Annotated in this window: 48 protein-coding genes and 3 pseudogenes (2 of these 51 running past the window's edge); 27 read left to right on the forward strand and 24 right to left on the reverse strand. The window is 65.4% G+C overall.

Going from position 1 to position 56,898, the window contains the following annotated elements; all coding sequences use genetic code 11:
• Nucleotides 1-1,012: the 3' portion of an MFS family transporter gene (locus tag CHB88_RS07005; protein WP_089398602.1), read on the forward strand. It extends 314 nt beyond the left edge of the window; the window shows 1,012 of its 1,326 coding nt (coding positions 315-1,326); the start codon falls outside the window, past its left edge; it ends in the stop codon at nt 1,010-1,012.
• Nucleotides 1,013-1,037: 25 nt separating this feature from the next.
• Here CHB88_RS07005 and CHB88_RS07010 read toward each other — a convergent pair whose 3' ends face one another.
• Nucleotides 1,038-1,853, reverse strand: coding sequence for a cysteine hydrolase family protein (locus tag CHB88_RS07010; RefSeq protein WP_089398603.1), 816 nt, complete (start codon nt 1,851-1,853; stop codon nt 1,038-1,040).
• Nucleotides 1,854-2,047: 194 nt separating this feature from the next.
• Here CHB88_RS07010 and CHB88_RS07015 point away from each other — a divergent pair, with 194 nt between their 5' ends.
• Entirely contained in the window at nt 2,048-3,292 is a 1,245-nt protein-coding gene (locus CHB88_RS07015) for a benzoate/H(+) symporter BenE family transporter (RefSeq protein ID WP_089398843.1), read from the forward strand.
• 198 nt (nt 3,293-3,490) lie between these two features.
• Here the strand turns inward: CHB88_RS07015 and CHB88_RS07020 are convergent, their stop codons facing one another.
• Nucleotides 3,491-4,564, reverse strand: a complete 1,074-nt coding sequence (locus tag CHB88_RS07020) for a maleylacetate reductase (protein ID WP_089398604.1) — start codon at nt 4,562-4,564, stop codon at nt 3,491-3,493.
• Nucleotides 4,561-5,439, reverse strand: coding sequence for an intradiol ring-cleavage dioxygenase (locus CHB88_RS07025; RefSeq protein WP_089398605.1), 879 nt, complete (start codon nt 5,437-5,439; stop codon nt 4,561-4,563). The genes CHB88_RS07020 and CHB88_RS07025 overlap by 4 nt, the downstream gene beginning before the upstream one ends.
• Before the next feature lie 176 nt (nt 5,440-5,615).
• Here CHB88_RS07025 and CHB88_RS07030 point away from each other — a divergent pair, with 176 nt between their 5' ends.
• Nucleotides 5,616-5,873: a helix-turn-helix domain-containing protein gene (locus tag CHB88_RS07030; protein WP_089398606.1), complete on the forward strand. Its 258-nt coding sequence runs from the start codon at nt 5,616-5,618 to the stop codon at nt 5,871-5,873.
• Here the strand turns inward: CHB88_RS07030 and CHB88_RS07035 are convergent.
• Together CHB88_RS07035 and CHB88_RS07040 are read right to left on the reverse strand one after the other, a co-directional pair.
• A complete protein-coding gene (locus tag CHB88_RS07035) occupies nt 5,870-7,216 on the reverse strand; it encodes an OmpP1/FadL family transporter (RefSeq protein ID WP_089398607.1) in 1,347 nt (448 codons plus the stop codon). The two genes, CHB88_RS07030 and CHB88_RS07035, sit on opposite strands and share 4 nt — an antisense overlap.
• Before the next feature lie 340 nt (nt 7,217-7,556).
• Nucleotides 7,557-8,510, reverse strand: coding sequence for an aldo/keto reductase (locus CHB88_RS07040; RefSeq protein WP_089398608.1), 954 nt, complete (start codon nt 8,508-8,510; stop codon nt 7,557-7,559).
• A 247-nt stretch (nt 8,511-8,757) separates the two neighbouring features.
• Between CHB88_RS07040 and CHB88_RS07045 the strand changes: the two genes are divergently transcribed.
• Genes CHB88_RS07045 through CHB88_RS07055 form a run of 3 tightly spaced genes read left to right on the forward strand, consistent with a single transcriptional unit; the run spans nt 8,758 to nt 14,592 of the window.
• Nucleotides 8,758-11,922 (forward strand): efflux RND transporter permease subunit, encoded by a 3,165-nt coding sequence (locus tag CHB88_RS07045; protein ID WP_089398609.1) that lies wholly within the window; start codon nt 8,758-8,760, stop codon nt 11,920-11,922.
• Between the two features lie 19 nt (nt 11,923-11,941).
• Nucleotides 11,942-13,171 carry an efflux RND transporter periplasmic adaptor subunit gene (locus CHB88_RS07050; RefSeq protein ID WP_089398610.1) on the forward strand — a complete coding sequence of 410 codons (1,230 nt, stop codon included), beginning with the start codon at nt 11,942-11,944 and terminating at the stop codon, nt 13,169-13,171.
• Complete coding sequence (locus CHB88_RS07055; RefSeq protein ID WP_089398844.1) at nt 13,171-14,592, forward strand: efflux transporter outer membrane subunit; 1,422 nt, start codon at nt 13,171-13,173, stop codon at nt 14,590-14,592. Before CHB88_RS07050 ends, CHB88_RS07055 begins: the two co-directional genes overlap by 1 nt.
• Before the next feature lie 17 nt (nt 14,593-14,609).
• On the opposite strand, the gene CHB88_RS07060 is transcribed toward CHB88_RS07055, so the two are convergent.
• Complete coding sequence (locus CHB88_RS07060) at nt 14,610-15,062, reverse strand: cupin domain-containing protein (RefSeq protein WP_089398611.1); 453 nt, start codon at nt 15,060-15,062, stop codon at nt 14,610-14,612.
• 558 nt (nt 15,063-15,620) lie between these two features.
• On the opposite strand from CHB88_RS07060, the gene CHB88_RS07065 reads away from it, so the two are divergent.
• Nucleotides 15,621-16,208 carry a hypothetical protein gene (locus CHB88_RS07065; protein ID WP_089398845.1) on the forward strand — a complete coding sequence of 196 codons (588 nt, stop codon included), beginning with the start codon at nt 15,621-15,623 and terminating at the stop codon, nt 16,206-16,208.
• A gap of 55 nt (nt 16,209-16,263) precedes the next feature.
• Here the strand turns inward: CHB88_RS07065 and CHB88_RS07070 are convergent, their stop codons facing one another.
• Both CHB88_RS07070 and CHB88_RS07075 read right to left on the reverse strand, forming a co-directional pair.
• A complete protein-coding gene (locus CHB88_RS07070; RefSeq protein WP_089398612.1) occupies nt 16,264-19,155 on the reverse strand; it encodes a molybdopterin oxidoreductase family protein in 2,892 nt (963 codons plus the stop codon).
• Between the two features lie 151 nt (nt 19,156-19,306).
• The gene (locus CHB88_RS07075; protein WP_089398613.1) at nt 19,307-19,789 is read right to left on the reverse strand and encodes a hypothetical protein; all 483 of its coding nucleotides are present in this window, start codon (nt 19,787-19,789) and stop codon (nt 19,307-19,309) included.
• A gap of 340 nt (nt 19,790-20,129) precedes the next feature.
• On the opposite strand from CHB88_RS07075, the gene CHB88_RS07080 reads away from it, so the two are divergent.
• The 4 genes and pseudogenes from CHB88_RS07080 (at nt 20,130) to CHB88_RS07090 (ending at nt 23,232) form a co-directional block, all read left to right on the forward strand.
• A complete protein-coding gene (locus CHB88_RS07080; RefSeq protein ID WP_245844799.1) occupies nt 20,130-20,411 on the forward strand; it encodes a hypothetical protein in 282 nt (93 codons plus the stop codon).
• Nucleotides 20,412-20,624: 213 nt separating this feature from the next.
• Complete coding sequence (locus CHB88_RS25545) at nt 20,625-20,825, forward strand: hypothetical protein (protein ID WP_245844841.1); 201 nt, start codon at nt 20,625-20,627, stop codon at nt 20,823-20,825.
• Nucleotides 20,753-21,007: pseudogene (locus CHB88_RS07085) on the forward strand (AI-2E family transporter); the annotation flags it as partial. The gene CHB88_RS25545 and the pseudogene CHB88_RS07085, both read left to right, overlap by 73 nt.
• A gap of 335 nt (nt 21,008-21,342) precedes the next feature.
• Nucleotides 21,343-23,232 carry a right-handed parallel beta-helix repeat-containing protein gene (locus CHB88_RS07090; protein ID WP_089398615.1) on the forward strand — a complete coding sequence of 630 codons (1,890 nt, stop codon included), beginning with the start codon at nt 21,343-21,345 and terminating at the stop codon, nt 23,230-23,232.
• Nucleotides 23,233-23,285: 53 nt separating this feature from the next.
• Here CHB88_RS07090 and CHB88_RS07095 read toward each other — a convergent pair whose 3' ends face one another.
• The 6 genes from CHB88_RS07095 to CHB88_RS07120 form a co-directional block, all read right to left on the reverse strand.
• Nucleotides 23,286-23,828: a VOC family protein gene (locus CHB88_RS07095; protein ID WP_089398616.1), complete on the reverse strand. Its 543-nt coding sequence runs from the start codon at nt 23,826-23,828 to the stop codon at nt 23,286-23,288.
• 59 nt (nt 23,829-23,887) lie between these two features.
• Nucleotides 23,888-24,928, reverse strand: coding sequence for a CDP-6-deoxy-delta-3,4-glucoseen reductase (locus tag CHB88_RS07100; protein WP_089398617.1), 1,041 nt, complete (start codon nt 24,926-24,928; stop codon nt 23,888-23,890).
• Between the two features lie 63 nt (nt 24,929-24,991).
• Entirely contained in the window at nt 24,992-26,050 is a 1,059-nt protein-coding gene (locus CHB88_RS07105) for an ABC transporter substrate-binding protein (protein ID WP_245844800.1), read from the reverse strand.
• A 9-nt stretch (nt 26,051-26,059) separates the two neighbouring features.
• The gene (locus tag CHB88_RS07110; protein ID WP_089398618.1) at nt 26,060-27,226 is read right to left on the reverse strand and encodes an ABC transporter substrate-binding protein; all 1,167 of its coding nucleotides are present in this window, start codon (nt 27,224-27,226) and stop codon (nt 26,060-26,062) included.
• Between the two features lie 49 nt (nt 27,227-27,275).
• Entirely contained in the window at nt 27,276-28,229 is a 954-nt protein-coding gene (locus tag CHB88_RS07115; protein WP_089398619.1) for a fumarylacetoacetate hydrolase family protein, read from the reverse strand.
• The gene (locus CHB88_RS07120) at nt 28,226-28,471 is read right to left on the reverse strand and encodes a hypothetical protein (protein WP_143131157.1); all 246 of its coding nucleotides are present in this window, start codon (nt 28,469-28,471) and stop codon (nt 28,226-28,228) included. Before CHB88_RS07120 ends, CHB88_RS07115 begins: the two co-directional genes overlap by 4 nt.
• Before the next feature lie 105 nt (nt 28,472-28,576).
• Between CHB88_RS07120 and CHB88_RS07125 the strand changes: the two genes are divergently transcribed.
• Nucleotides 28,577-29,497, forward strand: coding sequence for a LysR family transcriptional regulator (locus tag CHB88_RS07125; protein ID WP_089398621.1), 921 nt, complete (start codon nt 28,577-28,579; stop codon nt 29,495-29,497).
• Between the two features lie 230 nt (nt 29,498-29,727).
• Here the strand turns inward: CHB88_RS07125 and CHB88_RS07130 are convergent, their stop codons facing one another.
• Together CHB88_RS07130 and CHB88_RS07135 are read right to left on the reverse strand one after the other, a co-directional pair.
• Nucleotides 29,728-30,003, reverse strand: a complete 276-nt coding sequence (locus tag CHB88_RS07130; protein ID WP_089398622.1) for a hypothetical protein — start codon at nt 30,001-30,003, stop codon at nt 29,728-29,730.
• A gap of 144 nt (nt 30,004-30,147) precedes the next feature.
• Complete coding sequence (locus CHB88_RS07135) at nt 30,148-30,384, reverse strand: DUF4148 domain-containing protein (RefSeq protein WP_176442357.1); 237 nt, start codon at nt 30,382-30,384, stop codon at nt 30,148-30,150.
• Between the two features lie 98 nt (nt 30,385-30,482).
• Here CHB88_RS07135 and CHB88_RS07140 point away from each other — a divergent pair, with 98 nt between their 5' ends.
• The 6 genes and pseudogenes from CHB88_RS07140 to CHB88_RS07165 all read left to right on the forward strand — a co-directional run bounded on the left by CHB88_RS07140 (nt 30,483) and on the right by CHB88_RS07165 (nt 35,813).
• Nucleotides 30,483-30,737, forward strand: a complete 255-nt coding sequence (locus CHB88_RS07140; protein WP_089398624.1) for a LysR substrate-binding domain-containing protein — start codon at nt 30,483-30,485, stop codon at nt 30,735-30,737.
• A gap of 125 nt (nt 30,738-30,862) precedes the next feature.
• A complete protein-coding gene (locus CHB88_RS07145; RefSeq protein ID WP_089398625.1) occupies nt 30,863-32,179 on the forward strand; it encodes a Rieske 2Fe-2S domain-containing protein in 1,317 nt (438 codons plus the stop codon).
• 57 nt (nt 32,180-32,236) lie between these two features.
• Nucleotides 32,237-32,380, forward strand: a pseudogene (locus CHB88_RS25550) (ABC transporter substrate-binding protein); the annotation flags it as partial.
• A gap of 113 nt (nt 32,381-32,493) precedes the next feature.
• Nucleotides 32,494-33,468, forward strand: coding sequence for a PDR/VanB family oxidoreductase (locus tag CHB88_RS07155; RefSeq protein ID WP_089398627.1), 975 nt, complete (start codon nt 32,494-32,496; stop codon nt 33,466-33,468).
• The gene (locus CHB88_RS07160) at nt 33,465-34,679 is read left to right on the forward strand and encodes a Gfo/Idh/MocA family protein (RefSeq protein WP_089398628.1); all 1,215 of its coding nucleotides are present in this window, start codon (nt 33,465-33,467) and stop codon (nt 34,677-34,679) included. The genes CHB88_RS07155 and CHB88_RS07160 overlap by 4 nt, the downstream gene beginning before the upstream one ends.
• 114 nt (nt 34,680-34,793) lie before the next feature.
• Nucleotides 34,794-35,813: a Bug family tripartite tricarboxylate transporter substrate binding protein gene (locus CHB88_RS07165; RefSeq protein ID WP_245844801.1), complete on the forward strand. Its 1,020-nt coding sequence runs from the start codon at nt 34,794-34,796 to the stop codon at nt 35,811-35,813.
• A gap of 277 nt (nt 35,814-36,090) precedes the next feature.
• Here CHB88_RS07165 and CHB88_RS07170 read toward each other — a convergent pair whose 3' ends face one another.
• Complete coding sequence (locus CHB88_RS07170) at nt 36,091-36,639, reverse strand: MarR family winged helix-turn-helix transcriptional regulator (RefSeq protein WP_089398630.1); 549 nt, start codon at nt 36,637-36,639, stop codon at nt 36,091-36,093.
• Nucleotides 36,640-36,681: 42 nt separating this feature from the next.
• Nucleotides 36,682-36,768 (reverse strand): annotated as a pseudogene (locus CHB88_RS25555) (ABC transporter ATP-binding protein); the annotation flags it as partial.
• A 108-nt stretch (nt 36,769-36,876) separates the two neighbouring features.
• Here CHB88_RS25555 and CHB88_RS07175 point away from each other — a divergent pair.
• The 3 genes from CHB88_RS07175 (at nt 36,877) to CHB88_RS07185 (ending at nt 44,298) form a co-directional block, all read left to right on the forward strand.
• Nucleotides 36,877-39,108: a hybrid sensor histidine kinase/response regulator gene (locus CHB88_RS07175; protein WP_089398631.1), complete on the forward strand. Its 2,232-nt coding sequence runs from the start codon at nt 36,877-36,879 to the stop codon at nt 39,106-39,108.
• A gap of 202 nt (nt 39,109-39,310) precedes the next feature.
• A complete protein-coding gene (locus CHB88_RS07180) occupies nt 39,311-40,381 on the forward strand; it encodes an alpha/beta fold hydrolase (protein WP_217900136.1) in 1,071 nt (356 codons plus the stop codon).
• A gap of 347 nt (nt 40,382-40,728) precedes the next feature.
• The gene (locus CHB88_RS07185; protein WP_176442358.1) at nt 40,729-44,298 is read left to right on the forward strand and encodes a PAS domain S-box protein; all 3,570 of its coding nucleotides are present in this window, start codon (nt 40,729-40,731) and stop codon (nt 44,296-44,298) included.
• Between the two features lie 220 nt (nt 44,299-44,518).
• Here the strand turns inward: CHB88_RS07185 and CHB88_RS07190 are convergent, their stop codons facing one another.
• Complete coding sequence (locus CHB88_RS07190; RefSeq protein WP_143131158.1) at nt 44,519-45,010, reverse strand: hypothetical protein; 492 nt, start codon at nt 45,008-45,010, stop codon at nt 44,519-44,521.
• A gap of 151 nt (nt 45,011-45,161) precedes the next feature.
• Here CHB88_RS07190 and CHB88_RS07195 point away from each other — a divergent pair, with 151 nt between their 5' ends.
• The 3 genes from CHB88_RS07195 to CHB88_RS07200 all read left to right on the forward strand — a co-directional run bounded on the left by CHB88_RS07195 (nt 45,162) and on the right by CHB88_RS07200 (nt 47,304).
• On the forward strand, nt 45,162-45,455 hold the full coding sequence (locus tag CHB88_RS07195; protein WP_089398634.1) for an HU family DNA-binding protein: 294 nt from the start codon (nt 45,162-45,164) through the stop codon (nt 45,453-45,455).
• 215 nt (nt 45,456-45,670) lie between these two features.
• Nucleotides 45,671-45,892, forward strand: a complete 222-nt coding sequence (locus CHB88_RS24280) for a hypothetical protein (protein WP_143131159.1) — start codon at nt 45,671-45,673, stop codon at nt 45,890-45,892.
• A gap of 20 nt (nt 45,893-45,912) precedes the next feature.
• Complete coding sequence (locus CHB88_RS07200) at nt 45,913-47,304, forward strand: HD-GYP domain-containing protein (RefSeq protein ID WP_089398635.1); 1,392 nt, start codon at nt 45,913-45,915, stop codon at nt 47,302-47,304.
• Between the two features lie 248 nt (nt 47,305-47,552).
• Here the strand turns inward: CHB88_RS07200 and CHB88_RS07205 are convergent, their stop codons facing one another.
• Entirely contained in the window at nt 47,553-49,787 is a 2,235-nt protein-coding gene (locus CHB88_RS07205; RefSeq protein WP_089398636.1) for an NADP-dependent isocitrate dehydrogenase, read from the reverse strand.
• 503 nt (nt 49,788-50,290) lie between these two features.
• Here CHB88_RS07205 and CHB88_RS07210 point away from each other — a divergent pair.
• Complete coding sequence (locus CHB88_RS07210) at nt 50,291-50,689, forward strand: hypothetical protein (RefSeq protein WP_089398637.1); 399 nt, start codon at nt 50,291-50,293, stop codon at nt 50,687-50,689.
• Nucleotides 50,690-50,755: 66 nt separating this feature from the next.
• Here the strand turns inward: CHB88_RS07210 and CHB88_RS07215 are convergent, their stop codons facing one another.
• Entirely contained in the window at nt 50,756-51,208 is a 453-nt protein-coding gene (locus CHB88_RS07215) for a PAS domain S-box protein (RefSeq protein WP_176442359.1), read from the reverse strand.
• A 326-nt stretch (nt 51,209-51,534) separates the two neighbouring features.
• Between CHB88_RS07215 and CHB88_RS07220 the strand changes: the two genes are divergently transcribed.
• Nucleotides 51,535-52,887, forward strand: a complete 1,353-nt coding sequence (locus tag CHB88_RS07220) for an MFS transporter (protein ID WP_245844829.1) — start codon at nt 51,535-51,537, stop codon at nt 52,885-52,887.
• 138 nt (nt 52,888-53,025) lie between these two features.
• Nucleotides 53,026-53,424 carry a nuclear transport factor 2-like protein gene (locus CHB88_RS07225; protein WP_089398640.1) on the forward strand — a complete coding sequence of 133 codons (399 nt, stop codon included), beginning with the start codon at nt 53,026-53,028 and terminating at the stop codon, nt 53,422-53,424.
• A gap of 55 nt (nt 53,425-53,479) precedes the next feature.
• On the opposite strand, the gene CHB88_RS07230 is transcribed toward CHB88_RS07225, so the two are convergent.
• The 3 genes from CHB88_RS07230 to CHB88_RS07240 form a co-directional block, all read right to left on the reverse strand.
• The gene (locus tag CHB88_RS07230; RefSeq protein WP_089398641.1) at nt 53,480-53,710 is read right to left on the reverse strand and encodes a hypothetical protein; all 231 of its coding nucleotides are present in this window, start codon (nt 53,708-53,710) and stop codon (nt 53,480-53,482) included.
• Nucleotides 53,711-53,885: 175 nt separating this feature from the next.
• The gene (locus CHB88_RS07235; RefSeq protein WP_176442360.1) at nt 53,886-54,740 is read right to left on the reverse strand and encodes a CheR family methyltransferase; all 855 of its coding nucleotides are present in this window, start codon (nt 54,738-54,740) and stop codon (nt 53,886-53,888) included.
• Nucleotides 54,737-56,898, reverse strand: partial view of a HAMP domain-containing protein gene (locus CHB88_RS07240; RefSeq protein ID WP_089398643.1) — the final stretch only. The gene runs 4,141 nt beyond the window's last position; the window shows 2,162 of its 6,303 coding nt (coding positions 4,142-6,303); the start codon falls outside the window, past its right edge; it ends in the stop codon at nt 54,737-54,739. The genes CHB88_RS07235 and CHB88_RS07240 overlap by 4 nt, the downstream gene beginning before the upstream one ends.

A 56,898-nucleotide genomic window follows, 5' to 3' on the forward strand; every position in this document is an offset into this window, starting at 1 on the left:
GTTCATGATGTGCGGCGGCTCGCTCATGGTGGCTTGCCTGCCGACCTATGCATCCATTGGCGTGGCCGCGCCCGTCCTGCTGCTGGTGGCCAGGCTGCTGCAGGGCCTGTCGGTCGGCGGCGAATACGGCACCAGCGCCACCTACATGAGCGAGGTCAGCCTGCACGGACGGCGCGGCTTCTTCGCCTCCTTCCAGTACGTGACGCTGATCGGCGGACAACTGCTGGCGGTGCTGGTGCTGGTAGTGCTGCAGCAGTTGCTGACCGACGATCAGCTCAAGCAATGGGGCTGGCGCATTCCCTTCGCATTGGGCGCCCTGGCGGCGGTCGTGGCACTGTTCCTGCGCCGCTCGCTCAGCGAGACGTCGAGCGAGGCGACGCGCAGCCGCAAGGAGGCAGGCACGCTGCAGGGACTGCGCCAGCACAAGCGCGCCTTCCTCACGGTGGTCAGCTTCACCGCCGGCGGCTCCCTCATCTTCTATACCTTCACCACCTACATGCAGAAGTACCTGGTGAACACCGCCGGCATGGATGCCAAGACGGCCAGCTTCGTGATGACCTGCGCACTGTTCTTCTACATGGTGCTGCAGCCGGCATTCGGCGCCCTCTCGGACCGCATCGGCCGACGCACCTCCATGCTGTTCTTCGGCGTGCTCGGCACGATCTTCACCGTGCCGCTGCTCAGCGCCCTGAGCCATGTGTCCAGCCCCTATGCCGCCTTCGGACTGGTATTGGCGGCGCTGTGCATCGTCAGCTTCTATACCTCGATCAGCGGCTTGATCAAGGCGGAGATGTTCCCGCCGGAGGTGCGGGCGCTCGGCGTCGGATTTTCCTATGCGATCGGCAATGCGCTGTTCGGCGGCACCGCCGAGTATGTGGCGCTGTGGCTGAAGCAGGCCAACGTGGAAACCTATTTCTACTGGTATGTCACGGCCATGTGCGCGCTGGCGCTGATCGTGTGCTGGCGCATGCCGGACCCGAGCAAGAAAGGCTACCTGGTCAGGGAAAACTGATACACGGCACGCATCCGAGGAGGCGCTAGGAGAGCAGCGCCGCCGCTTCCGCTGCCGTGATGCGCGCCACGCCCTGGACGGCCACGCGATCGAAGAATGCCTTTTCAGCGGCTTCGAAGCCGGCGACCGGGCTCATGCAATCGCCGATGAGCGCGATCTTCGGCAGCTTTCCGGAGAAGGCAGGCGCAAAGCGCAGCAGCTGCTCGACGCTGGCCGCCACGCAGTGGCTCGATGCTTCGCCGGCAACGAGCAGCAGATCGGCGCCCGACAGCAGATCGGTTGCCAGCCTGCGGTTGAATTGGGTGTTCTCCTCGCTATCCACCGGCACTTCGGCCTCGAAGACGCCATAGTGCTCGGAGAGGGTGTATTCGCCCTTGAGGACCTTGCGCACCGGACGCTGATGCGCCAGCTCCCAGGCGGCCAGTTCGGCCGCCACCGATTCATGAATATTGTGGCCCCAGGTGCCGGTCACGCAATGCACCGGCCACACCATCAGGGTGTACTTGCCGCCGGCTTCCAGCTTGTCGAGCATGGCGACGACCTCCGTCCTGAGGCTTTCGTCGCGCGGCAGGAAGGCGCCGGCGCGCACGTCGGCCGCGGTGATCTGGGTGAAGGGTCCGACTTCGCCGCCCGCCGCCGTCTTCCAGAAGGTAGTGCGCTCCACCGCCACCGACGCATGCGAATCGAGCGTGACGGTAATGCTGCTCATTTTGTCGGCATGACTTGCGATGAACCGTGCCAGGCGCTTCATGTCGGCATCCGCCCCGGGAACGGGCAGCGCGGCGCCCGGCAGGTCGCAGAAGTCGTTTTGCGGATCGATGATGAGCAGCTTGGCGGTCATGCGGGGCCTTTCCGATTTTCAAGAGCGGTTCCAATGCCCGCCAGCTGCAGTGTAGAGAGGCGAGCCCCTGCTTGGCAACCCGGCCTCGGTTGAGCCAGGTCGACCGCGCCGGCCGCCGGCCATCCGCATTGGATCTTGATGCCATAATGGCAGGCAACCGCATCCCCGCTTCCGAATCCTTTCCCGGACCGATCATGGCCATTCCCCTCGAACGTCCCGCCACGCAGTCGCCGTTCCTGCGGCAGGTGCTTGCCGACTTCAGCCTGGCCTCCATCGCCAACGGCCTCATCGGCTTCATCTTCGCCGCCACCGGGCCGGTGGCGATCATCCTTTCCGTCGGCACGACCGGCGGCCTGAGCCGGGCGGAGCTCGCCTCCTGGGTGTTCGGCGTGTTCTTCATCAACGGCCTGATCACGCTGGCGATGAGCTGGCGCTACAAGACGCCGCTCGGCTTCGCCTGGACCATTCCCGGCACGGTGCTGGTCGGCCCGGCCTTGCAGCATCTCTCGTTCGCGCAGGTGATCGGCGCGTTCTATGCGACCGGCGCGCTCGTCTTCCTCCTCGGCGCCAGCGGATGGGTGAAGCGCGTCATGGCGTCGCTGCCGATGCCCATCGTCATGGGCATGGTGGCCGGCGTCTTTCTCCGCTTCGGGCTCGACCTGGTGCGCGCGCTGCACGACGACATCGCCATCGCCGGTACGATGGTGCTCGCCTTCCTCGTCCTATCGGCCAAGCCCGGATGGGGAAAGCGCCTGCCTCCGATCATCGGCGCCCTGATCATCGGCGCGCTCGCCATCGCGCTGCTCGGCCGCCTCGACGCCGGCGCGATCGGCAGCTTCGGCTTCGCCATGCCGCTCGTTCAGGCGCCGATGTGGTCGGCCGGCGCGCTGGTCGAACTGGTCATTCCCCTGGCCATCACCGTGCTGGTGGTCCAGAATGGCCAGGGCGTCGCCGTTCTCAGGAATGCAGGCCATGAGCCGCCGGTGAATGCCATCGCGGTGGCATGCGGGCTCGGCTCCCTGCTGGCTGCCGTGGTCGGCGCGGTCAGCACCTGCCTGACGGGCCCCACCAACGCGCTGATGACGTCGTCCGGCGAACGAAGCCGTCAGTACACCGCGGCATTCACCTACGGCACGCTGGCCCTGCTGTTCGGCCTGATGGCGCCGACCTTCACCGGCCTGATGCTCGCCGCGCCCAAGGCCTACATCATGGTGCTCGGCGGACTCGCCATGCTGCGTGTTCTCCAGGGCGCCTTCGTGGCGTCGTTCGGCGGCGGCAGATTCACGCTGGGTGCGCTGGTCAGCCTGCTGGTGACGGTGGCCGACCTCGGCCTCCTCAATATTGGCGCCGCCTTCTGGGGACTGGTCGCCGGGTTCGCGGTCTCGTGGCTGATGGAAAGGCAGGACTTCATCGCCCTGGAGCACGCCGGCGGCAAGTAAGGCGCGGCCGGGGAGGCGCGGCCAGGCTTCCGGCATCGATCGGGAAGCGCCGATGCGCTGGCCTCCGCTGAGCCGGCCAGCGCTCGCCGGCATCGGTGAAAGACGCCGACGAGACCATTTTCGATGCCAGCAGGTTCGCCGGGCGCCCGGCGCTGCCGCGTTCACCGCGCACGTTTCACATCACGATGTACCGCACCGTCAACGCGCCTGGCCCGAGGCCGGGCGGCGGCCATGATAGGCGTCGTCTAGCAGCGCGCGGATGGCGTCGCGCTGCAGCGGGCGCGGATTCGCATAGGCGTTCTGCAGCGCGATGTCGGCGCAGCGGTCGATCTCGCCTGCCGGCATGCCGATCTCCCGCAGCGACAGCGGCGCGCCGAGCCTGGCGGCGAGGTCGTACATGCCCCCGGCGGCATCGTCGGCGCCCAGCGCCTTGGCGATGCGGCGCATGGCTTCGGGCGCATCCGGCGCGTTGTAGGCCAGCGCATGCGGCAGCACCACCGTATGGGTTTCCGCATGCGGCAGGTTGTAGGTGCCGCCGAGCGTGTGGCACAGCTTGTGGTGCAGCGCCATGCCGACGTTGCCCAGTACCGCGCCGCACAGCCAGGCGCCGTACAGGCATTGGCCGCGGGCATCGATGTCATGCGGATTGGCCAGCACTTTCGGCAATCCTTGCGCCAGCGCGCGGATGCCTTCCTCCGCGAACAGGCTCATGATCGGATTGGCATCCTGCGCATACAAGCCTTCGGCCGCGTGGGCCATGGCATTGATGCCGCTGGTGACCGACAGCTGCGCCGGCAGTCCGACGGTCAGCTCGGGATCGTAGATGACGGTCCGCGGCAGCACGCGCGGGTCGCGCCCGGTCTTCTTCAGGCCGGCTTCGGTAATCCCGTAGATGGGCGTCATCTCGCTGCCGGCGTAGGTGGTGGGAATGGCGACGATGGGCAGCGACGATTCGAGCGCGATGGCCTTGCCCAGTCCGGTCGTGGAGCCGCCGCCGATGGCGATCGCACAGTCAGCCTGCGCCTGGCGGGCCGCCTCGCGGGCCTCGCGGGCGGTTTCGATCGGCACGTGCATCACCGCGCGGTCGAAGATGCCGGCGCAGCGGTCGCCGATCATCGCGGCGACCTGCTCCGCGCTCGCGCGCTGCTCCGGCGTCGACAGCACCAGGGCCCGGCGCGCGCCGATGAGGTCGATCTCCCGCTCCAGGTGGCGCAGGCTGCCGGCGCCGAAGACCACACGCGAGGCCGGACTGGTGTAAATGAACTCATTCATGCGGCTGCCCTCCCTTCGATCGGGTTCAGGACGAAGTCGTAATCCAGTGTGTAAAAAGGCGTGTCCACGCGGCTGCCGTCGGGAGCGATACCGGCGTCATGGCGCACCCAGTCGGCGATCAGCGTCGACCGCACGCCGAACACCGCATCCGAATCGAGGTACCGGTCGCCATTGCGAAAGACGTGGGTGATCAGCCGCTCGTATCCCTCGGCCTGGATCATGAAGTGCAGGTGGGCCGGACGCCACGGATGGCGGCCGAGCGCCTCCAGCATGCGGCCGACCGGGCCGTCGTGCGGGATCGGATAGGGATTGGCGACGATGGTGCGGAAATGGTAGCGGCCGTCGGCATCGCTGTGGAGGGTCGCCCGGGCGCGGTGTTCATCCTGTCCGGCGTACTGCACATCGTAGAAGCCGTCTTCGTCCGCTTGCCACACTTCCATGCGGGCATGCGGCACCGGCTTGCCATCGATGCCGCGCACCCTGCCGCTCACGAAACAGGGCTCGCCCTTGGCGCCGTTGGCGATGTCGTCGCCGAGCTGGTGCTCCGGCGAACCTTCGACGTGGAAGGGGCCGAACACCGTGGATTCGGTGCAGCCTTCCGGCTTGCTGTTGTTCTGCGCCGTCACCAGCATGGATAGTCCGAGCGTGTCCGACAGCAGGATGAACTCCTGCCGCTTGTCGCTGCACATGTGGCCGGTTTCCGTCAGAAACTGTATGCCCGCCGCCCACTCCGCCTCGGTCAGCTTCACTTCGCGCGCGAATGCGTGCAGGTGCTGGACCAGTCTGGTCATGACCTCGCGCAGGCGTTCGTTGGACATGCCCGCATGGCGCGCGAGCACGGCTTGGGTGATGGTGTCTTCGTTAAGGTTGCGCATATCGCCTTCGTCCGTTCATGATTTTGCTGAAAGCCCGCCTTCGGATTTCCTTCGGCAGACAGCCGGTTCCTGCTGCACGTCTTCCCCCGGGAGTACTATAAGTGAATAGATCTGGTCAGGGAACCTTACTAATGTAAAAGACTTTTCCGCGCGACGTGAAAGCGGGGTGCCGGAAATTGAACCGCTGGGAACAACTTGGACTGCTGGCGCTGATTGCCGAACAGGTTAGCCTTTCCAAGGCCGCCGAGGCGCTGGGCGTTTCCACCGCAGAGGCGAGCCGGGGGCTGAACGCGCTGGAAGAGCGGCTGCACGCCAGCTTGGTGGAACGCAATGCCAGGCGCCTGGCATTGACGGAATCCAGCATTTCAAGCAGAGGGACTTCGAGCGCAAATGGACGAGGCAGCTCGGGTCCTGAACGCTGCCCGATTCCCTAAAACGCATGGTTGTACTGCACGCTCAGGATGTTCACCGAACTGCTGTACTCGCCGGTCAGGCGCCCGCCGAGCGGCGGTTCCCGCTTGTCGATGGCGGCATCCTTGACGAACAGGTGCGCGTAGCCGACATCCCAGCTGGCGTTGGGCGACAGCCGGTACTGCACGCCGAAGGCCAGCCAGGTGCGGTCGTTGTCCGGAATGCGCGGCGTCCGGAATTCGGTGCGGACCGGCGACGGGTCCCAGGCCACGCCGCCGCGCAGTTTCCAGCGCTCGTTCAGCCGGTAATTCGCTGCCAGGCTGAGCCGCACGGTATTGCGCCATTCCTCGGCGGTCACGTTGTCCGGCGCGCCATTGTCGAAGCGGACGCGCAGCTCATTGAAGCGGCTCCAGTGGGTCCAGGTGGCGTCGGCCAGCAGCGTCCAGCGCGCATCAAGCTCGACCTGCCCGCTGACGCTGACCGATTCCGGCAGATCGATGCCGGCGCGGGCGCCGGTATTGGTGAACGAGGGCGATGCGGCGAGCGGCCCCGGCAATCCTGCCGGCTTGTCGAAGCGGGCATCGCCCGTCAGCGAATGGCTGATCTTGGAGCGGTAGGCGACGCCGACGCGGCTGCCGGCGGCGGGCGTGAACACGGCGCCCAGGTTGAAGCCGAAAGCCCAGTCCTTGCCCTTGACCGTGGCCAGGCCGTCGCTGGCTTGGGGCCGCAGTCCCGCGCCGGCGCAGGCGGCGGCGCCGGCCGTGGCCGCGCAGGCGGCGCCGAAGTCGATGGCCCGCGTCAGCTCCACATCGACATACTGCGCGCTCACGCCGGCGCCGAGCGCCAGCCGTTCATTCACTTGGTAAGAGACCACCGGGCTGATGTTGACCGTCATGAGGGAAGACTTCAGCGCCTGGTAACGGCCGACCCAGCCGCTCTCGTATTCGGTGGACAGGCCGAACGGCACCTGGAGACCGAGGCCGAGGCGCAGCCCCGGATAGCCGAGGTCCGTCGCGTAGTAAAGCGCGGGCACCGGCGCCCACTTGCCGGCGTCGCCGCCGTTGCCGCCCGTCAGCGGCGTGCCGAGGGCCGACACCGAACCCCGGTTCTCGAACTCGGCCGACGGCCGGATGGCGAAGGCGCTCGCCGTGAAGAGGCGCCCGGACGACAGGCTGAGGCCGGCGGGGTTGAAGAAGATGGTGCTCAGATCGTCCGACGCGGCCATGCCGGCATGCGCATTGCCGAGGCTGGCGGCGCTCATTTCATTCAACTGGAATCCGGCGGCATGGGCGACGGCCGGCACGGCCAGGGCGCAGCACAGTGACAGGATCCCGGCTGCAGAGGTCTGACGCAGTCGGCGGGCCATGCGGTCTCCTTTTCGATGAGAGGGTGGCGGACAGACTCCTCGGGACGGCCGGCATCTCCGCTGGCGCCTCATGGAAAGGCCCTTGAAACGGAGCAACCGATGCGCGCGCCGGCAGCGGCGGGGCGACCCGTGCAAGGACTGCGCAGCGACCATCAGACCACCGGGCGGTTCGGCAGTGCATGATCCAGGTCAATCCCGGTTGAGGCCGGTCTGGCGGATTGGTCATGGCAGCCTGGGCGGCGGCATGCAGGCGCCGCTTCGCGCCGATTCGATTCGGCTTGTCCCGCTGCGTCGATCCTGGCTCGCAGCCTGCTCGACGCGGCCCGATCGATTCCGGCGTTCAATCCGCAACCGCTGACGCCTCGCCAAGCAGGTCCAGATCCTCCTGCGTCAGTTGCAGTCGCGCCGCCCCGATCAGCTGCTCCAGCTGCGCCACGCTGGTGGCGCTGGCGATCGGCGCGGTAATGGTCGGCTGGGCCATCAGCCAGGCCAGCGCCACCTGCGCCGGCGTGGCGTCGGCGCGCCGCCCGACTTCATCCAGCGCGGCCAGGATGCGCATGCCGCGCGCATCCAGGTATTTGGCGACGCCCTGTCCGCGCACGCTCTTGCCGAGGTCCTGCTGCGAGCGGTACTTGCCGGTCAGGAAGCCGCTGGCCAGGCTGTAATAGGGGATCACGCCGATTCCCTGCGCGGCGCAGACCGGCGCCAGCTTGGCCTCGAAGTCTGCCCGCTCGACCAGGTTGTAATGCGGCTGCAGGCTCTGGTAGGACGGGTGTCCGTCCCGGCGGCTGATATCGGCAGCCTGCCGCAGCCTTTCCGCCGTGTAGTTGGACGCGCCGATGACGCGCACCTTCCCCTGCGTCACCAGATCGGCAAATGCGCCCAGGGTGTCCTCGAGCGGCGTATCCGGGTCGTCGGCATGGGCCTGGTACAGGTCGATGTAATCGGTCTGCAGCCGGCGCAGCGACGCCTCCACCGCCTGCCGGATATAGTCCGGGCGCAATCCTTTCCTGCCCTCGCCCATGTCCATGCCGACCTTCGTTGCGATGATCACCCGGTGGCGCTTGCCGCCGCGCTTGAGCCACTTGCCGATGACGCTCTCCGACTCGCCGCCGGCATGCCCCGGCGCCCAGCGCGAGTAGACGTCGGCGGTATCGATCAGATCCATGCCGGCATCGACGAAGCGGTCCAGCAGGGAAAACGACGTCGCCTCGTCGGCGGTCCAGCCGAACACGTTGCCGCCGAAGGCGAGCGGCGCCACCTCGATGCCGGAATTTCCGATTTTGCGTTTCATGCCACACTCCTTTCAGGGTCGTTCGGCCTGGCGCACCCGGGCGCGCCAGGCGGAGTTAGAGCGGCAATCGCAGCCAAATATCCTGGCGACCGGGCGCGGGCCGGCCCGTCGGCGATTGGTTTCGAGACGGTGGCGCCAAGGCCCAGGCGGCCAAGTACAATGATCCTTCAGCCGAACCGGGTAAGCGCCCACTATTGCGTTTTTGCAATATATAATAAGCTTACTAATCATTCCCCCTGGCAATCCCATGGTCAAACTCGCGCTGCGCCGCCCGTACACGTTCATCGTGATGGCCATGCTGATCGTGCTGATGACGCCTTTTGCGCTTCGCAACATGGCGACCGACATCTTTCCGGAGATCGACATCCCGGTCATCAGCATCATCTGGAACTACAACGGCCTGTCGGCCCAGGAAATGGGACAGCGCATCGCCGGGCAATCGGAGCGCGGCCTGACCACCACGGTGAGCGACATCGAACACATCGAGTCGCAATCGCTGTCCGGCGTCACGGTGATCAAGGTCTTCTTCCAGCCCTCGGCCAACATCCAGACCGCGATCGCGCAGACGGTGGCGGCGATGCAGACCCAGGTGCGCCAGCTGCCGCCCGGCACCACGCCGCCGCTCATCATCAAGTACTCCGCCTCCAGCATCCCGGTGATCCAACTGGCCTTGTCCAGCCCCACCCTGCCGGAGCAGGCCGTGTTCGACGCGGCGGTGAACCAGCTGCGGCCGCAGCTCATCACGATTCCGGGCGTGGCGGTGCCCTTCCCCTACGGCGGCAAGATCCGGCTGGTGTCGGTCGACCTCGACACCCAGGCGCTGCAGGCGCGCGGCATGGCGCCGATCGACGTGGTGAATGCGGTCAATACCCAGAACCTGATCCTGCCCTCCGGCACCGCCAAGCTCGGCGAGACCGAGTACACCGTGCGCATGAACGGCTCGCCCGACGCCATCGCCGGCCTGAACGACCTGCCGGTGCGCACCAGCGCCGGCGTGACCACCTATGTCAAGGACGTGGCGCAGGTGCGCGACGGCTTCTCGCCGCAAACCAATATCGTGCGCCGCGACGGCGAGCGCGGCGTGCTGCTGTCGGTGCTGAAGAACGGCGGCGCCTCCACCCTCGACATCGTCGCCAACCTGCGCGCCATCCTGCCGGCCGCCGCCGGCCTGCTGCCGGCGGACGTGAAGATCACGCCGCTGTTCGACCAGTCGGTCTTCGTCGAGGCGGCGGTCAAGGGCGTGGTGACCGAAGCGGTGATCGCCGCCGCGCTGACGGCGGCCATGGTGCTGCTGTTCCTCGGGAACTGGCGCAGCACGCTGATCATCGCGCTCACCATCCCGCTTTCCATCCTGAGTTCCATCCTGATGCTCAAGGCGCTGGGCCAGACCCTGAACCTGATGACGCTCGGCGGCCTGGCGCTGTCGGTCGGCATTCTGGTGGACCAGGCCATCGTGACGATCGAGAACATCGAGCGCCACCTGCATGAAGGCGCGACGCTGGATGATGCCATCATCAACGGCGCCGGCGAGATCGGCGTCCCGGTGTTCGTCGCCACGCTCTGCATCTGCATCGTCTTCGTGCCGATGTTCTTCCTCTCCGGTGTGGCGCGCTTCCTGTTCGTGCCGCTGGCGGAGTCGGTGGTATTCGCGATGGCCGCCTCCTACTTCCTGTCGCGCACCCTGGTGCCGACGCTGGTGATGCTGTTCATGCGCGGCGTCCATGGACAGGAAGCCGGCGCGCCGTCTGCGCTGCAGCGGGTGTACCTGGCCTTCGACCGGCGCTTCGAGCAGGTGCGGGGCGCCTACACCGTGGTGCTCGGCGCCCTGCTCGCCCGGCGCCGCGCCTTCGCCGTCGGCTTCTCCCTGTTCTCGCTGCTGTCCTGCCTGCTCTATCCGCTGCTCGGCCAGGACTTCTTCCCCAGCGTCGACGGCGGCCAGATCCGGCTGCACATGCGCGCGCCCACCGGCACCCGCATCGAGGAAACCGCGCTGCTGGCCGACCGGGTGGAAGGCGCCATTCGCCAGCTGATTCCCGCGCACGAGCTCGACACCATCCTTGACAACCTCGGCGTGCCCAACAGCGGCATCAACCTTTCCTACAGCAACGCCGGCACCATCGGCACGCTGGACGGCGAGATCCTGATCTCGCTGCATGAATCGCACCGCCCCACCGCCGACCTGGTGACGCTGCTGCGCACCGAACTGCCGAAGCGCTTCCCCGGCGTGGAGTTCTTCTTCCAGCCGGCCGACATCATCACCCAGATCCTCAACTTCGGCCTGCCGGCCGCCATCGACGTGCAGTTCAGCGGCAACGACATCGCCAGCAACGCTGCGCTGGCGGCGGAGCTGGTGCAGGCGGTGCGCGGCATTCCCGGCGCGGTCGACGCCCACGTGCATCAGCGCCTGAACAGCCCGGCGATCGACCTGCGGGTCGACCGTTCGCGTTTGCAGCAGGTGGGCCTGAGCGCTGCCAACGTCGGCCAGAACCTGCTGATCGCGCTCTCCGGCAGCTCGCAGACGTCGCCCGCCTTCTGGCTCAATCCGCAGAACGGCGTGGTGTACAACGTCGCCATCCAGACGCCGCAGCACCAGATCGATTCGCTCGATGCGCTGCTCAACATCCCGGTGGCCACGGGCGGCGCGGCCGGCAGCGCGCCGCAGCTGCTCGGCAACCTCGCCACCGCCGCGCCGGCGCAGAGCCTGGCGGTGGTGTCGCGCTACAACCTGCTGCCGACGGTCGACGTCTACATCAGCGTGCAGGGCACCGACCTCGCCAGCGTGGCGCGCCAGGTGAACAAGCAGGTGGAGGCGCTGCGCGCCAAGCTGCCGCGCGGCAGCCAGATCGCCGTGCGCGGCCAAGTGGAGACCATGCAAGCCTCTTTCACCGGCCTGCTGGTCGGCCTGGCGATGGCCATCGTGCTGGTCTACCTGCTGATCGTCGTGAATTTCCAGTCCTGGATCGATGCCGCCATCGTCATCGCCGCGCTGCCGGCGGCGCTGGCCGGCATCGCCTGGATGCTGTTCATCACCGGCACCACGCTGAGCGTGCCGGCCCTCACCGGCGCCATCATGACCGTCGGCGTGGCCACCGCCAACAGCATCCTGCTGGTGGCCTTCGCCCGGGAGCGGCGGGCGCAGGGCATCGCGGTGGCGCGGGCGGCGCTGGAAGGCGGCGCGACCCGCATCCGGCCGGTGCTGATGACGGCGCTGGCGATGATCATCGGCATGATCCCGATGGCGCTCGGCCTGGGCGAGGGCGGCGAGCAGAACGCGCCGCTGGGCCGCGCGGTGATCGGCGGCCTGGTGTTTGCCACCATCTCGACGCTGCTGTTCGTGCCGGTGGTGTTCGCCGGCGTGCATGAACGCCTGGCGCGGCGGCGCCCCGCCAAACCGGCAATCCACCATGACTGATACCAAGAGAGAGCAAGCAATGACACCCGAGCAGCATGCAGGCAGCGAGGCGGCCTCAACGCCTGTCGACGAACCGACCCGGCGCCGCGTGCTGGCGCGCTCGAAGCTGGTGCTGATCATCGCCGGCGTCGCGCTCGCCCTCGGCGCCGGACGCACCGTGCTGAGCCGCATGGCGACGTCGCAGGAACTGCAGGAGCGCGCCGCCACCCAGGCGAAGCAGTATGTGAAAGTCACCCAGCCCAAGGCCGGGGCGGCGGGTCAGTCGCTGGTGCTGCCCGGCACGCTGCAAGGCCAGGTGCAGTCGCCGGTGGCGGCGCGCGCCAGCGGCTACCTGCGGCGCTGGACCCGGGACATCGGCAGCCAGGTGAAGAAGGGCGAACTGCTGGCGGAGATCGACACGCCGGAGATCGACCAGCAGCTGACCCAGGCCATCGCCGCGCGCGAGCAGACCGCGTCCAGCCTGGCGCTGGCCAAGAGCACGGTGGAGCGCTGGGAGGCGCTGCGCAAGAAGGACGCGGTATCGCAGCAGGACCTGGACGAGCGGCGCAGCGCCTTCGCCCAGGCCAGGGCCAACCTCGCCGCCGCCGACGCCAACGTCGAGCGCCTGCGCCAGCTGGAAAGCTTCAAGCGCATCGTCGCGCCCTTCGCCGGCGTCATCACCCGCCGCAACGTCGATGTCGGCGACCTCATCGATGCCGGCGGCGGCAGCGGCCGCAGCCTGTTCGTGCTGACCCAGACCGACCCCCTGCGCATCTACATCAACGTGCCGCAGTCGTATGCGCAGATGATCAAGCCCGGCCAGGCGGTGACGGTGACGCAGCCGGAACTGCCCGGCCAGACCTTCCGCGGCGAAGTGGCGCGCACCGCCGGCGCCATCGATGCCGCCAGCCGCACGCTGCAGATCGAAGTTTCCCTGCCCAACCGGGACAATGTGCTGCTGCCGGGTGCCTACGTGCAGGTGGCGCTGCCGCTGCAGGCCGGCGCCTCGCTCACCGTGTCCACCAATGCGCTGCTGTTCCGCAGCGCGGGGCCGCAGGTGGCGGTGGTCAATTTCTCCGGCCGGGTACACCTGCGCGCGGTTCGACTCGGCCGCAACTTCGGCCAGTCGGTGGAAATCCTCGAAGGCGTGAATGCCGGCGACCGCCTGGTGCTCAACCCCTCCGATGCGCTGCGCGATGGCGACGCGGTGGAAATCGCCGCCGACGCGCCGGCCGGCAACGCCAGCGGCAACCCGAAGGCCGCCTCATGATGCGGGTGCGGTTGGATTGGCGGCGCCCTGCCGCATTGGCGCTGGCGTCGGCGGCGCTGGCCGGATGCGCCGCCGGCCCCGACTACCGCAAGCCTGACGTGAGCATGCCGGCCGCCTGGAAGACCGAGGCGCCGTGGAAGCCGGCCGATCCGAGCGACGCCGCGCCCAAGGGCGAATGGTGGAGCCGCTTCGGCGATCCGCAGCTCGATGCCCTGCAGCGCAAGGCGCTGGCCGACAGCCCGACCCTCGCCGTGGCCAGCGCGCGGCTGGCGCAGGCCCGCTCCGCCCTGGCCGCCGCCTCCGCCAGCCTGCTGCCGCAAGTGACGCTCAATTCCCGCGACGCGCGCCAGCGCATCGCCGCCAACCGGCCGCTCAACAACTACAATGCGCCCAACTTCTCGACGGTGCAGAACGACTTCGTCCTCTCCGCAGGGGCGAGCTATGAACTGGACCTGTTCGGCCGGGTGCAGCGCGCGGTGGAAGGCGCCCAGGCGTCAGCCGAGCAGGTGCAAGCCGACTTCGAGAACGTGCGCCTGCTGCTGGGCGCCGATCTCGCTGCCGCCTATGTCAACCTGCGCACCGCCGATGCCGAGATCGACATCGTCAGCCGCTCGCTGGCGCTGCAACGGCGGGTGCTCGACCTTGCCACGTCACGCCACGACCTCGGCGCGACATCCGGACTGGACATGGCGCAGCAGCAGGCGCTGGTCGATGCGACGCTGACCCAGCTGGAGCTGCTCGGCCGGCAGCGGGCGCAGTTCGAGAATGCGATCGCCACCCTCACCGGCACGCCGGCGCCCTCGTTCTCCCTGCCGGCGGCGGCAGGCGCGCTGCGTCCGCCCGAGGTGCCCATCGGCATCCCTTCCGACATCCTGGAACGGCGCCCGGACGTGGCCGCCGCCGAACGGGCGATGGCGGTGGCCAATGCCCAGATCGGCCTTGCCAGCGCCGCGTATTACCCGAGCGTCATCCTGTCCGCCAACTACGGCGACGAATCGCGGGTGCTGTCTCAGCTCTTCAGCACGCCCAGCCTGATCTGGTCGGTCGGCGCCACGCTGACGCAAACGCTGTTCGACGGCGGCCGCATCCGCGCCAACGTCAGCAGCGCCCGCGCCGCGCATGAAGCCGCTGCCGCCACCTATCGCCGCGTGGTGCTGTCAGCGATGCAGGAAGCCCAGGACGGCATCACCGGCATGGCGAAGCTGGAGAAGGCGCATGCCCAGGCGCTCAAGGCGGCGGAAAGCGCCTCCCGGGTGCTGGACCTGGCGCTGACGCGCTATGAAGGCGGCGTGGCGACTGCCCTTGACGTCATCACGGCGCAGCAGTCGCTGCTCAATGCCGAGCGGCAGGCGGCACAGGTGCTGGGCCAGCGGCTGCTTGCCTCGGTCGGCACGATCCGGGCGCTGGGCGGCGGCTGGTAGCACCGCGCCGCCATCGATCAGGCATTGGCCATCGGCACCGTCACCCCGCACCTCATCGCCACATCGATCACCTTTGGCACGTCGAGCGGGCCGGCGGGGATTTCGCTGTCGATGGTGGTGAACAGGTAGGCCGCCTGGCCATTCGCGCTGGTGACGGAAATCATTTCGCCGCCGCCTGCGCCGAAGTGGAAGCCGTGGACCGTCCCGGCGGGCAGGTGAACCAGCGTGCCGGGGCCGGCGACGACGGTCTTGTCGTCGTAGCTGATCTCGACATTACCCTTGGTCACGTAGAACGACTCATCCCAATCATGGAAGTGCGGCGGCGGGCCGCTGCCCTCCTCGCCGCGCTGCAGGAAAATCTCGTAGCCGCGCGTGGCCGCGTTCGGCGCCAGCACGGTGATTTGTTCGCCGACCACGTTCAGCGGGCGGGGATAAGCGTCGGGTTCGACGACGAATGCCTGGGGTTTCATGGCGTGATGTCTCCTCTGGTTTCCAAGCGGCAGGTGAAGTTCAAGGATGAGCGCTTGCAGCATCCAGCATAGCGGCCAAGCGGCGGCAATCAAGCCAAAGACGCAGGCCGGCGGAGCCTTGTCATGGCGTGATCAGGTGGAAAGCCGGAACGGCGGCGCGATGGAGACGGTAGGCAACGATAAATCAGGCGGGGCCCGAGCTATTTGTACCAGAGCACGGCGCCGCCGTCGGCGCGCTGGCTTTCTGAAGGAAGGCGATCTTGCATAGATTACGGCTTTCTCGGGCTGATGAGGGTCGTGGGTGGCCAGGAAGCCGCGGCATCATGCTGTCGCGTGGCGGCTTGTTCGGTTCATCCTCGTGCATGATGCCCGATTCCCGCATTTGATGACCGGGCAGCGCCTTGGCTTTTTCGTATTGAACCTTGCCGGACCGGCAATGAAGGAAAGACGGCGCGTGAACATCTGGTTACACGGCTTACACATCGCCTGTCTTCGCGCCGCCTGCCCGAGCGTTAATCCGGCATGGGCGCCGTCGCCCGCTTTCCTGAAAGGACCATCATGAAACTTGCCAAGCTGCTTCCGATTGCCCTTGCCGCCGCTTTAGCCGCTCCCGCCTTCGCGCAGAACGCCGGCGACATCGTCCAGCGCGACGTCAACCAGCAGAAGCGCATCGAAGCGGGCCTGCAGTCCGGCGCGCTCACCACCCGCGAGGTATCGAAGCTGGAGCGTGAAGAAGCGCGCATCGACCGCGCCGAAGCGAATGCGCTCAGGGACGGCAAGCTGAACGCGCAGGAACGCAGCCGCATCACCCGCATGGAGAACCGGGCCAGCCGCGACATCGCTGCGGAAAGCCATGACAATCAGACAGGCAATCCGAATTCCGCATCGAGCCGCCGCATGCAGGCCGACGTGGCGCGCAACATCCGCCAGGAGACGCGCATCGAGAACGGCATCAAGGATGGTTCGCTGACCAATCGCGAAGCAGGAAGGCTGGAGCGAGGCGAGTCACGCATCGACGCGCGCGAAGCCGTGGCCGGCCGCGACAACCATGTCGGCGCCCGCGAGCAGCGACGCATCCAGCGCGCGGAGAACCGCGAATCGCAGCGCATCCGCCACGAGCGGCACGACCGCCAGCATCGCGGCTGATCACGCTGAAAGTCGGCAGGCGGCGACGCTAAAAAATCGCGTCGCCAGCCGCCTATCAGGACGGCACCACCAGCGTCTGCGGCGCCGCCTGCCGGATGCGGGTCCGCAGCCAGGTAGCCTGGCGGCTGTTCTTCTCCCGTATCGACGTGATCGCTTCCTCGAAGGCCTTGTCATGCAAGGAGCGCGCCGCCTGTTCCAGCGCATCCAGCGAAATCAGGCTTTCATTCACCATCAGCCAGAGATCGTGCAGGTCGCGCAGCATGTCGAAGCCGCCCTGACTGCGCTGCACCAGCAGGGCCTGGTCCAGCCGCTCCGGCTCGCCTTCGCGCCGTTCGCCGTAGCGGGCGACGAAGGGATCGAGCGCCTGTGCCGACTCCTGCGACCAGGAGGCGAACAGCGCGCACAGCGGGCCGATGTCCGGTTCGTCGGGGTGGGTGGCGCGCGCCTGTTCGAAACCCTTGACCAGCCGCCGTTCGCTTTCCTGCAGCAGGCCGATGTAGTCGGCCACATGGGCCCGCTTCGGCTTGACTTCGGCCACGCCCCTGGCCAGCGCTTCCTTGATCTCCGCCGTCGCTTCCGCGAGGCCGCTCCGGGCCGGCTCGCCCAGCGGGTTCAGGCTGACTTCCTGCGGCTGCGCCACGCTCGGCGCATCGATGCGCTCCACCTTCACCGCCGCGTACTTGTAGTGCGGCTGCTTGCTGACCGGGTCCCATTCGTAGAGCGTGATTTCATTGGCGGCGCGCGCATGGCCGGGGCTGTCCCAGTAACCGTAATGGAAGGGCATGAACACCTCGCCCGGCGGGATGTCGCCGATGCGCGCCCTTGCCTCCACCCGCCCCCGGCGCGAGGTGATCCGTACCCAGTCGTCGTCCTGGATGCCGAGCCGCTGCGCGTCCTCGAGCGAAATTTGCAGGAAGTCGTCGGGCGCCGCCTGGGCCAGCGCCGCCGCGCGGCCGGTCTTGGTGCGGGTGTGGAAGTGATAGACCAGCCGCCCCGTGGTGAGGAAGAACGGATACGCGTCATCGGCCGTCTCCACCGGCGGCTTGTAGTGGGCCGCCTTGAGTATGGCCCGGCCGGCGGGATTCATCGCGCGGTACGCCTGCTCCGATACCATGCCGCCGGTGGTGAGGTCGTGGCCGTAGCTTTCGCACACGTCCGGATCGGTGGGGAACACCAGCGACTGGTAGGGATAGTGGTTGCCCTCGGGATGCGCCTCGTTGCAGGGCCAGCAGATGCCGGAACCCCGGCTCAGCTTGGCATAGCTGAGGCCGGTGTAATCGCAGGGCCGCCCTCGGGTGCACGCCTTCCAGGCTTCGAATGCCTGTTCCGGCGTGGTCCACGGAATCAGCGGCTGGCCATCCTTGTCGCGCAGATCCATGCGGCGGGCGAAGTCGAGGAAGATGTCGAGATCGGAGCGCGCCTGCCCCGGCGGCTCCACTGCCTTGTGGCTGATGTGCACGGTGCGGTCGACGTTGGTGAAGCAGCCGGTCTTCTCGCCCCAGAGCGCGGTCGGCAGCACCACGTCGGCGAGTTCCGCCGTCTCGGTCATGAAGGCATCCTGCACCACGACGAACAGTTCCGGCTGGCGCAGGATTTTTCTCACCCGGTCGAGGTTGGGCAGCGACACGGCGGGATTGGTCGCCTGTATCCACAGGAAGCGGATCGACCCGGTCTCGCAATAGCGGAAGATCTGCAATGAATGCGTCGGCGGCGTCCAGTGCGGGATGATGGCCGGGTCGACGTTCCACAGGCGCGCCAGTTCCTGGATGTGCTCGATGTTGTCCCAGTTGCGGAAGGCCGGCAGGTCGCCGTCGGCGCCGGCCTCGCGGGTGTTCTGCGAGGTGGGCTGGCCGTTCATCTGCAGGATGCCGCAGCCCGGTCTTCCGATGCGGCCGAGCACGAGATTGATGTTGTTGACCTGGACCGCGGCGGCGGTCGCCTGGTTCGACTGATAGACGCCCTGCAGGCAGGTCGACAGCAGCTTCCCGGACGAGCCGATCATCTCCGCCGCCCGCATCAGGTCGGCGGCCGGCACGCCGGAGATGCGCGCCACCGCCTCGGGCGGATACTCGGCCACCACCTGCTTCAGCCGGGCGAAGCCGATGGTATGGCGTTCCAGGAATTCGGTGTCGGCGTAGCCGCGGGCGATCAGCAGATGCAGCAGGCCGTTCAGCACCGCCACGTTGGTGCCGAGCCGCGGCGCGAGATGCAGGTCCGCTTCCCTCGCGGTCATGGTGGCGCGCGGGTCGATGACGATCAGCTTCGGCGGCTGCGGCCCGCGCCGCCTGTCCAGCACCCGCGTCCAGAGCACGGTGTCGGTGGCCGACATGTTGTGTCCGGTCATGAGGATGCAGTCGGTGGCATCGATGTCGAAGTAGGTGCCGGGCTGGCCGTCGCTGCCGAAGGTTTCCTTCAGCGCCGCGGCTGCCGTCGCCGTGCACAGGCGGGTATTGCCATCCATGTGCGGCGTGCCGAGCCCTGCCTTGCCAATGACGCCGAGGGTGTAGTACTCCTCCAGGAACAGCTGGCCCGAGGTGTAGAAGCCGAGGGCGCCGGCGGAGTATTTCTCCTTTGCCTCCCGGGCCTTCTGCACGATGAGCGCCATGGCATCGTCCCAGGTGGCTGGCTGCAGCCGCCCGCCTTGCCGGATCAGCGGCGTCAGCAGGCGGTCGGCGCTGTTGTTCGCTTCCCAGCCATGCAAGCCCTTCGGCCCGAGCCGGCCGCGGTTGACCACGTCCTCGGCGCGGCCGCGCACGCCGACGATGCGCCCGTCCTTCACGCCGATGTCGCAGCCGCAGCCGTTCGAGCACAGCACGCAGGCCGACTGCACCCACTGCTGCGGCTCTTCGACGGTGCGCTGGTCCACCCTGACCGGCCAGGCCGAGTCGGGGCCATAGGGCGTGCGGTCGCCCCAGATGTCGGCGATGCTGTCGCGCGTGGTGGTCATGGATGATGGTCTCCGTTCGAGGGCTGCGGTGGGACTTGATTTCACAGAGCCGGATGCGGCGGATTCGTTCCCCGTTGCAGGGAGGTTCGATGGCGGATCATCGGCCGATGCGCGAGGCCATGACGGCATTCCTGCGAAGATGGCCGCCATCTCAGCGCGCGAAACCGATGCGCCTCCGTCTCACCAGGAAGACGATAACGGCCGCCGACAAGGCGAAGGACGCCAGCCATGACATGTGGAAGACATGAAAGACGCCTGCCAGCATCAGGGGCAGCGACAGCACATAGGCGATGACGCCGGCCGCCGTGGCGATGGCCAAGCCGAGGCGGAGCAGGGAAAGCGCCGGAAGGCGCAACTGCCTTGCGGATGGCGATGGAGAAGGCGCGGCGCCCGGTTCGCGCAGCGGCATCGCCAGGATCAGCATCGCCAGCGAAGCGCGCCGATAGCCGAGCAGCAGCAGGAAGGCACACACGGCAACGGCGCCCCATGTCCAGCGCAAACCCATCGCATGAAGCGCGGCGACCAGAACGCCGCCGATCGATACCACATACAGCAGCGCCAGGAATTTGGCGAACACGGAAAAGAGCAGGCGGCAGAACATGCGCTGCTGCGACACCGGCTGTTTCAGCTCCATGGATACCCCGTATCGACAATGTCTGAAATGAGGGTTTCATGGTGCATCCCCCTTCTGACAATCGTCTGACAACCAGCCTCGCGCCGATTGCTGCCGGTCAAAAAACACGCTGCTGCAGCACCGCGCTTTCATCAAGGAGGCAATGTCGATGTGCCGAGCCTGCCTGACAAAACTCTGACGCGATTGAGCCACGCCATGGTTTCTGCTGGCGCCGCAAACCAGCGCCGCCATCGGGCATCACACCGGCAACGCATTCGAGATGCGGACCCGTCGACCATCAGAGTGCGCCCGTACCAAGTTTTGCATCATCTTCAACGTCAACCCACCCGAGAGATCCATCATGAACAGAAAACTTTTCGCATTGCCGTTGCTGCTTGGCCTCGCCTTCTTCAATACCGCCGCTCATGCCAAGGGCTGCATCAAGGGCGCCGCCGTGGGCGGGGCGGCCGGACATGTGGCCGGAGGCCATGGCAAGGCGGGTGCCGCAGCCGGCTGCGTGGTCGGCCATCACAAGGCGGAGAAGAAGGATAAGCAGGCCGCCAGCCAGACGACCTCGAACAACGCCAATGCGGGCAACGCCGGGAATGCCGACGCCGGCGGCGACAAAGCCCCGGCCAAGTAACGCTCCGGAATGCGCTTCAGCCAGCCGCCCCGCATCCTCGTTCGGGGCGGCGAGCCCGGACGGCGGCCCTGATCCATGCAAGCCAGCAGATCCCGCCACGCCCACCTGAGCCTGCTCTTTTCCCTGCTGGTCGTGGCGGCCGCCGCGCTGGTGCTGCAGCGGTTCGCCATCCCGCTGGCCTGAGCAGGCATCTTCTGCATCGCCACCTGGCCGTTGCATGAATGGCCGCTCGGCCGGCTGGGCGGCAAGCCGGTCGCGGCGGCCCTGCTGCTGACCATCGTCATGGGCCTGGTGCTGGCGGTGCCCGCCTTCGTCAGACTGGAGCAGGCGATCAGGCCGGCGCCGCCGTTGCCGTCGTCGTCTGGGGGACCGTCGTGCTGTTCGCAGCCGATCACTTCGTCCGCCCCAACCTGATCGGCAACGCCACCCGCCTGCCCTTCCTCGCGGTCCTGTTCGGCATCCTGGGCGGCGTGGAAACCTTCGGCCTCGTCAGGCTCTTCATCGGCCCGGCCATCATGGCGCTGGCGATCACGCTCTGGCGCGAAGCCTCCTCCGCCGGGACGCCAGGCACGGGCGAAAACACGCCCATGCAGTGAACCGCGGCTTTACCGGCTTGCCAACGGCAACCCGTTCGTCGGGGCCGCCACCAACTTCCCTCAGCTTCCTGGCAACGCGCCGGCCTTGGCGCGCCGGCGCTGCGTAGTCCCTTCTTCTGCGCTCTTCTTCCCGTGAAACGACGCCAAACTGATGTGGGACGACACCGTTTCGGTGGAAAAGTTCAAACCGATAAACACTGAAAAACCCTGTCTTTTCAATGGCTTGAAACAAGCCATTGTTGCCGGAAAGGATATTGCTACGGAGAAATGAGGCTGTTGTAATCGTCAGTTCGTTAAACAAGCCGCCCGGTCACCGTGCCGGGGAACAGACTGTTATGAAAACCTCCCTGCGTTCCGGCAGCTCCTGCCTGTCACTCACTCCCGTTACGTCGACCCGCCTCAAGCTGCCGGCCGCGATCGCGCTCGGTTCGCTGCTCGCGCTTTCCCTGTCCGGTTGCGGCGGCGGCGGTGGCGAGTCCACCATGCTGGCCGGCGGCGCTTCCTCCAGCGTCAACGCAGGGAGCACCATCAACGCCGTCAACGATGCCGGCACCGGCGTCGGCGCCGGTTCGGCGCAACCCGCCTCGAGCAATGCCAGCCCGGCCGCGGCCGCCCAACCGGCGGCGGTGGCGCCAGTTGCAGCCGTTCCGGCGACCACGCTGGCAGCCCTGTCCGTGCCCGTGAACGTGGCCAACGATTCCACCGTGCTGCTGGAATGCGGGCGGGGATACGAAGGCACGCTGAACCTCGCCGGCAAATCCAACGTGACGGTCAAGACCAACGGCAGCTGCGGCATGGCCACCCTCACCGCCGGCCAGAACGTGACCGGCTGGCGCCAGGAATCCGGCAATGTGTATTCGGCGGCGGTCTCCTTCGCGCCGGACCAGGTCATCGTCGACGGCAGCCCGGTCTCGCTGGCGCACTGGCCGAACAGCGCCGCCGCGCTCGCCACGCCGACCGGCACCAGCGCCTCGACCATCCGCGCCAACCTGCCGAATGGCGACCTGGTGGGCGCCAACGTGGTGTACCGCTCCACCAACTGGTCCTATGATTCGCGCCCGATCACCGGCTACGCCAGCGGCACCATGACCGTCGGCGCCAGGCCGAGCGATTCCTTCGACGGCTACGATCCTTCCGGCACCGGCAGCTTCTATGTCGAAGGCAAGCTATGGATGCTGGATACGGCCGGCGAATGGGCCTACAGCAACGGCCGCCTCTACCTGTGGGCGCCGGATGGACAATCGCCGGAAGGCCGGGTGTATGCCTCGGCGGCGAAGCATGCAATCGAGGCCAGCAACTCGAGCGGCATCACCATCGACGGCGTGAAGATCTACGGCGTGGCGACGGCGGTCAACGCGCCGGGCGCGACCAGGCTGTCGATGCTGAACAGCCAGGTCGTCAACGCCAGCGACAACGGCATCGCCAATGCCGGCGGCAGCGGCCTCACCGTGAACGCGACGCTGTTCCAGAACATCCGCCACGACGCCATCGGCATCAACTGGGGCGGCGGCGGCGAGAGCATCCAGAATTCCCGCTTCGAGAACATCGGCACCGTCGGCATGCCGACCAACTCGCGCGCTGCGGTCAACATCACCGACGGCGTCGGCTCCAAGGTAATCAACAACACCGTGGTGAATGCCGGCTACAACGCCCTGTGGGTGTTCCGCGGCGCCACCGTGGCGAACAACACCGTGGACGGCGCCTGCCGCGTGCTCTCGGACTGCGGCGGCATCTACATGATGGGTCGCGACCAGCAGCCGCTGAACACCGTGGTCTCGAACAATGTGGTGAAGAACGTCGGCCAGGGCCAGCAATGGGCATGGGCGATCTACCTGGACGACTCCTCCAACAGCGTCACGGTGTCCGGCAACACCATCACGGACAACGCCGCCGGCATGCAGATCCATAACGGCTTCAACAACGTCATCTCGGGCAACACCTTCGCCCGCAATGCGCAGAACCACATCTTCATGAACGAAAACCCGGGCTACGCCATCCGCGGCATCCAGGTCACCGGCAACAGCTTCAGCATGGCCACCGGGCAGGCGTACCAGCTGGGCGCCGACGGCAACAATCCGGCGACCGCCTTCGGCAGCTATTCGAAGAACAGCTATGTGAGTTCGGTGGCCAGCTTCGCCGATCTCGGCTGGGGCAATTCGGTGACCTGGGCGCAATGGCGCTCGCAGACCGGCCAGGACGGCGATTCCACCTTCCGCGCGCAGTAAGCGCCGCCGCCGGCGCGTCGCCCACGCGCCGCGCCGGGCCTATCCGTTCCGTATCAATCGGCCTTGCCGAATATCTTCAATTCGGCAAGGCTTTCCGCATCTCCCTTCTCCTCGTCGGAGAAGCGGTCGCCGAAATCGAAGAAGTCGTCATGCTGGAAGCCGTTGGGATAATGCTGGATCTCCCACCAGTTGTGGTCCAGGTCTTCCAGGTAGAAGGAATACACGCTGTGCTGCTCCTGGATCGGCAGCACCTGGCGGATCTTGTACTTGTCCTGATACTTGAGCGCGTTGGCATGCGCCTTGTCCACCTCCTCGCGCGACTTCACGTCCAGCCCCCAGTGGTTCAGCACGTTCACCGGATGCACCGCATCGCCGACTTCCACGCACACGATGTGGAAGCGCATGCCGAGCCGCACCGCCATCGCCGGCTTGCCATGGCGGCGGCATTCCAGCCCGAGAAACTCTTCATAGAAGCGGCGCGACTCCTTCAGGCTGAAGCACTCCAGCGTGCCATGCCCCAGGCAGAACGGCTGGACGACGGATTGCCGCTCGGGCAGCGGCGCGGTGTAGTCGGTGGGAATGAATTCGATTTCCATGGCTGTCTCCTCGTTGCAGTGTGTGATGCGCCGCGATGCGACGGCGCGTATTCATGGGCTCAGGCGCTTTGCTTGTCCGCCTCGGTGAGGAAGGAGTCGGCGAAGAACTCTTCCTCCGGCAATCCGCAGGAGGCGGAGAAATCCCGCCGCGCGGAGGAAATCACGATGGGCGCGCCGCAGGCATAGACCTGATGCCCAGACATGTCCGGAAAGTCATCCATCACCGCCCGGTGCACGAAGCCGCGCCGCCCTTCCCAGGCGCAGGCCGGCGTGGCGTCGCTCAGCACCGGCACGAACCTGATGTTGTCGTGCTGCGCCGCCCAGCCCTGCGCCATGTCCATCATGTAGAGATCGGCCCGGGTGCGGCCGCCCCAGTACAGCGTGATCGGCCGGCGGTTGCCGCGGGCGATGGCGTACTCGATGATGGACTTGATCGGCGCGAAGCCGGTGCCGGAGGCCAGCATGATCATCGGCTTGTCGCTTTGCTCGCGCCAATAGAAGGAGCCGAGCGGAATCTCCAGCTGCAGGAGCTCGCGCGCCTTCATCGATTCCAGCATCGTGCCGAAGCGGCCGCCCGGCAGCAGCCGTATATGCAGCTCCACCTGGCGCACGCCTTCGCTCGACGGCAGGTTGGCGATGGAGTAGCTGCGCCGGCTGCCATCCTTGAGCAGCACGTCGAGATACTGGCCGGCGCGGAACATCACCGGCTCGTTCGCCGGCAGGCCGAGCACCACCAGCATCACGTCGGGCGCCACCCGCTCCAGCTTCAGCACGCGCGAGGGCATGCGGTGCAGCGGCATGGCATCGGCCGGATCGATTTCCGCCACCTCGATCTCGCAGTCGCTCAGCGGCGAAGCGCGGCAGATGAGGGCCTTGCCCAGCTCCCTGTCCGCCTCCGACAGGTACTTCGGATGCACGTCGCCTATATCCACCCGTCCGCTCACCACCGTCGCCCGGCAGGTGTTGCACATGCCGGAGCGGCAGCTGTAGGGCAGGAAGAAGCCCGCCGCCAGTCCGGCCTTGAGTATCGATTCCCCCGGGGCGCACGGAAAGCGGTGCCCGCTCGGTGCCAGGGTGATTTCAAAATTTGTCGCAGTCATCGCCAATCCACCATCGCTTTCAAAAGCCCCGGCCGGTCGCCGGCCTTGTCTCGGTCCATCGCGCTACCGGGTGCTCGCCGGCCGCATCGCCGCCTCGTAGTAGCGTCCATCGTAGTAACGGGAGGGCTCGCCCAGCTGCTTGCGCGGCTCGCCCCATTTTTCCCTCAGCTTCAGCACCTGCTGGAAGCCCTGTGGGTCGAAGGCGGCGCGGCGCTGCATGCCGGTGGCCGGATCGAGCAGGATGCGGTAGGAGGTTTCCGCCATCTGCGGCGTCGCGTTCTGCATATTCTTCGCGAAGATTTGCAGCGCCTCGGCCTTGTTGGCCGGATCGTAGAGCCATTCGACTGCGCTGGCGTAAGCATGGATGAAGCCCTGCAAACTCTCCCGGTTCTGCTCGGCCCAGGACTGGCGCACGCCGGCCACCAATCCCTGGTAGGCGCCGAGGCTTTCCGAGGCGGTGGCCAGCACGTTGTAGCCCTTGGCCTGGGCCTGCACCTCGAACGGCGAAATCAGCATGGTGGCTGCCTGCCTGCCCTCCATCAGCGCCTGAAAGCGCTGCAGCACGCCGCCGGCGCGCTCGACGCTGTAGTCGGGCTCCTTCAGCCCGGCGCGCTCCAGCAGCTCGAACAGCACCAGCGCATAGCCGGTGTTGCGGGCATCGACCGACACCGTCTTGCCCTTCAGATCCTCGATGCGCTTGATCTCCGGCGCGCCCACCAGCTTGAGGAAGCCGCGGTCGGCGCCCATCACCGCCACCAGGTCCGGCCCGGTCTTCGGCGCTTCGCCTTGCCCTTCGCGATAGGCCACGAGGTTGTCGACCGCCGTCATCGCGATGTCGAACTTGCCGTCGATCAGGCCGGTGAGCTGGAACACGGAACTCGGCGTCGGCGTGACATTCACCTTCACCTTGTCGGCGGCGAACAAGCCCTTGTCCTGCGCCACCCAGATCGGCCAGTTGAAGCCGCCCGGGAAGACGATGACTTCCAGCGGCTTGTCGTCGGCGGCATGAGCGCAGCCGATCGCAAGGGCGGTGAGGAACAGCGTCAGAACCCGCGTCAGGCGCATGATGGTCGTCTCCGTGATGTCGTGGTTATCGGCGGCATGGCTGCCGCCGGCCTTCATTGCCCGATATTACTTCGCATCGCACTTGTCGGCATAAGCATCGGCGTGGCCCTTGAGCACGCCCTCCTCCAGCAGCTTGAACTCCGGCCGCGGGCCGGCGCCCTTCACCACCTGGAAGATGTGATAGTCCTGCACCGGATAGTTGTTGTGGCCGAACTTGAAGTTGCCGCGCACCGACTTGAATTGCGCATTCTTGATCGCCCGGTTCAGCGCCTTGCGGTCGGCGACATTGCCCTTGATCGATTCGATGGCGCTGTTGAGCATCATCGCGGCGTCGTAGCTGAAGGCGGCATAGGCCGACGGCGTGCGGTTGTACTTGCGTTCGTAGGCGGACACGAAGCGCCGCGATTCCGGATTCGGCATGCCGGGGGTCCAGGTATCGCCGACCACCGCCCCGATGGCGGCGGCGCCCATGGCATCGGCCGATCCGCCTTCGATCATGTTGGAGGAGTAGAAGGGAATGCGCGAGGTGAGCCCCGCCTGCTGGTACTGACGCACGAAAGTGACGGCGAGCGCGCCCGGATAGAAGGTGTAGATCGCATCCGGCTTGGAAGCGGAGATCTGCGTGATCTCGGCGGAGAAGTCGAGCTGGTTCAGCGGCGTGTAGATCTCGTCCACGACCTCGCCCTTGTAGAAGCGCTTGAAGCCGCTGATCTTGTCCTTGCCGCCGACGAAGTTGGGCGTGAGCGTGCTGACGCGCTTGACGCCCTTGTCGGTGAGGTACTTGCCGACCGCTTCCGCCGGCACGTCGCTCTGCCACGACATCACGAACAGGTTGGGCTTGCACTGCGCGCCCGCCGTCGGGGACGGGCCGGCCACGGTGCCGATGAAGGGCACCTCGGTGGAGGCGATCTTGTTCTGCAGCGCCATCAGCACGTTGGCGAAGGTCAGCCCGGCGACGACGTCGACCTTGTCCTTGTCGAGGAACTTGGTCACCGCTGCCATGGCGGCCTCCGGCTTCTGCTGCTCGTCTTCCTTCAGCACCGTCGCCGGCACGCCGCCCAGCTTGCCGCCGAGATGTTCCAGCGCCAGCATGAAGCCGTCGAGCTGGTCGCGGCCGACTTCGCCCGAGGGCCCGGACAGGGTGGCAAGGAAGCCCACCTTGACGTCGGCCATCGCGGCGGGCGCGGCTGCGGCAATCAGCGCCGCCGCGGCGATTTTCATGGTTCGTTTCATGTCGTCTCCTTTTCCTTTTATCCTCTCGTCCGACTGCCGTCCCGCGCTGCTATACCACGGTGGTCTCCAGCTCGCCCAGGCCTTCGATCCAGACCCGCATCACGTCCCCGCGCTTGAGGAAATTGCCGCTCTCGGCGCCGACGCCGGCCGGCGTGCCGGTCAGGATGATGTCGCCGGGATGGAGGTCGATGCGTTCGCTCAGGTAGGCGATCTGGTCCGCCACGCCGTACAGGTGGTTGCGGGTGTTCGAATCCTGCTTCAGCTCGCCGTTGAGCCAGAGCTTGATGCCGAGGTTCTCGGGGGAATCGACGAACTCCGCCGGCGTCAGGAAAGGACCGATGGGGCAGGAGCCGTTGAAGCACTTGTGGCCGATCCAGTCGAAGCGGAAGGGCGAGGCAGGGTCCACCTGGTCGCGGCGGAACACGTCGCGCGCCGACAGGTCGTTCGAGCAGGTATAGCCGGCGACATGATCGAGCGCTTCATCGACCGACACCTTGGAGGCGCGACGGCCGATCACCACCGCCAACTCGGCTTCCCAGTCCAGCATGTTGGTGCGCGCCGGGAAAGGCACATGCTCCCGATGGCCGGCGAGCGTGCCGCGGCCGGCCTTGATGAAGTGCCAGGGCGGGATGCCAGCTGCCTTCGGATCGAGCACCAGCTTCATGTTCATCGCCCGCCCCATGGCTTCGACGTGGTCGCGGTAATTGGCGCCGGCGGCATAGATCACGCCGGGCTCGGCGAACGGCGGCAGCAGGCGGAGGCCTTCGGCGGCCAGCTCATGCTCGCCGCGGCGCGCCGGCGCATCGGCCAGGCGCTCCGCCAGCGGCGCCAGCGCTGCGCGGGCGCGTTCCCAGTCCTTGAGCAAGGCATCGATGCTGGCATGGCGCAGCGTGGCGGCGCCTTCGCCGGCCACGCCGGTCAGATCGTAGAGCCGGCCCTGGACGGCGATGCCGGTGGCAGCCTGACCTTGTCGGGCTGCATAGGTGAACAGCTGGTATTTCATTCGTCTCCTCCGTGCAAGCGGTAACCCGGCCGGATCTTGTTCTTTTGTCCGCGCGTCGGCGGCATTGCCGATTCATCTTGATCCGGCGTCTCCAAAAACTTCTGAACTAGGTCAAACGACCCGCACTTCCGGTACGGCCGCGCCGACTTTTCGTCGATGCCGCCGGCCTGCCTGTCTTCTCGGAACCAAACACCCGCAAGTGCCGCAGTTTTACCTGCTGAATCCGATTCTATGTCGCCCATGGCATGACAATCCATAGCTATTCATTGATTCAATGTATACATGCCATTTATACTACGTCCTCGCTGCCCGAAAGCGGGCGGCCGCTGGCGAAGGGAACGACCGGAATGAAGGATCTGAACCTGCTCTATGTCTTCGAAGCCCTGTGGCGCGAACGCTCGGTGACGCGCGCCGCCGAGCATCTGGCGCTGACCCAGGCGGCCGTGAGCAGCGCGCTGAAGCGCCTGCGCCAGGAGTATGGCGACAAGCTGTTCACCCAGATCGGCCGGCGCATGGAGCCGACACCCTATGCCGCTTCCATCGCCCATCAGATGCTGGGCGCGCTGGCGATGATACGCAAGGCGGACAACAGCGGCTCCCGCTTCGACCCGGAGACGTCGCAGCGGCTCTACACCATTCGCACCCGGGACATCGGCGAGGTGGTGTGCTTTCCCCGGCTGGTGAGCCTGCTGGCGACGGCGGCGCCGAACATCCGCCTGCGCACCGTGTTCAAGCCGATCGAGGAAACCCTGAACGAACTCGCGAGCGGTCAGATCGATTTCGCGCTCGGATTCCTGCCTTCGCTGGAGACCGCCATCCACCGGCGCATCCTGCTGAAGCAGCACTATGTCTGCGTGATGCGGGCAGGCCATCCGATCGCCAACGAGCCCTTGACGCTGGACCTGTTCCGCAGGCAATCCCATCTATTGGTGGAGTATTCGGGCAGCGGCCACCAGATCCTGGAACGGGCGCTGATCGGCGCCGGGGCCAAGTCGCAAATCAAGCTGCGGCTGCCGCAGTACCTGTCCAGCCCGCATTTCCTGATGACCTCCGACATGGTGTGGTGCGCGCCCGAAGCGCTGGCCAACACCCTGGCCGGCTACTATCCGCTGGCCATCAAGCCGATGCCGATCCGGCTGCCGGAGTTCGAGATCGCGCTTTACTGGCACGACCGCTTCCACAGCGATCGGGCCAACCAGTGGCTGCGCGATTTCATCGTGGAAAACCTGTCCGTCGAACCGATGCCGCCGCTGCCGGTGTCCGCCTGAACGCGCCGGGCACCAAGCCGAATCAGCGGGAGCCCTCGCCCAAGGTGGCTGATCATGAATCGAAGCGCGACGTCTTTGCCCGAAACGAAAAAAGCAGGACGGCTCTCAGCGAGCGCGTCCTGCCAAATCTCGGGAGACCGAGGAGACACTGGTAAGACAGGCGACACGGCCTGACTCGGGACACCGTCGGGGACGTGACGAGTCCCTGAAAATTCCTGAAGCTTCCACAGCTACTCTTCCTGCAATTTCACGATAGCGAGAACGCTGTAGTCATCAACCGGATCGAGCGGCACGACAAAGAATCCATGTGCCCGGAGCTTCGCGAGGGCTTCCTCATTGGCAAGCAGGTTACCCGTTTCGATGATGCGGTAAATCTGTCCGAACTCGTTCTCAATGCCAACTTTGACCGTTTCAGAAAGCGGCGCTGCAGGCAAATGAGCCAGGTGCTGCATCAACTCACGGTCGAAACCTGAAACGAACTTGCCGTCAAGGAGTGCTGTTTTCATCGCCTGTTCAATTGTGCGTCAATTGTAAGACGTTGACAAAGCTTGATGCAGATCAGTTCAATGGTTCGTTATCTGTCGGGCGGCATACAGACAAATGGGTGCAATGCCATCTCGCGTCCTTCCGCTACATCGAAAAGGCCGGCGTTACTTCTGGGACGCGGTGCGGGTGCTTTCCTTACCCTGAGCCAGCTGAGACTGCTGCTCTTTCACTGCCGGCGCCACCTTCACATAGAACTCGCTCATGCCGGGGCGGTAACCGTCGTTGTAGGCTTGCTGAAGCTCGGCTTTGACCTTTTCACGGGTATCGGTGGCATCAGCCGCCATGGCGGCAGCGCCAGCCGACAATAGTGTGAAGGCTGCGAAGATGTATGTGGCTTTCATGATCCGACTCCTTTGGGGTTGAGATGAAGTCAGCATATTCGTTTCCCGAGAAGGGATAAAGGTCGATTCTTGCAATAGATTGTTCTCTACGGTGAACAATGAGTGACAAGCCAAACCGTTTTCACGTCGGCCGTCGCAGCGTATTTGCCCAGCGCCACCCTCATCTCGCCATAGCCCTGCAAAAGAGCGATCGCGTAATCGATGTGGTCGAAGAAGGAATCGACGTCGCCATCCGCCTCGGCCGGCTGCGGGATTCGTCGCTTCGTGCGGCGAAACGGACGAGTTTGAACAGCATGTCGTCGCGTCGCCAAGCTGCCGTCGGCAGAGCAAGCGCCCGAAGACGCCGGAGGTGATGAACATTTACGCTGCTGCCCGCTGCGCGTAACCTGACAAAAACTTCTTCTGGACGCCGCCGGAAAACCTTCCTATAATTTTCCAAAAATGCTTAGACCTCTAAGTATAATCATCGGAGACTCCCATGCTTACCAAGGAAGAGAACGAATTGCTTTGCCGCGTCGAGGGCGACGCGCCCATGGGCCGGATCTTCCGGCGACATTGGCAGCCGGTATGCCTGATCGAAGAAGTTGCGGAGCCGGACGGGGCGCCCGTCCGCGCGCGCATGATGGGCACCGACCTGGTCGTGTTCCGCGACAGCGATGGCCGCGTCGGCGTGCTCGATGAAAACTGCCCGCACCGCCGTGCCTCGCTGGTGCTCGGACGCAACGAGGAAGGCGGCCTGCGCTGCCTGTATCACGGCTGGAAGATGGATGTCGTCGGCAACGTCCTGGAAATGGCCTCCGAACCTTCCGCCAGCGCGATGATGGAAAAAGTGAAGCACCGCGCTTATCCGGTGCAGGAATGGGGCGGCATGGTGTGGACCTATCTCGGTCCGCAGGATGAAGTGCCGCCCTTCCAGCCGCCGGCGTGGGCGCCGAATGAAGACGTGCGGGTCTCCATCGCCAAGGCGGTCATACCCTGCAATTGGGCACAGATCCTGGAAGGCGCGATCGACTCCGCCCACAGTTCCAGCCTGCACTCCTCGGACATGGTGCCGGCGCGGGTGCAAAGCGCCGGCGCCACCGACAAGCTGTGGCTGCGCCCCTCCACCGACAAGGCGCCGCGCCTGCAGGTGCAGCGCACTTCCTATGGCTTCCGCTATGCCGCACTGCGCCGTCCAATGCAAAACGCGCAGGCCAACGAATATGTGCGCCAGACGGTGTTCGTGGCGCCGGCCACCGCGCTGATTCCTCCCAACAATCTGTACAACGTCGCCAACATCAACGTCCCGGTGGACGACACCACCACGGCGTTCTATTTCATCGCCTGGGGCCATCCGGCGCAAACGCCGGAGACGGAGTCGTGGCGCAAATTCCTCGGCCAGCAGGTGGGCGTGGATCTGGATTCGCAGTACCGGCCACTGCGCAACCGCGACAACAACTTCTGGCAAGACCGCGAAGCCATGAAGGCTGGCAACTTCACCGGCATCAAAGGCTTTCCCAACCAGGACATCGCGATGTGGGTCACGATGGGTCCGATCGCCGACCGCAGCATGGACGTGGTCGGCGGCAGCGACCTGGCCATCGTCGAGTTCCGCCGGCAAATGGTGGAAGCGGCGCGCGACGTCGCGGCCGGCAAGCCGGCCATCGGCACCGGCGACGCTGCCATCCCGCGCGATGTCTGTTCGTATCAGGCCATCGTGCCCAAGACCACCGACTGGCGCGAGTTCAAGACCAGCTTCGTCTGGGGCGAAAGCGGCGGCCCCGAGATGGAGTCGCAATACCAGATCAAGCAATAACTTGGTGCGGCCTTCCGGGCGAGCCGGCGGACCGGAGAGAACAAGAGGGGACGAGCAATGGCCAAGCTTCAGCTTCCGGTCGCCATCGGCGACTGCGACCGTACACGCGCGCTGCGCGACGGCAGCGTGCAGATCGATGGTGTCGACCCGGGCTGCATGACCGCCTCGCCGGGAAATATCTTCTTTCGCGCCTTCCGCCATCAAGCGGTCGGGAGACCTGGATCGCCTCCCCGATGCGAGCGCCTCTCCGACATCCGTACCACCATTAGGCCACGGAACGATTTCAAACCAGTCTCAAACCAGTCGAGGTAAGCATGGAAGCCGAAGAAACCGATGAGATCATGATGCCTTTGCGCATTGCCAGCATTGTCGACTTGGCCGACGGCATCCGCAGTTTCGAGTTGGTCCATCCGGATGGCGCGGAACTGCCGCCGTTCACGCCTGGGTCCCATGTGAAGGTGCGGACGCCGAACGGCGCGATCCGCAAGTATTCGCTGTGCAACGACCCCGCAGAGGGGCATCGCTATGTCATCGCGGTCAAGCGCGACGCCAACGGCCGCGGCGGGTCGCTCAGCATAGTGGACGATGCGAAGCAGGGCGATACGCTGCCAACCTCGCCGCCGGAAAATGCCTTTCCGCTGAAGGAAGGCGCCCCCGGCTACGTGTTCATTGCGGGCGGCATCGGCATCACGCCGATCCTGTCCATGATTCGCTCCTTCGGCGACGCGCCGCCGGCGCCGTGGAAGCTCTACTACCTGACGCGCTCACCGCAGAGCACTGCCTTCCTCGATGAACTGGCCCAGCCCCGGTACAAGGGCAAGGTCGTCATTCACCATGACGGCGGCGATGCGATGCAAGCCTACGATCTCTGGCCGGTGCTGGAAAAACCGGGCCGCACGCATGTGTATTGCTGCGGGCCGCAGCCGCTGATGGATGCGGTGCGGGACATGTCCGGGCACTGGAACCCGGGCAACATCCATTTCGAAAGCTTCAACGACGGCGGCAAGCCGCGCCCCGACGACAAGCCGTTCACCGTACGCCTGGCGGGCAGCAATGAAGCGTTCGAGGTGCCGGTGGGCGAGACCATCCTGTCCGTGCTGAAGCGGGCCGGGCATCGCATTCCGTCTTCCTGCGAAAGCGGCAGCTGCGGCACGTGCAAGACGCGGCTGGTGGCCGGCGTGGCGGACCATCGCGACATGGTGCTGATGCCGGAAGAAGGCGACACGCACATCATGGTCTGCGTGTCGCGCGCCAAGAGCGACGAAATCACGGTGGAGCTGCCCCGATGACCGCTTCGACGGACACGGCCTCGGCGGCATCGCGCCGCCTGCGCCTGGGCGTATCGGGTCTTGGGCGCGCCTTTTCGCTCATGTTGCCCACTTTCCTGAAGGAGGCGCGGATCGAGCTGGTTGCCGCATGCGATCCGCGCGAAACCGCACGCGCCCAGTTCGCGCGCGACTTCAACGCCCCGGTGTATGACGACATCGACCAGTTGGCCCGCGACCCACGGGTAGAGGCAATCTACATCGCCAGCCCGCATCAATTCCATGCCGAACAGACGCGCGTGGCCGCCCGACATGGCAAGCATGTGCTGGTGGAAAAGCCGATGGCGCTCACGGTGCAGGAATGCGACGCCATGATCGCCGACTGCGAACAGGCGGGGGTGTACCTCATCGTCGGCCATTGCCACAGTTTCGACAGTCCTTACCTGCAGGCGCGTGCGCTCATCGACAGCGGCGACTTCGGCGCAGTCCGCATGATCCATGCGCTCAACTACACGGACTTCCTGTACCGCCCGCGCCGGCCCGAGGAACTGATGACCGAGGCTGGCGGCGGCGTGGTGTTCAGCCAGGCGGCGCACCAGGTGGACGTGGTGCGCCTGCTGGCCGGACAACGGGCCGTTCGGGTTCGCGCGGTGATGGGACGATGGGACGAGGCGCGACCGACCGAAGGCGCCTATTCGGCGCTGCTCTGGTTCGAGAACGGCGCCTTCGCATCGATCAGCTACAACGGCTATGGCCACTTCGATTCCGACGAATGGTGTGACTGGGTAGGCGAACTGGGCGCGCCGAAAGACCCCGCCGACTATGGCGCTGCGCGCCGTCGCCTGGCCGGTGTCGCATCGGCCGACGAAGAGGCGCGGCTGAAGAATGCGGCCACCTATGGCGGCCCGCAATATAAAGCGCCGGCGTCTGCCGGTTCGGGAAGCAGCGGCGGTCGGCATCAGCATTTCGGGCCGGTTATCGTGTCCTGCGAAAGGGCCGATCTTCGGCCTTTGCCTGACGGATTGATGGTGTATGGCGACATGCAGCGTGAACGGCGGGCCTTGCCGGCCCCGGCGGTGCCGCGTTTCGAGGTCATCGATGAGCTCTACGCAGCAATCCAGCACGGCGAAAAGCCGCTGCACGATGGCTATTGGGCACGCGCCACGCTGGAAATCTGCCTGGCGCTGCTGGCATCCGGGAAGACCGATAGCGACGTGTCGCTTGTTCTGCAATGAACCGATTGCAGCTAAATCACTTGTTCTCCTCGGCGCGGATTTGATTTACTGTAAAGATGGACGGCCTCATCCAGAAGCTGCAATCAAGCTGATAACCATAATTAAAGCCATTCGTTGCCGTCACAAATGGCTCCATTTCATACAAGAGAAATAGAGGACGATATGACAAAACGAAAATTGATTTGCACGATGGTGGCGTCGGCTGCCTTGCTGGCGATGCCAGGCGCCGTATTCGCACAGGAAAGTCCCAAGGTGATCCGATTCGTCGTCCCCTATGCGCCGGGAGGGCTGCCGGACACCGTGGCGCGCATCGTCGCGCAGCATCTGCAGCAGAACAGCGGAAAGACCGTGGTTGTCGAAAACCGCCCCGGAGCGAATGGAGCGGTTGCCGCCGCCGCGCTGGCGACCTCGCCGGCCGACGGAAGCACTTTCCTGGTCACGGACGGATCGATGATCACGATCAATCCCCTGATCACGAAGAACATGTCATATAACCCGGACAAGGACCTGGTGCCGGTATCCTTGATTGCGACGTCGCCGCTCTTCCTGGCCACCAACGCCAACGTCAAGGCCAACACCCTGGATGAATTCATCAAGCTCGCCAAGGCGAATGGCGCTTCCATGAACTATGGTTCGTCCGGGATCGGCAGCTCGCATCATCTGGCGATGGAGGCGTTGAAAGCAGGGCTGGGCATCCCGCTGCAGCACATCCCGTACAAGGGTTCCGGCGCTTCCGTACCGGCCTTGGTGGGTTCCCAGGTGGACGTGGTTTATTCCGCCTATCCTTCGCTTGCCGGCTTCGCCAAAGACGGCAAGGTGAAAATCCTCGCGACCAATTCGGCCACCCGGTCCAGTCTGGCGCCCAACGTCCCGGCCGTCGCGGAGAAACTGCCGGGTTATGACTTCGCGGTGCGGGTCATTGCGCTGGCACGCGCTGGCACGCCCCAACCGGTGATTCAGACGATGTCGTCCGAGATCGCCAAGGTGGTCAAGGAAGCCGACGTGGTCAGCAAGTTCAAGTCCGCCGGTATCGAGCCGGTAGGCGGGTCTCCGGCACAGCTGGAAGAAGCGCTCAAGGCGGAGAAGGAACGCATGGCCGTCGCAGGCAAACAGGCGCACCTGCTCCCGGAATAAAAGGCCTCGCTGCTGGCATGCGAGTCTGCGCTATCCGGACGCCTGCGCCATGCGGTCCGGATGGCAGGCCAACTGGTCTTGACTTACGCTCGACGCCGTTCGAATCCATACCGTCGCCTCTGGCCATCGGAGGCGATTAGCGGTCGGGACAATCGGCGAGCAAATCCGTCCGTGCTTTCACAAGACGTGTCGGGGATGGCCTTTGTTGATGTCGAGTTGCTTTGTCCTTGGGACCATGGCGCGCATGCGCCAGGCATCCTGCAGCAAGCTGCGGACGCTAATTCTTTCCGACACCGAGGCGTGCCAGATTACGCGTGGACGGCATGCGCCGATTTTCAGCCCTTGCCCTTTCTTCATCCTGGGCCAGGTTGGCGATGATCGCGAGCAGCGCCTTGCGCGTGGTAGCGATCTCAGCCGGGGTCAATCCGGCCGTGCCAACCGCATTCACCTCCTCCGCCAACGGGACCAGCTTGCTTTTGAGCGCTTTGCCCACCGGTGTCAGGAAGACGTGCATGTTCTTCTTATTCCCCGGTAACTGGCGACGCTCGATATAGCCCAGGCTTTCCATCGCTTTCAACGCCACATTCGTCGTGGATTCCATGACGCCCGCCCCGTCGCTGAGTTCACGCTGAGTCAGGCCGTCCGCTTCCCATAGAATGCGCAGGAAGGCCCAGTGGCCGAAAGAAACGTCATGCTCCGTCAGGCGCAGCTGCAGCGCCCGGACCAATGCGCGGGTCGCGTCCTTGACCAGATGGGCCAGGCGATCGTCGGGTACCGCATCGCGCCAGTGCTGTAACAAGCGCTGGGTATCGTTATCACTCTTCATGGAGCATTATCGTACCCGCAAATCGACCACTCGGAGGCTGCAGGTCTTTTTGCCGGCGTCGCTGGGGCCGATGATGGCGTGCAGCTCGCCCGGCTGGATGTCGATCGACACGTGGTCGGTGACCCGCAGGCCGCCATGGCTGGTCGACCGGAATGGATGCGGTGGCTTTACTTCCCGAAAGACGGCTCCCGCCGGATCCGTATATCATGAGCGATCCGCATTCGTACAAGGCCTGCAATGACCATCCGTACCCGTCTCATCGCGCTGGTGCTGTCCGTCATGCTGCCTGCCTTCCTGGCTTCCGCGCTGGCGGTATGGTTCGTCTATACGGAGCAGAAGCTCGCCCAGGACAAGGGCATTGCCGAAGCGGCGCGCGCCCTGGCGCTGCTGGTCGACAATGAAATCGAGGCTTCCGAAACCCTGTTGAGAGGCCTTGCCGCCTCGCCCCTGCTGTCCCAGGGCGATATTCCGGCCTTCTACGAACACGCCAGGCGCGTCGCTCCGACGCCGGACACCACCATCGTGCTGAGTTCGCTCGATGGCCGCCAGCTCCTCAATACCCGCTTGCCGTTCGGCCGTACGGTAAAGAGCGTGAATTCGCGGTTGATGGAATTGCGGCGCCGCGCCGGAAACGATGCCGTCGTCGTTTCCGATCTGTTCATTGCCCAGGTGAGCAATCGCCATGATTTCGTGGTTCAGGTGCCGGTCGTCATCGATGGCGCCGTCCGCTACCATCTCGGGCGCGGCATGTCGGCGAGCCTGATGCAGCCCCTGCTCAAGGGCCAGGGATTGCCGGCCAACTGGGTGGCCGCGGTGATCGACCGCCAGGGAACCGTGGTTGCCCGCACTGCCGACGGCGAACGCTTCGTCGGCCAGAAAATGAACGGCAGCCTCGCCGAGAAGATCGCGCGCCATCCCGAAAGCGGAACCAACGACGGCTACACGCTCGACGGCCGGCAGGTGAAGGCGTTCTATTACCGCGCGCCCGAATCGCAATGGACGGTGATCCTGAGCGTGCCAACGACCGAACTGAGGCGCCCAGCGGTTCAGGCGGCATTGCTCCTGACGGCGCTGATGGCGATCATCCTGACGAGCGCCATCATCCTCGCCCGCCATTACGCCTCGCAGACGGTGGGCGCCGTGCAGCGGCTGCAGGAGCATGCGGCGCGCCTGGGCCGGGGCGAAGCGGTGCCTCCGGCGGCATCCGGCCTGATGGAACTGGACGCGGTTCAGAACGAGCTGGTCTCCGCCAGCAACCGGATCCGGCAAAACCAGACGGAGCTGAAGAAAAAAGTGGCGGAGGCGATCGAGTCCACCGAACGGGCCCAGCGCGCCCTGCTCCAGGCGCAGAAGCTTGAAGCCCTCGGCCGCCTGACGGGCGGCGTCGCGCACGATTTCAACAACGTCCTGCAGACGCTCACCACCTCGCTGCATTTGATCCGGATCGAGCGGCAGCCGGAGCGCATCCTTCAACGCGTGGACCTGTGCGAGAAGGCGATCGCCCGCGCCACGGCGCTGGTCGGGCAGATGCGCTCCTTCGGCCGGGTCAACAATGTGGCGCTCGAAACCTTCGATCCCGGCGCCGCCGTGTCGGGCATGATGCCGATGGCGGAAAGCGCCATGCCCAGCAACATCAGGCTGAAACAGGAGATCGCCTCCCCCATCTGGCCGGTGACGGCGGACCCGACCCAGCTGGAACTGGCGTTGCTGAATCTGCTGATGAATGCCCGCGATGCGATGCCCGCCGGCGGCGACATCGTCGTGCGCGTCAAGAATGATGCGCACGATGCCGTGCGGCTGGGCTTGCCGGCCGGCGACTATGTGTGCATCGAAGTCACCGACTGCGGCAGCGGGATGTCGCCGGAAGTGATGCAGAATGCGCTCGATCCGTTCTTCACGACCAAGCCGGTCGACAAGGGGACCGGGCTGGGACTGCCGCAGGCCTACGGCTTCGCGGCCCAGGCGGGCGGCATCCTGACCCTGGAAAGCGCTCTCGGCGCCGGGACCACGGTGCGCATCCATCTGCCCCGCGAGACGCGCCGGTCGGTGCCGGCGCTGCCGGCCGCACGCTCGTCTGCCGGCCGGCCCGATGTCAGCGGCACGCTCCTCCTCGTGGAAGACGACGAACTGGTACGCCACAGCATGGCTCCCTTGCTGGCGGAAGCGGGATTCAACGTCATGCTCGCCGGCGATGGCGATGAAGCGTGGGCCATGATCCGCAGCGGCGCCGCCATCGACGCCATCCTGTCCGACATCGTCATGCCGGGGACGATGAACGGCGTCGCCCTGGCCCGCCATGTGCGCGCCCATTACCCCGCCATCGCCGTCTTGCTGGTGACCGGCTATTCGGACGAAGCTTCCGACATCGACGACATCCGGCTGCTGCCCAAGCCTTATCAAGTTTCCACCGTCATCGACATTCTCGCGGCAGCGATCGCCGAGCGAAGGGCGGCTGCGCTGTCCGCCTGAACCGTCGCACCCCCGGCAGGCGTGGACCCGCCGACATGCCATCAAGATACTGAACCGGCTCTTTTCACTTCCATTGGCGCCGCTCAAGGCCTGGAACCATCGCTTTCGCAGCGCATCGTAACGCCCTGCAGGCGTTCACGGCGCGTCTGCCGGACGAAGATGGTCCGCGCACCCGCATTGCCGCCAAGCAGATGAAAGGGAAATGATGACCTCCTCCACCCGTCAACTCGATCAGGCCGCACCGGACGAAGCCAGGGCGCCGGCGCTGCGCGGCAAGTCGATGCCGGTGATCGCCGGCCTGCTGGCCACACTGGCCGCTTCCGCCGCCTTCGTCCGCTACAAGACGAATCAGGTGGAAAAGCAGAATCCGCCCGCCGGAAAATTCGTCGAGGTCAACGGGGTGCGGCTTCACTATGTCGAGCGGGGCGAAGGACAAGCGCTGGTCCTGCTGCACGGAAACGGCACCTCGTCGCAGGAGGTGGACAGCAGCGGGCTGATCGATGTGGCCTCGGCCAGCCATCGCGTCCTTGCCTTCGATCGCCCCGGCTACGGCTACAGCGAGCGCCCGGGTCGGATGAAATGGAACGCAGAGGCGCAGGCCGACCTCCTGCATGAAGCGCTGCAGCGGCTCGGCGTCGAGAAGCCGATCATCGTCGCCCACTCCTGGGCGACGATGGTGGCCATCGCCTTCGCGCTGCGCCATCCAGGCGCCGCGCGCAGCCTGGTGCTGCTTTCGGGCTACTACTACCCCACGCCGCGCATGGATGTGGCAGCATTCTCGCCGACCGCCCTCCCCGTCGTTGGCGACGCCATGCGCCACACGGTCTCGCCGCTCATCGGCCGGGCGATGTGGCCTGCCTTTCTCGCCAAGCTGTTCGCGCCGACGGCCGCGCCGCAACGCTTCCTGAGCGAGTATCCGGTGTGGATGTCGCTGCGGCCCGGGCAGCTGCGCGCCACCACCGAAGAGATCGCGATGATGATTCCTTCGGCCGCCGAGCTGAGCGCGCGCTATGGCGAGCTGAAGCTGCCGGTGGTGATCATGGCCGGCAAGTCCGACCTGCATGTCCTGCCCCGGCTGCACTCGGAGCGCCTGCATGCCGCCATCCCGCACAGCAAGCTGGTGCTGGTATCCGGCGTGGGACACATGGTCACGCATTCGGCGCTGCCGGAAGTGATGCAGGCGATCCGGACGGCGGATGGTGACAGCCATGCAATGGCATCGCAAGGCGTCCCGGCCGCGCCGGCTTCCGCAGGGAGCGCTGCGGCCGGCTGAGCGCGGCATTCGCTCAGGCAGTCGGAGGATATGCGGAACATGCCGCAACCACGCCCTCCGCGTCCCCGCTGGCAGCACCTCATCCACAGCCCGGAAACCGCAGCGGCGCACGCATAGCCCGGGCAGCGAAGCCGGGCGGCTGACGCGTTATCGATTCTTCAACGCCATCTGGCGCAGGCAAGCCGCGCTTGCGTCAGGCGCCCCTGCTTTGGCGGCGGCTTGCCTTCCCCAATACACCACATGGGCGAACCCATTCCCGGACATGTCGGCTGCGAAGATTGACGCCATCCTCGGCAATGAACTATAGTCGGTTCATATTGCCGCAAAGAAACTCCATCAGCAGTTCCATGTCCATGCCTTCCCTTGCCGCACCGGCACTCGCAGCCACACTGCGCCAGCTTGCCGACACCGCCCGAATGATCGTCTGGATGACGGATGCCGACGGGAATTGCCTCTATCTCAACCAGAGCGTCGCCGCCGCCGTGGGCGACCATAGTCGGATCCACCTGTCGGACTGGCTGCAATTCATTCATCCTGAGGACGCCGGCGCGGTTCATGCGCAGCTCGCCGAAGCCTTCCGCACCCGCGCCGAATACCAGCATGAGTACCGCATCCTGAAGGGCGACGGTTCCAGCCGCTGGGTGCTCGGCTGCGGCGCGGCGCGCTTCGATGCCGATGGCCGGTTCGCTGGCTACAACGGCACCATCCTGGATGTCACGCGGCAGCACGAGGCCCATGAGCGGCTGGCGCGCAGCGAAGCGGAGTACCGCCTGCTGGCCGAAAACACTTCGGACCTGATCTGCCGCTGCGACGCCGACGGCAACTATGTCTATGTCTCTCCGTCCTATCAGCGGCTGCTCGGCCATGATCCGGCGCGGATCATCGGCACCAGCGCCCTGTCCACCGTGCATCCCGACGACGTGCCGCAGATCCTGGAAGAGCTTCAGCGCCAGGAAATCACCGGCGCCGATCCGCAGGTGATCGATATCCGCAAGGGCGACAGCAGCGGCCGCTACCTCTGGGTCGGCGCCAAGATCGAAGCCATCTGCGATCCGATCACCCGCAAGCGCTCGGGCACGGTATCCATCCTGCGCGACATCGCCGAGGAGAGGCGCGCCCGGGAGCAGATCAGGCGCAGCGAAGAGCGCTTCCGCCGCCTGACGCAGCTTTCCTCCGACTGGTATTGGGAGACCGACAGCGGCGACCGCTTCACGTTCATCTCCGAGGGCATCCATAAGGTTCTCGGCACGCAGCCGCAGGATCTTCTCGGCGCCCGGCGCGGCGACCTCGCCGTCAGCTTCGGCAATACCGAGCTGCCGCACTACCAGGAAGCGATCGGCAATCACCAGCCGTTTCGCGACATCGTCTTCTCCGGCACGAACCGGCTGACGGGCAGGCGTTTCCACGCCAGCATTTCAGGCGAACCGGTGTTCGCCGACGGGCAGTTCAAGGGCTACCACGGCATCGGCCGGAACATCACCAAGGAAAGAACGGTGTTCCAGCAGCTGTCGGATCTCGCCGACGAGAACAAGGCCCTGGTGGAGCATTCGACCGACATCATTTCCCTCGCCGATGGACAGGGCAGGCTGCTGCGCATCAACGACGCCGTCCGCGACGTGCTCGGCTACGAGCCGCAGGCCTGCCTGGGCCGGGTGCATGCCGACTTCCTCCATCCCGACGACGTGCCGCACGTGAAGGCGATGGCGGACGAACTGCGCAGCGCCAGCGGGATGGGCATGGTGAAGGACTATGAGTCGCGCTATCTGCGCAAGGATGGCGGGATCGCCTACCTTTCGCTGTCGGCCAGCTGGTCGGCGAAGAAGAAGGTCATGTACTGCATTGCCCGCGATGTCACCGAACGCAACCTGGCGCGCATCGCGCTGCAGGCATCGAAGGACCAGATGCTCACCATGCTGGAAAGCATAGGCGACGCCTTCTTCGCGCTGGATGGCAACTGGCGCATCACCTACATGAACCAGAAGACCGCGCAGTTCGCCGGCATCGAGCGCGACAGCGCCATCGGCCAGATCGTATGGCAGGTGATCCCCGGCATCGTCGACATGCCGGTGTTCCGGCATTATGAAACCGTCATGCTGAGCCGCGTGCCGCTGGTGGTGGAGGAATACTGGGAGCCGTCGGATGCCTGGGTCGAGGCCCGCATCCATCCGCAGAGCGACGGCATCGCCGTCTACTTCCACGACATCACGGCGCGGCGCGATGCCGAACGCACCATCCGCGACAGCGAGAAGCGCCTGCGCGAAATCATCGAGATGACGCCGGCCGCCTACATCCTGGCCGACGGCCAGGCCCATTTCCTCGATGTCAATCCAGCCCTGTGCGAGCTGTCCGGCTATGCCAAGGAAGAGCTGGTCGGCCAGGGGCTGGGCGTGCTTTTCACGTATTGTCCCTGGCACGGCGCGCTCTCAATGCCCTTCGGCCCGACCGTGGCGCACGGCATGGAAGCCGTCATCCGCCACAAGCAGGGGCATGAGCTGCATGTGCTGTTCAGCGGCAGCATCCGGCGCGGCACGGACGGCATGGCGGAATCCTTCACCGCCTTCCTCAACGACATCACGCAGCGCAAGCAGGTCGAGCAGCAGCTCGAAACCCTGGCCACGCACGACATGCTCACCGGCCTGCCGAACCGCGTGCTGATCAATCGCCGGCTGCAGAAGATGCTGGATGCCTCGCCCGACGAAGCGATCGCGGTGATGTTCATCGACCTCGACCGCTTCAAGGAGGTCAACGATTCGATGGGCCATGCGCCCGGCGACCTGCTGCTGCGCCAGGTCGCGCACCGGCTTCAGGGCTGCATGCGCCCGGCCGATGTGGTGGCGCGGCTCGGCGGCGACGAATTCGTCGTGGCGGCGCACTGCTCCGACGGACGCAGTTCGGCGGCGGCCATTGCGCGCAAGCTGCTGGCCAGCCTGGCCGAACCGTTCCAGGTGGAGGGCCAGGAAGTCTTCATCAGCGCCTCGATCGGCATCAGCATGTTCTCCGAGGACGGGCGCACCAAGGAACTGCTGTTCCAGAATGCCGATACCGCCATGTACCGCGCCAAGACGGGCGGCCGCAACAATTTCCAGTTCTTCGAAGCCGAGATGACCGCCGAGGCGAAACGCCGCATGGCGCTGGAGCATTCGCTGCGGCGCGCGCTGGAGCGGAATGAATTCGAGGTGCACTACCAGCCGCGGGTGGACCTGAAGTCGCTGCGCGTGGTGGGCATGGAAGCCCTGCTGCGCTGGAACCATCCGCAGATGGGATGGATTCCGCCATCGGAATTCATCCCCATCGCCGAGGACAAGGGCATGATCAATGCCATCGGACAATGGGTGATGGCGCAAGCCTGCCGCCAGACCCAGGCGCTGATGGACAGGCTCGGCCGCGCGCTCAGCGTCTCGGTCAACCTGTCGGCGCACCAGCTGCGCGATCCGGCCCTGGTGGGCAGCGTTCGCGCTGCGCTGAGCGAGTCCGGGCTGCCGCCCTCGGCGCTTGAACTGGAGCTGACCGAAACCGCGCTGATCGAGGATGTCGACCACTCGGTCAACGTGCTCAGGACGCTGAAGCAGGCGGGCCTGATGCTGTCGGTGGATGACTTCGGCACCGGCTACTCCGGGTTGTCCTACCTGAAGCGCTTCCCGGTCGATATCCTCAAGCTGGACAGGTCGTTCGTCTACCAGCGCACAGAGGGCGTGAGCAGCTTTGAATTCATCAAGGCGCTGGTCGACATGGCGCACGCGCTGAAGCTGTCGGTGGTGGCCGAAGGGATAGAAACGCCGGACATCCTGACGCTGCTGACGGATGCCAGCTGCGACCACGGCCAGGGCTATTTATTCGCCCGACCCATGCCGCTGGCGCGGCTGGAACAGTTCCTCGAAGAGGAGAACGTGCCGGCATCCGAAAGCGGCGGCGCCTGACAGTGGAGCGGCCCGCTGCCGCCGCTTCGAATTCGCGCCGGAGGAGCCATGGCTGTAATGACGCGAGCGGATCGGCATGGAATCGCGCCGATCGCCCGCCGGCGGCTTTCTGCTCGACGAAGCAATCCAGGCTTGCGGACGGCGGACCTGACCTTTAGTCAGCGACGCCGCGTATGCGCCATTGCCGCATGCGGCACTGCGCACGCCCGCAGGCCGGGCATCAGCCCTGGTAGAACTGCCGCTGGCGGCCCTTGCCCGAATCCTTGATTGCGCCGCTCTTCACCATGCCGCGCAGCGCCATCACCATGCGCTGAGCCAGCTTCTTGCGCAGCTCCGGCGAGAGCGAGGTGCCGATGCGCTGGGTCGCGGCCTCCAGTATCTGCGGCGCGGTCCTGGGCTCGGTGTCGACCAATTCCATCCAGAAGCTGCCGCCGGTGGCCGGCAATTCACCGCCGCCCGACTTGGCAGCGCGACCGCGCTTGGCGGCGCCGGCGCTCTTCTTCGGCGCGGACTGCTTCGCGGCGCGGGCCGGCCGGCCGCGGCGTGCCTTGCCGGATTCCTGCGCGCCGCCGGTTTCGAGGTCCGGGATCTGCTCCAGGTCGTCGAGCGCCTTCTCAAGCGCTTCGATTCGGCGCTGATAAAAATCCACACCCTGCATCGCCTGCGCCAATTCGGCTTTGATTGAATCTCTTGCTTGAATGAGACTGGACATGAAAGGCCCCCGTTTGAAGTTGAAAAGGTTTTTGCCCTGCGCTGTAAGACATGGTTCCGCGTAGCTATGATGGCTTCGCTTGCATTTCGTTCAAGGGGCATGTTAACTTCCGCTTGGGCAATGCCCTTTGTATTAACTCAAGAGGAATGGAATGAATAAAGCAGAATTGATCGAAGCCCTGGCCGCGGAAACGGGCACCACTAAAGCTCAAGCCAAGCAAAGTGTCGAATTGTTGATCGACTACATCAAGAACGGCTTGAAAAAGGAAGGCCGTTTCTCGCTGTCGGGCCTCGGCACGTTCAGCGTCGGCCAGCGCGCCGCCCGTACCGGCCGCAATCCCCAGACCGGCGAAGCCATCAAGATCAAGGCCAGCAAGACCGCCAAGTTCAAGGCCGCGCCCGATCTGAAGGAAGCGGCAGCCAAGTTCAAGGCGAAGAAGGCCTAAACGGTTGCCGGGTGAAGCGTTATTGCTCGGCGCTTCGCCCGCTCCCGCTGCGCCGTCGCTTGAATCAATTAAGGCTGCGCATTGAACCGGCAGAAAGTCGGTTGCAGCACCGTGAACCTGTTAATCCTCTTTTAACACTTCTTCCGCCAGCCCGGCCGATGCGCGCCGACGGCTTCAATCAGACGCGATCGAGATTGAATCAATATTAAAAAGACATGCGTCATTTGCAAGTCTTCCGCTCGACCGCCTTCCATACGGCATCAGTCCTGCTTCAAATCGGTCGCATCAATCGGATGGGTCGCGCCTGCGCCGGCAGCGATGACATCAATGATGTTGTTTCATCGCCTTATCAAAGTTTTCAATTAAAAGCTTCAATCGATAAAGGTGCCGCGGCCGGCAGGCAAATCAGGTACATTAGCAAACAGTGGTTTCCTTGAAGAAATCAATCAGCCCTGCCATGCCTGCCACCCTGACCGAACTTGAATCAACGCCCATCGTGCCGCTGGCGCCCGGGGCCATCAAACTGAGCGAATTGATCGGCGCGCTCAGCCACGCACTGGACATGACGGAAGGGCAGCCGCCCGGACACTGCCTGCGCTGCTGCTGGATCGGCATGCATATCGGCCGGAAAATAGGCATGAGCGACGAACAGTTATGGGAGCTGTATTACACCCTGCTGCTGAAGGACCTCGGCTGCAGCAGCAACGCCGCGCGTATCTGCGAGCTCTATCTCACCGACGACCTCCACTTCAAGCGCGACTTCAAAACCGTCGGCGACAGCCTGCCGCAGGTGCTGCATTTCGTGCTGACCCATACCGGGCTCAAGGCCGGCACCGCGGAGCGCTTCCGCAGCGTGCTGAACATCATGCGCAATGGCACCGAGATCGCGCACGATCTGATCGTCACGCGCTGCCAGCGCGGCGCCGACATCGCCCGTCTGCTGCGCTTCTCCGACGGCGTCGCCGCCGGCATCTACAGCCTCGACGAACACTGGAACGGCAAGGGCAAGCCGGAAGGACTGGCCGGCGATGCGATTCCGCTCTACGCCCGCATTGCGCTGCTGGCGCAGGTCGTCGATGTGTTTCATACGGCCGGCGGCCCTGCCGCAGCGCTGGACGAGGCGCACCTGCGCGCGGGGCGCTGGTTCGATCCGGCGCTGGTCGCGGCGCTGGAAGGCGCAGCGCAGTCGCCAGGGTTCTGGTCCACGCTCGCGGAGGAAAACCTGGCTCTTGCGGTGCATGCGCTGGAACCTTCCGGCCATGCCGTGCCGCTGGACGAGGACTACCTGGACGACATCGCCGAAGCCTTCGGCCAGGTGGTGGATACCAAGAGCCCCTACACCAGCGGCCACAGCGCGCGCGTGGCGCTTTACACCGACCTGATCGCCGAGAGCCTTTCCCTGCCCGGGCAGCGCCGGCGCTGGCTGCGCCGCGCGGCCCTGCTGCACGACATGGGCAAGCTCGGCGTCAGCAACACCATCCTGGACAAGGCCGGCAAGCTCGACCGCGACGAATGGGACGCGGTGAAGCTCCATGCGCAGTTTACCGAAGAGATCCTGTCCCGCATCGGCGCTTTCGCCGAGCTGGCCGTCATCGCCGGCGCCCATCATGAACGCCTGGACGGCGGCGGCTATCCGCGCGGCCTGAAGGCGGAACAGATCACGCTGGAGACCCGCATCATCACCACCGCCGACATCTTCGACGCCATCACCGCCGAGCGCCCCTACCGCGGCGCCATCCCGGTCGACAAGGCGCTCGCGATGATGGAAGAGACGGTGGGCACGGCCATCGATGCGCGCTGCCTGGACGCTTTGCGCGCGGCGCTGAGGCGGTTGCCGGCGGTTGTTTAATCTGGGCTTATGCTGCAAGACTCAAACAAGGCGGGCGCGGCTTCACTTGATTGAGAATGCTGCGATCAAGAACAGGTCGAAGCCACCGCACGCAGCGGCCCGCGTTCCGCGTCGACTTTCCCGAGCAGAAAATAAAAGCGATCCTTGAAGCATTTTCAAGGATCGCTTTACATTAAACGTGCGCTATCTGGACATGCCCGACACGCAAATTGTTGGCGCACCGGACAGCGCCGATGCGCTTCTGAGCCTTACGCCCCAGCCTTCTCCAGCGCGGCGTTGAAGGTCGCGCTCGGACGCATCACGGCCTTGACCTTGGCATCTTCCGGCTTGTAGTAGCCGCCGATGTCCACCGGCTTGCCCTGGATCTCGATCAGCTCGGACACGATCTTCTGCTCGTTGTCGGCAAGCGTCTTGGCCAGCGGCGCGAAGTAGGCGGCGAGTTCCTTGTCTTCGGTCTGCGCCGCCAGTTCCTGCGCCCAGTACATGGCGAGGTAGAACTGGCTGCCGCGGTTGTCGAGCTCGCCGGTCTTGGGCGAAGGCGACTTGCGGTTGTCGAGCAGCTTGCCGGTGGCGGCGTCGAGCGTCTTGGCCAGCAGCTTCGACTTGGCGTTGCCGGTCTTGATGCCCATGTCCTCCAGGCTCACCGCCAGCGCCAGGAACTCGCCCAGCGAATCCCAGCGCAGGTGGTTTTCCTGCACCAGCTGCTGCACGTGCTTAGGCGCGGAGCCGCCGGCGCCGGTCTCGTACATGCCGCCGCCGGCCATCAGCGGAACGATGGACAGCATCTTGGCGCTGGTGCCGAGTTCCAGGATCGGGAACAGGTCGGTCAGGTAGTCGCGCAGGATGTTGCCGGTGACCGAGATGGTGTCCAGGCCGCGCCAGACGCGCTCTAGGGTGTAGCGCATGGCGCGGGTCTGCGACATGATCTGGATGTCGAGGCCGCTGGTGTCATGGTCCTTGAGATAGGTCTTGACCTTCTTGATCAGCTCGGCCTCATGCGGACGGTAGGTGTCGAGCCAGAACACGGCCGGCATGCCGGAGTTGCGGGCGCGGGTGACGGCCAGCTTGACCCAGTCGCGGATCGGCGCGTCCTTCACCTGGCACATGCGCCAGATGTCGCCCTTCTCGACGTTCTGCGACAGCAGCACTTCGCCGGTGGCGAGGTCGGTGATGTTGGCGACGCCGTCTTCCGGAATTTCGAACGTCTTGTCGTGCGAGCCGTATTCCTCCGCCTGCTGCGCCATCAGGCCGACGTTCGGCACGGTGCCCATGGTGCGCGGATCGAAGGCGCCATGCCATTTGCAGAAGTTGATGATCTCCTGGTAAATGCGGGCGAAGGTGCTCTCGGGGATGACCGCCTTGACTTCCTTGAGGCGGCCGTCGGCGCCGTACATCATGCCGCCGGCGCGAATCATCGCCGGCATGGAGGCGTCGACGATCACGTCGCTGGGCGAATGGAAGTTGGTGATGCCCTTGGCCGAGTCCACCATCGCCAGTTCCGGACGGCTCTCGTGGCAGGCGTGGATGTCGCGCATGACCTCTTCGCGCTGCGAATCCGGCAGGGTGGCGATCTTGTTGTACAGGTCGACCATGCCGTTGTTCACGTTCACGCCGAGGCTGTCGAACAGCGCGCCGTGCTTCTCGAATGCCTGCTTGTAGAAGATGCGCACGCAGTGGCCGAACACGATGGGGTGCGACACCTTCATCATCGTCGCCTTCACGTGCAGCGAGAACATGACGCCGGACTTGCGGGCATCTTCGATCTGGCGCTCATAGAACTCGAGCAGCGCCTTGACGCTCATGAACATCGAATCGATGATTTCGCCTTCCTGCAGCGAAACCTTGGGCTTGAGCACGACGGTCTTGCCGCTCTTGGTCAGCAGTTCCATCTTGACGTCGCGGGCGCGGTCCAGGGTCATGGACTTCTCGCCGTGATAGAAGTCGCCGCCATGCATGTGCGACACGTGGGTGCGCGATGCCTGCGACCACTCGCCCATGGAGTGTGGATTCTTGCGGGCATACTCCTTCACGGCGCGCGGCGCGCGGCGGTCGGAATTGCCTTCGCGAAGCACCGGGTTGACGGCGGAGCCGATGCACTTGTTGTAGCGGGCCTTGATGGCCTTCTCTTCGTCGGTCTTCGGGTCGGCGGGGTAATCCGGGATCTTGTAGCCTTTGTCCTGCAGTTCCTTGATCGCGGCCAGCAGCTGCGGCATGGAGGCGCTGATGTTGGGCAGCTTGATGATGTTGGCGTCCGGCTCCAGGGTCTTCTTGCCGAGTTCGGTGAGCGTGTCGGGCACGCGCTGCTCCGGCGTCAGGTACTCCGGGAAATTGCCCAGGATGCGTCCCGCCACCGAGATGTCGCTCTGCTCGATGCGGATGCCGGCCGGCTTGGTGAAGGTGCTGATGACAGGCAGGAAGGCGTGGGTCGCCAGCAGAGGCGCCTCGTCGGTTAGCGTGTAGATGATGGTCTGATCGCTGCTCATGCGCTTTTTCCTCGGTTTTCGCGAATGGTTTGGAGTTCGGATACTGGAAACACCGCTCGTCTAGGCTCGCGGCCGGGCGACACCCTGATCACCCTGCACCATTGTGAACCGTCATGGGCAGATCGTGAAGCTCACATCCCCGTTCAACGTCTATCCTGACCAGCCCGGGGGCCCGCAGAGATGGCTGCGCGAAACGCCTTTGGGAAAGCGCGGCAGCCTGAAGAAGGGAGACAGGGCCGGGTGGGCCGATTTTTCTCCGTGGCCAAGTCTTATATAAGACATAAGACAGGCTCCGTATTATGCACGAGATTTTCACAAGATGCAATTTTATGCGGGAGCATCAGCGCATCCGGAATGGGGGTGCGGCTCCCGGAAAGCATTCGATCGGAAGGCGTCCGGACAGTTTCCGCCCTGCGCATGAGCAGGACGGCTGGCTGAAGCGGCGCCGGATTTGCTACACTGCCCGACCTCGCAAATCCAAGTCAGCCAAGCCGGAGTGTTCCATGGAAATCCTCGCCCTTGCCGCCAGCGCCCTGGTGCTCATCCTCCTGTCGCGGCGCAATGTCGCCGCCAGCAAGCGCGCCGACGCGGCGCTCAACGTGCTGCTGGCGAAACACGCCTTCCTGCAATTGCCGACCGAGGAAAGAGCAAGGGTGGAAACGCGGGCCCGCGAGATCATGGCCCAGCGCGGCCAGACGGGGGAGTTCCAGCACGAGGTCGAGCGCTACGGCTGGTATGCGCTGGCCATGAAAGAACTCGAGATTGCCCACCATGCCAAGGGCACCAAGGGATGGAAGGTGGTTAACGATCCGTCGAAGGCGATCGCGCCCGGCGACCCGCTGCTCAACAGTGCGGCCTTCCTGCTCAAGAAGCGTTACGGATTCGACGTTTCGATAGGCTGAGCGGAGCGCTTGCCGACCGGAAGAGGCAGGACGGACAACCACAGGCGATCGCTGCCAATTAGGGTATCAGGCCTGCAGGGCGTGCCCGGGCGCTTCGTCGCCGAGCGGGACGGACAGATTGGCCAGCTGCTCGGTGGCCAGCTTCAGGCCGGTATCGTCCTGGATCTGCAGCACGGCCACCTCCTTGCCCGCCAGCGGCTCCCGGGCGATGGCGAGCGACAGCCGCACCCATGCCAGCGTATGGTCGCGCCGCACCAGCATCGCGCGGATCTGCAGCGACGTACCGTCCCGGGCCCACAAGCGTCGCCAAGCGGCCAGCACCGAGGAACGGTCGTGGCGGTGCACCAGTTCCGAGAAATTCATGTGCGCCAGCGCATCGTCGCGATAGCCGAGCATGCCGGTCAGCGCAGCGTTGTGGCTCAGGACCGCACCGTCGGCATCGACGATCGCCATGCCGGTCATCGAATGGTTGAAGGTCACGAGGAATAAGTCCGAGAGCGGCGCATCGAGCAGGTGCATGAGATTCGTCCTTCCTGAATACCGGCCAGGGTGTTGCAGCCGGCCAGCGGTCGCGGGCATCTTCGAACCGATGCCCCCTTGGTTTCACACGGAATTTGATTCACCCCGATTCTGCCGGTCTCCCCGCCCGATCGGTATCGCCGTTTCCCGCGAATCCCTGTAGGCTTTCGATGACAAGCTGCCATCGCTATCATCCGCGGGGCGCTGAAGATGGCCGGGCGCCGTCCAGCCGCGCGCCGGCATTCAGCAGGACACTTAGAATGGAGCCCTTTGAATCGCATCGGCTTCATATGGAATCCAACAACAAGAACGGCACGGACAGGGCAATGGATGGATTGCCGCCACGGGAGCGCGCCTGGGCGATGGCATCGGTGGGCCTCGGCGTCGGCCTGGCCTCGCTCGACACCGCCATCGCCAATACCGCCCTTCCCGCCATCGCCAGCCAGCTGGATGCCACGCCGGCGGCATCGGTCTGGATCGTCAATGCCTACCAGCTGGCCGTCGTGGCGACGCTGCTGCCGCTCGGCGCGCTGAGCGAAATCGTCGGCTACCGGCGCGTCTGCATCGCCGGCGTGCTGCTATTCACCCTGGCTTCGCTGTTCTGCGCGCTGGCGCCCACCCTGCCCTTGCTGGTGGCGGCGCGGCTGCTCCAGGGCCTGGGCGCGAGCGCCATCATGAGCGTCAACGGCGCGCTGCTGCGCGCCATCTTCCCCACCAGCCTGCTCGGGCGGGCGCTGGGAACCAATGCGCTGATCGTGGCGGTCGCCTTCGCCCTCGGGCCGTCGTTGGCATCGGTGATCCTGTCGGTCGCCTCCTGGCCCTGGCTGTTCGCGATCAACGTGCCGCTCGGCTTGCTCGCGCTCGGGCTCGACTGGCGGCTGCTTCCCCAGATCGCGCCGCGCAGCGGCCGCCTGGACCGGCTGGCCGTCTTGTACAGCATGGGCGCTTTCGGCCTGTTCATCCTCGCCATCGGCGACGCGGCGCATTTCGCCAGCCTTGCCACCACGCTGGCGGAACTGGCCGCCGCCGTCGCGCTGCTCATCCTGCTGGTGCGGCGCGAGGCAGGACGAGCAGCGCCCATCCTGCCGGTGGACCTGTTCCGGCGGCCGCTGTTCGCGCTGTCCTCGCTGACCTCCATGTGCACCTTCGCCACGCAGAGCCTGGCCTTCGTGTCGCTGCCCTTCCATTTCGAGTCGGCGCTGGGCCGCTCGTCGATCGAGACGGGTTTCCTGATGACGCCGTGGCCGGTCGTGGTCGGCATCATGGCGCCGATCGCCGGCCGCCTGAGCGACCGCTATCCGCCGGGCCTGCTGGGCGGAATAGGCTTGGCGGCGCTTGCCGCCGGCATGGCGTCGCTCTATTTGCTGCCGGCCGATGCCGGCGATCTCGCCATCGGCTGGCGCATGGCACTGTGCGGCATCGGCTTCGGCTTCTTCCAGGCGCCGAATCTGAAGTCGATCATGAGCAGCGCGCCGCGCAACCGCAGCGGCAGCGCCAGCGGCGTGGTCGCGATTTCCCGCCTCACCGGGCAGACCACCGGGGCGGCGCTGGTTGCGCTATGCCTCAGCCTGTCGGTGCAGAGCGGCCCCGGCTATGCCCTGTTCCTGGGCGCCCTGTTTGCGGTCGCGGCGAGCATTGCCAGCTTCAGCCGCCTGCTGGTGCCGACGATAGCGGATTAGCGCCGTTCCTCATGCGTCCGCTGGCACAGCGGCGGCTTCCTCGCTCCGTTTACCGCCGAGAGAATTCGCTCGCCAAGGCATTACCGTTAAGCAATAATCGGAAAACACTACAATAACGATTCGAGCGGGGGACCACCAATGCGGCTATACGAACTATGCCGACAATATCAGCGAGCCATCGATGCCAAGGATCTTTCCGGCGTGCTGGCGCTGTTCACCGAGGATGCGCTGATCACCACGCCGCTATCCGGCCAGCTTCCGCCCCTGGAGTACCACCGCCGCCTGTTCGCCATTGCGCGGCAATCGATCAGCCGGGTGCTCAACGTCTACGAAGGCACCAAGGGGAATCCATCGCTGGCGCTGTACCTCCAGCACACGCTGGTGCTGACCAACGGCAAGACGATCGAAATCAGGGCGATGAACGTCTACGATGCCACGCCCGGCGAGGACAGGTTCACCAGCATGAACATTCTTTTCGACGGCGCCGCCGTGAGCCGGCGGCTCACCCCCGAGCAGCTGGATTGCATTGGCGTATGAGGGGTTCCCAAGCGGTCGCCCAAGGCAGGCGCGTGCGCACCCGCCGCGTGATCGTTCAAAGCCCCTTGCGCACCACGTGAAATCGCACGTCTTCCATGGTCCCGCGCAAGCGCGACAAGGCCAGCGCTTCCGCTTCGTCGGCGCGGTCGGCCGTGCCGATCACCTCCGACCAATCGCTCCAGTCGGCCACGATATTGCCCGCATCGTCGGCGATGCGCGTGCGAAAACGGCTCTCGAACCTGTGGTCGGGCGTCGGTTTCACCATGATCTCGATTTCGTTGTTCATCTCCGCTTCTCCGCTGAATGTGCGTGTCCGCACTCGGCCACGGCGCAACCGCTGCTGCCGATGGTCGCGGCGCAAGCACGGGACAATAAGAGCGCGAAACGCGGCAACTGGTTCGCCCCTGGCACCTCATCCCTGGCTGCCTGAACGCATTGCCGAATGGACACTGTGCGGGCGCTCAGCGTGTCCAGCTGTCGCCGGCGCGGCGAAACAGGCCCGGATGGCGCATTGCCTGGTAAGTCAGCTGATGCGCCGGCCGCGTGATTTCCGTGGCGCTGCCGAGGTCGAGAATGCCGAAGGTCGACAGGCTCTGGTTGAACAGCGCCAGGATGCGGCTCTGCAGCGCCGGCTGAAAGTCGGGCAGGCGGTTGCGGCAGCAGATCAGCTGGAATTCATTGAAGGAACTGTCGGTGGCCAGGCTGTACTGCGCCCAGATGATGCGGGAGCGAAGGTGGTCGGAGAAGAAGGCGCGTCCATCACGGACCACGTAATGGTCCGCGAACCTCCCCTTGCCGCCGCTCTCGACATAGCTCGCCTCGTACCGCGGGATGCGCTCCGGCGGAAAAGCGCCCTCCCTGACCGCCTGCAGCACGCCTTCGTCGGAGCAGGTGGCGAAGATGAAGCTCCTGTCGTAGTTCGCCTCTTCCGCCAGCAGGATGGCGACCGAGAACACATCCTCCGGGCACAGGCTTTCGGCGATCCAGATCTTGGGCGCAGGATAGCTGCCGAGCAGCGGACCCAGGATGCCGCGCAGCGCGGCGAATTCGGATGCCTGTTCGAACAGCCCGGCCTCGCGCGTGAGCAGGAAGCGGCACAGCGCGCGGCAGAAAGCCGGATCGCGCAGCATCGGCGCCAGCATGGCGCTGATGCTGTCGAGCCGGTTCTGCGCCCGGAAGGCTTCCAGCCGACGCGTCAGCCCGCCGCGCTCATACTCGCGGAAATCGGCGCCGTAACGCCGGTACAGGCCTTCCAGCAGCAGGTCGACCTCGATGCCTTCCAGCTGCCGTTCGTCCTGCGCGATCAGCGGGTTCATTGATACAGCCATACCCGCATCAGGGAGAGCAGGCGCGAGACATCCACCGGCTTGGTGATGTAGTCGGAGGCGCCGGCCGCGAGGCACTTGTCGCGGTCGCCTTTCATCGCCTTGGCGGTCAGGGTGATGATGGGCAGCGACTGGAAGCGCTGGTTCTTGCGGATCTCGCGTATCGTGTCGTAGCCGTCCATCTCCGGCATCATGATGTCCATCAGCACGATCTCGATCGAATCGTCGCGTTCCAGGATCTCGATGCCGTCCCGCCCGTTCTCCGCAAACTGCACCGACATGTTGTAGCGTTCGAGCACCGTGGTCAGCGCGAAGATGTTGCGCAGATCGTCGTCGACGATCAGCACCTTCCTGCCTTCCAGGCCGTTGCCCGCATCGTCCACCTGCTCGATCATGCGCCGCTGCGCTTCCGGCAGGCTGAGCGGAGAACGGTGCAGGAACAGCGCCGTTTCATGTACCAGCCGCTCGGGCGAGCGCACGTCCTTGACGACGATGGTCTTGGCCATCGAGGACAGCTTGCTGATCTCCTGCCGCTGCAGATCCTTCGCGGTGTAGACCACCACCGGCACATCGCGCAGGGCGTCGTCCTTGCCCATGCCCTCGAGCAGCTCCATGCCGTTGATGTCCGGCAGGGTCAGGTCCAGCACCATGCAGTCGAAGCGCCTCGACTTGAGCGCGTCCATCGCCCTGGCGCCGGTATCGACGGCGGTGATGTCCACGTCGCTGTCGGCGATCAGGGACACGATCTGCTGGCGCTGCAGCTCATCATCCTCGACGACCAGCAGGTTGCGCTTGCCGCGGTTGAGGTATTGCTGCACCCGTGCCATCTCTTCCTCCAGCCGCTCGCGCGAGATCGGCTTGACGAGGTAGGAGATCGCGCCCTGGCGCAAGCCGCGCTCGCGCTCGCTCGAACTGGACAGGATGTGCACCGGAATGTGCCGGGTGCGCGGATCGCGCTTGAGGCGGTCCAGCACGGTGAAACCATCGATGTCGGGCAGGTCGATGTCGAGGAAGATCGCGGTCGGCGTGTAGTCGCGCGCCAGGGTCAGCGCCGAATTGCCGGACTCGGTGACGATGGCCTTGAAATTCCGTTCATGGGCCAGCAGCAGCAGGGTGGACGCGAATTCCTGGTCGTCCTCGATGATGAGGATGGCGGGATCGCCCGGCGCGACGAGATAGCGGTCGTCGCCGCTGTGCTCCTGGTCCACCAGCACGGTAATGGCCGCGGGCCCCGCTGTCGCCTCCGCCTCGGCGCCGTTTTCCGACGCTTTCCGCCTGATCGCACCGGCGGGCGCGGCCGACGGCGATGCGGCCGTGTCGCCGGCATAGCCGATCGCCTGCTGGCCGATGGTGTTGTGATTGACGAAGCCGCTGCGATGGTAAGGCAGGTAGAGCGTGAAGGTGCTGCCCACGCCGACCGTGCTGGTGACGCGGATCTCGCCGCCGAGCAGGCGGGCGAGCTCGCGGCTGATCGACAGGCCGAGGCCGGTGCCGCCGTATTTGCGCGCAGTGCTGCCGTCGGCCTGCTGGAAGGCTTCGAAGATGAGCTGCAGCTTGTCGTTCGGGATGCCGACGCCGGTGTCGATGACCGAGAACGCGAGCACCGTGTCGGCATTGCGCAGGCCGGGATGGTCGCTGCTCCAGCCCGAGGCGGCGATATCGATCTGCAGCTGCACCTGGCCGCGCGAGGTGAACTTGAAGGCGTTCGACAGCAGGTTCTTCAGGATCTGCTGCAGGCGGGTGGTGTCGGTCATCATCGCCGACGGCAGGGCGGTGCCGAGCGTGATGCCGAAGCTGATGCTCTTCGCCTCGGCCATGTGGCGGAAGGTGCGCTCCAGGTAGCCGGTCAGCACCGAGAAGCGGTACTCGCTCACCTCCAGGGTCACGGTGCCCGACTCGATCTTCGACAAGTCCAGGATGTCGTTGATGAGGGTGAGCAGATCGTTGCCGGAGCCGTAGATGGATTTCGCATACTCCACCTGGCTGGCCGACAGGTTTCCGTTCGGGTTGTCGCCGAGCTGCTGCGCCAGCAGCAGCAGGCTGTTCAGCGGCGTGCGCAGCTCGTGCGACATGTTGGCCAGGAACTCCGATTTGTACTTCGAAGACAGCGCCAGCTGGGTCGCCTTCTCTTCCAGCGCGAACTTGGCCT

This window comes from Noviherbaspirillum humi, assembly GCF_900188095.1.
GTDB classification, from domain to species: Bacteria; Pseudomonadota; Gammaproteobacteria; order Burkholderiales; family Burkholderiaceae_D; genus Noviherbaspirillum; species Noviherbaspirillum humi.

Coding starts and splice junctions, on each gene's coding strand:
- CHB88_RS07010 (WP_089398603.1), bottom strand. CDS start 1,853: ATGACCGCCAAGCTGCTCATCATCGATCCGCAAAACGACTTCTGCGAC.
- CHB88_RS07015 (WP_089398843.1), top strand. CDS start 2,048: ATGGCCATTCCCCTCGAACGTCCCGCCACGCAGTCGCCGTTCCTGCGG.
- CHB88_RS07020 (WP_089398604.1), bottom strand. CDS start 4,564: ATGAATGAGTTCATTTACACCAGTCCGGCCTCGCGTGTGGTCTTCGGC.
- CHB88_RS07025 (WP_089398605.1), bottom strand. CDS start 5,439: ATGCGCAACCTTAACGAAGACACCATCACCCAAGCCGTGCTCGCGCGC.
- CHB88_RS07035 (WP_089398607.1), bottom strand. CDS start 7,216: ATGGCCCGCCGACTGCGTCAGACCTCTGCAGCCGGGATCCTGTCACTG.
- CHB88_RS07040 (WP_089398608.1), bottom strand. CDS start 8,510: ATGAAACGCAAAATCGGAAATTCCGGCATCGAGGTGGCGCCGCTCGCC.
- CHB88_RS07045 (WP_089398609.1), top strand. CDS start 8,758: ATGGTCAAACTCGCGCTGCGCCGCCCGTACACGTTCATCGTGATGGCC.
- CHB88_RS07050 (WP_089398610.1), top strand. CDS start 11,942: ATGACACCCGAGCAGCATGCAGGCAGCGAGGCGGCCTCAACGCCTGTC.
- CHB88_RS07055 (WP_089398844.1), top strand. CDS start 13,171: ATGCGGGTGCGGTTGGATTGGCGGCGCCCTGCCGCATTGGCGCTGGCG.
- CHB88_RS07060 (WP_089398611.1), bottom strand. CDS start 15,062: ATGAAACCCCAGGCATTCGTCGTCGAACCCGACGCTTATCCCCGCCCG.
- CHB88_RS07065 (WP_089398845.1), top strand. CDS start 15,621: ATGAAACTTGCCAAGCTGCTTCCGATTGCCCTTGCCGCCGCTTTAGCC.
- CHB88_RS07070 (WP_089398612.1), bottom strand. CDS start 19,155: ATGACCACCACGCGCGACAGCATCGCCGACATCTGGGGCGACCGCACG.
- CHB88_RS07075 (WP_089398613.1), bottom strand. CDS start 19,789: ATGGAGCTGAAACAGCCGGTGTCGCAGCAGCGCATGTTCTGCCGCCTG.
- CHB88_RS07080 (WP_245844799.1), top strand. CDS start 20,130: ATGAACAGAAAACTTTTCGCATTGCCGTTGCTGCTTGGCCTCGCCTTC.
- CHB88_RS07090 (WP_089398615.1), top strand. CDS start 21,343: ATGAAAACCTCCCTGCGTTCCGGCAGCTCCTGCCTGTCACTCACTCCC.
- CHB88_RS07095 (WP_089398616.1), bottom strand. CDS start 23,828: ATGGAAATCGAATTCATTCCCACCGACTACACCGCGCCGCTGCCCGAG.
- CHB88_RS07100 (WP_089398617.1), bottom strand. CDS start 24,928: ATGACTGCGACAAATTTTGAAATCACCCTGGCACCGAGCGGGCACCGC.
- CHB88_RS07105 (WP_245844800.1), bottom strand. CDS start 26,050: ATGAAGGCCGGCGGCAGCCATGCCGCCGATAACCACGACATCACGGAG.
- CHB88_RS07110 (WP_089398618.1), bottom strand. CDS start 27,226: ATGAAACGAACCATGAAAATCGCCGCGGCGGCGCTGATTGCCGCAGCC.
- CHB88_RS07115 (WP_089398619.1), bottom strand. CDS start 28,229: ATGAAATACCAGCTGTTCACCTATGCAGCCCGACAAGGTCAGGCTGCC.
- CHB88_RS07120 (WP_143131157.1), bottom strand. CDS start 28,471: ATGGGCGACATAGAATCGGATTCAGCAGGTAAAACTGCGGCACTTGCG.
- CHB88_RS07125 (WP_089398621.1), top strand. CDS start 28,577: ATGAAGGATCTGAACCTGCTCTATGTCTTCGAAGCCCTGTGGCGCGAA.
- CHB88_RS07130 (WP_089398622.1), bottom strand. CDS start 30,003: ATGAAAACAGCACTCCTTGACGGCAAGTTCGTTTCAGGTTTCGACCGT.
- CHB88_RS07135 (WP_176442357.1), bottom strand. CDS start 30,384: ATGAAAGCCACATACATCTTCGCAGCCTTCACACTATTGTCGGCTGGC.
- CHB88_RS07140 (WP_089398624.1), top strand. CDS start 30,483: ATGAGTGACAAGCCAAACCGTTTTCACGTCGGCCGTCGCAGCGTATTT.
- CHB88_RS07145 (WP_089398625.1), top strand. CDS start 30,863: ATGCTTACCAAGGAAGAGAACGAATTGCTTTGCCGCGTCGAGGGCGAC.
- CHB88_RS07155 (WP_089398627.1), top strand. CDS start 32,494: ATGGAAGCCGAAGAAACCGATGAGATCATGATGCCTTTGCGCATTGCC.
- CHB88_RS07160 (WP_089398628.1), top strand. CDS start 33,465: ATGACCGCTTCGACGGACACGGCCTCGGCGGCATCGCGCCGCCTGCGC.
- CHB88_RS07170 (WP_089398630.1), bottom strand. CDS start 36,639: ATGAAGAGTGATAACGATACCCAGCGCTTGTTACAGCACTGGCGCGAT.
- CHB88_RS07175 (WP_089398631.1), top strand. CDS start 36,877: ATGACCATCCGTACCCGTCTCATCGCGCTGGTGCTGTCCGTCATGCTG.
- CHB88_RS07180 (WP_217900136.1), top strand. CDS start 39,311: ATGATGACCTCCTCCACCCGTCAACTCGATCAGGCCGCACCGGACGAA.
- CHB88_RS07185 (WP_176442358.1), top strand. CDS start 40,729: ATGTCCATGCCTTCCCTTGCCGCACCGGCACTCGCAGCCACACTGCGC.
- CHB88_RS07190 (WP_143131158.1), bottom strand. CDS start 45,010: ATGTCCAGTCTCATTCAAGCAAGAGATTCAATCAAAGCCGAATTGGCG.
- CHB88_RS07195 (WP_089398634.1), top strand. CDS start 45,162: ATGAATAAAGCAGAATTGATCGAAGCCCTGGCCGCGGAAACGGGCACC.
- CHB88_RS24280 (WP_143131159.1), top strand. CDS start 45,671: ATGCGTCATTTGCAAGTCTTCCGCTCGACCGCCTTCCATACGGCATCA.
- CHB88_RS07200 (WP_089398635.1), top strand. CDS start 45,913: ATGCCTGCCACCCTGACCGAACTTGAATCAACGCCCATCGTGCCGCTG.
- CHB88_RS07205 (WP_089398636.1), bottom strand. CDS start 49,787: ATGAGCAGCGATCAGACCATCATCTACACGCTAACCGACGAGGCGCCT.
- CHB88_RS07210 (WP_089398637.1), top strand. CDS start 50,291: ATGGAAATCCTCGCCCTTGCCGCCAGCGCCCTGGTGCTCATCCTCCTG.
- CHB88_RS07215 (WP_176442359.1), bottom strand. CDS start 51,208: ATGCACCTGCTCGATGCGCCGCTCTCGGACTTATTCCTCGTGACCTTC.
- CHB88_RS07220 (WP_245844829.1), top strand. CDS start 51,535: ATGGATGGATTGCCGCCACGGGAGCGCGCCTGGGCGATGGCATCGGTG.
- CHB88_RS07225 (WP_089398640.1), top strand. CDS start 53,026: ATGCGGCTATACGAACTATGCCGACAATATCAGCGAGCCATCGATGCC.
- CHB88_RS07230 (WP_089398641.1), bottom strand. CDS start 53,710: ATGAACAACGAAATCGAGATCATGGTGAAACCGACGCCCGACCACAGG.
- CHB88_RS07235 (WP_176442360.1), bottom strand. CDS start 54,740: ATGAACCCGCTGATCGCGCAGGACGAACGGCAGCTGGAAGGCATCGAG.